The sequence below is a fragment of the Pseudomonas sp. PDM02 genome, from assembly GCF_014852285.1.
In the GTDB taxonomy this organism is placed as follows: Bacteria; Pseudomonadota; Gammaproteobacteria; order Pseudomonadales; family Pseudomonadaceae; genus Aquipseudomonas; species Aquipseudomonas migulae.
The window spans coordinates 113,662-169,804 of the sequence record NZ_JACVBL010000004.1 but is presented as its reverse complement, the minus strand read 5'-3'; the positions used below and the strand labels follow the sequence as shown (position 1 = coordinate 169,804).

Here is a 56,143-nt window from a genome sequence, read left to right as displayed (position 1 = left end):
GTCTGCCGAAGGGGTGGATTCCTGGAACTCATGCACGGAATAGACACGGCCTTCCGCGTCTCTTGCATGGAACTGACTGACGAGTACTGCTGCCATCTGCTTAGAACCTCTGGAGATAAATCACTCAATTTGCGGTTCTGTAGACCGTGGTTGGGCGAGGTAAGTTTTCCTACAGGAAAAAAATAGTCAGGGGCGGCGTTTTTCAGTCGCCCACTGCTTGAATCGTCATCTATAACTACAAGCTCTTTCCTTCGGACAGTCGAGAATCTTCCATGAGCAATGTCTACACGATCGCCGTTCTGGTCGGCAGCTTGAGAAAGGAATCGATCAACCGCAAGGTGGCGTTGGCCCTGGCCGATCTGGCACCTGCAAATCTCAAGCTCAACATCGTCGAAATTGGCGACTTGCCGCTCTACAACGAAGACATCGATGGCGAATCACCGCCGGCAGCCTACAGCACTTTCCGGCAACAAGTGAGTTCATCCGACGCGTTGCTGTTCGTCACCCCGGAATACAACCGTTCGGTTCCTGCACCGTTGAAGAACGCAATCGACGTCGGTTCGCGGCCCTATGGCAAGAGCGCCTGGGGTGGCAAGCCGGGTGCGGTGATCAGCTGTTCACCGGGGGCTATCGGCGGGTTTGGCGCCAACCATCATTTGCGCCAGTCCATGGTGTTTCTCAATGTGCCTTGCATGCAACAACCGGAAGCCTACTTGAGCGGTGCCGGTTCGGCCTTCGATGAAGCGGGCAGATTGTCCGAGACGGTGAAGCCGTTTTTGCAGAGTTTCATCAATGCTTACGGGCAGTGGGTCGAGCAGCATAAGAAAGTCTGAAAACCACTTTGATAGTTGCTGCCGAATGCAGGCTCGGCAGCGGCGGCATCAAACAAACGTTTCCAGACTTTGCTTTACTGGATATTCGAAATTCCATATATTCACGCCTCGTTTGTCCGGAGGCGTTTCCCTGTATGTCCGACTCTCACAGTCCCGTCGATGTTTTCAAGGCCCTTGCTGATGACACGCGCAGCCGTATCGCGCTGTTGATCGCCCGCGAAGGCGAGTTGTGCGTGTGCGAGTTGACCGCCGGGCTGGACTTGAGTCAGCCGAAAATTTCCCGTCACCTGGCGCTCTTGCGCAGCAATGGCTTGTTGGCGGACCGCCGTCAGGGGCAATGGGTTTTCTATCGCCTGCACCCGGACCTGGCGCCTTGGGTCGTCACTCTGCTGCACGGCGCGCTGGCTGAACATCAAGGCTGGCTGGCTGCCGATGTCGCACGCCTTCAAGCCATGACCGATCGACCTGTACGTTGCTGTTAATCCCTGATTTCTGTTGAAGGCTGCTTTGCATGCTCATTGCGTCGTTGATTTTCCTGCTGACCATCACCCTGGTGATCTGGCAGCCCAAAGGCCTCGGTGTCGGTTGGAGTGCGGTGTTCGGCGCCGTGCTGGCGCTGATTTTTGGTGTGGTGCACCTCAGTGATATTCCGCTGGTGTGGCAGATCATCTGGAACGCCACCGGCACTTTTGTCGCGCTGATCATCATCAGCCTGTTGCTGGATGAGGCGGGGTTCTTTGCCTGGGCGGCACTGCATGTCGCGCGGTGGGGGCGGGGCAGTGGGCGCAAGTTGTTTGCCTATATGGTGCTGCTCGGCGCGCTGGTCTCGGCTTTGTTTGCCAACGACGGGGCGGCGCTGATCCTCACGCCCATCGTGATTTCCATGCTGCTGGCGTTGCGCTTTTCCCCGGCGGCGACCCTGGCGTTCGTGATGGGTGCCGGGTTTATTGCCGACACTGCCAGCCTGCCGCTGGTGGTGTCGAACCTGGTGAACATCGTTTCCGCCGACTTCTTCCACATCGGCTTCAATCGCTACGCGGCGGTGATGGTTCCGGTCAACCTGGTGAGCGTTGCGGCGACACTGGCGGTACTGATGTGGTTTTTCCGGCGCGACATTCCCAAGGATTACGACCCTGAGCAACTGGAGCATCCGTCCAGTGCGATCCATGACACGGCGACGTTTTATGCCGGTTGGGCGGTGTTGCTGATCCTGTTGATCGGGTGTTTTGCGCTGGAACCGCTGGGTATTCCCATCAGTGCCATTTCCGCGGTGTGCGCGGCGTTGCTGCTGGCCATTGCTGCCCGAGGCCACAAGATTTCCACGCGCAAGGTGCTGAAAGAAGCGCCGTGGCAGATCGTGATTTTCTCGCTGGGCATGTATCTGGTGGTCTACGGTCTGCGTAACGCCGGGCTCACCGGGTATCTGGCGGGTTGGCTGGACGGTTTTGCCGGTTACGGCGTCTGGGGCGCGGCCATGGGCACGGGTCTGTTGACGGCACTGTTGTCGTCGATCATGAATAACCTGCCGACAGTGCTGATTGGTCTGTTGTCGATTGACGCGAGTCAGGCGAGCGGAGTGGTGAAAGAGGCGATGATCTACGCCAACGTGATCGGCAGTGACCTGGGGCCGAAGATTACGCCGATTGGCAGCCTGGCGACGTTGTTGTGGCTGCATGTGCTGGAGCGCAAAAGCATTCGGATCGGCTGGGGGTATTACTTCAAGGTCGGGATTGTGTTGACGGTGCCGGTGTTGTTGGTGACGTTGGCGGCGTTGGCTGTGCGGTTGTCCGTTTAGACCGCATTGACCCCTTCGCGGGCAAGCCTCGCTCCTACAACGGATTTGTGGCGTTCCTCTGTAGGAGCGAGGCTTGCCCGCGAAGGGGCCGGTCCAGCCACTACAAAACTAACCACTGCCCGGCACATTCGGCCAAAGATCCGCCACCAGAAACAACCGCTCCGCTTCCTCCCACTCCCCATTCGCATTCTCGATCAACCGCACCAGCAACTGCGCCGGCGCCAGCGGTTCCAGATCGCTCAGCCACGCTTGCAGCTGTTGCGTGCTCCAGGTCTGCTCGGCCGGGTAGTGCGCCGGCGCCAGCCAGGCATGGCGGGGCAGGGGTTGCCAGCGACCGAACGGGCGCTGCGTGACAAAATCATTCCAGTCCTTTTGATGCAGCCAGCTACCGCGCAGATGTTGTGGGTGCGCACCGCTCGGGGCTTCGGATTGCCCCGGCCACGGATAAAGCAGATAGCCGCCCAGCCACAAATGCGCACTGAATTGCTGGATGTCCAGCGCCGCCAGGACCTCGCGGCTCTCCGGTCGCGCGGAAATCGGCAGCTGATGCTGGCTCAGGTGCGCCAGTTTGCGGTCCAGCCGATCGTGGCAGCCCGGCCCCAGCCATTGCGCGGTGTTATGCCCCGCGCCATTTTGTGGGCCGAGGTAAAGCTTGATCGCCAGTTCCAGGTGATGCACGCCGTCGCGATCGCGCAGCAGCATGTCCAGTTCGCCCAGCGTGTGGCCTTCGCGACGGATTGGCATGTTCGCGGCAATCAGATCGATGCCTGGTGCATGGCGCACGGCGTATTGCCACAGCCGTTCGTAATACAGACCCAGGCGCCGGGTCCGGGCCTGGGCCAGCCAGTGCAGCAAGTCGTAGCTGTCGTGATCCAGTTGCCGTAGCCAGAGTTCCAGCCGTTCCGGTGCCTGCACCCAGTCACTGCCGGCCAGTGGATGGCGTTGCGGCCACGGCGTGGCCTCCAGCATCGGCGGCGCGAGGATGACCCAGGCCAGGTCGCGGACCTCGGGGTGGCGCAACTGGTGGGGTAACTGCAGCAAATCGGGAAATAGGATCATCTTGCGAGCATAGCCCTAAACCTGAGTGCGCCCTTGTGGCTGAAAGGATTTTGTCTATCCCGCGCTTTCGCCCATAATCGTGGTTTTCGCCGTCGCAAACCGTAGGGGCACCATGGAGCAATTTCGTAATATCGGCATCATCGGTCGCCTGGGCAGTTCGCAGGTGCTGGATACCGTCCGCCGACTGAAACGGTTTCTGCTCGATCGTCACCTGCACGTGATCCTCGAAGACACCATCGCTGAAGTCCTGCCGGGTCATGGCCTGCAAACTTCGTCGCGCAAGATGCTCGGTGAAGTCTGTGACATGGTGATTGTGGTCGGCGGTGACGGCAGCCTGCTTGGCGCCGCACGCGCACTGGCCCGACACAACATTCCGGTGCTCGGCATCAACCGTGGCAGCCTCGGTTTCCTGACCGATATTCGCCCCGATGAACTGGAAGTCAAAGTCGCCGAAGTACTCGACGGCCACTATCTGGTGGAAAACCGCTTCCTGCTGCAAGCCGAAGTCCGCCGCCACGCCGAGGCCATTGGCCAGGGCGATGCGTTGAACGACGTGGTGCTGCACCCCGGCAAATCGACGCGCATGATCGAGTTCGAGCTGTACATCGACGGCCAGTTCGTCTGCAGCCAGAAGGCCGACGGCCTGATCGTCTCCACGCCGACCGGCTCGACCGCGTACGCGCTGTCGGCGGGCGGTCCGATCATGCACCCCAAACTTGACGCTATTGTGATTGTGCCGATGTACCCCCATACCTTGTCGGGTAGACCGATTGTGGTCGATGGCAACAGTGAGCTGAAAATCGTCGTGTCCAAGGATATGCAGATCTACCCGCAAGTCTCCTGTGACGGGCAGAACCACTTCACCTGCGCGCCGGGTGACACCATCACCGTGAGCAAGAAAGCGCAGAAGCTGCGGCTGATTCATCCGCTTGACCACAACTACTACGAAGTCTGCCGGACCAAGCTCGGCTGGGGCAGCAAGTTGGGGGGTGGAGGCGACTGATGCTCGATCCCGCGCGAAGTTATGACCTTATCGGTGACGTGCACGGTTGCGCCCTGACCCTTGAGCACTTGCTCGACCTGCTCGGTTATCACAAACAGGGGGGCGTCTGGCGGCATCCGTCGCGCATGGCGGTGTTCGTCGGTGACATCATCGACCGCGGCCCACGGATTCGCGAGGCGCTGCACATCGTCCACGACATGGTCGAGGCCGGCCAGGCGTTGTGCATCATGGGCAACCATGAATTCAACGCACTCGGCTGGAGCACGCCAGCGCCGCCGGGCAGCGGCAAGCAATTCGTCCGTGAACACACGCCGCGTCATGCGCGCCTGCTGGGTGAAACCCTGACCCAGTTTGAAGACCATCCCGCCGACTGGCATGACTTCCAGCAATGGTTCTACGAACTGCCGCTGTTTGTAGATGCCGGGCGTTTCCGTGTGGTCCACGCCTGCTGGGATTCGGGCCTGATCGAGCCGCTACGCGCTCTGTTTCACGACGGCTGCGTCGATGAACATTTCCTCCAGGCCTCGGCCGTGCCGGGCAGTTTTGCCTGCACCGTGTTCGACCGTTTGCTGCGCGGCACCGACATGCGCTTGCCTGACGGGTTGACCATGACCAGCGGCGATGGCCTGACGCGCTCGTTCTTCCGAACCAAATTCTGGGAAGACGACCCGCAAACCTACGGAGACATAGTGTTCCAGCCTGACGCTTTACCGGAACCCGTGGCCCGAACGCCGCTGTCGTCCACCGAGAAAAACACCTTGCTGCGTTATGGCGTTGACGAGCCCTTGTTGTTCGTCGGCCACTACTGGCGCAGCGGCAAACCGGCACCGATCCGCCCGAACCTGGCCTGCCTGGATTACAGCGCGGTGCTTTACGGCAAGCTGGTCGCCTATCGACTGGATCAGGAAACCCGGCTCGATCCGCACAAATTCGTCTGGGTTGACGTCGAACGGCCGGAGGCACTGCGATGAGCGCCGTGGCCGTTTTACGCCTGCCGCTGGCGGTGGATCTGAGCGGGTTCGTCAAACTGCTGCAACGCATGCAGGTGCCGCATCGGGTCAGCGAAGAGCAGGGCGAGCAGGTGTTGTGGGTGCCCGCCAATATCAGTGAAGACGTGCGTGCGTTGTACGAGCGTTTTCCGACGGGTGATCCCGATCAGCAACTGGACATCCCGGTGGCGATAACCACGAAGCGTCCCGGTTTCGTCGAGCAATTGCGCCACGCCAAAGCGACGGCGGCGGTGCTGCTGCTGAGCCTGATCGTCGGTGCGGTGACGCTGCTGGGCGAAAACCTCGACACGATGCGCTGGTTGACCTTCCTCGATTTCCGGGTGGTCGGCGAATACATCCATTTCACGCCATTGGCCGACAGCCTGGCAGCGGGGCAGTGGTGGCGTCTGGTGACGCCGATGCTGATCCACTTCGGCATCCTCCACCTGGCCATGAACGGCATGTGGTATTGGGAACTGGGGCGACGCATTGAGTCGCGTCAAGGCGGCATCAACCTGATCGGCCTGACCCTGCTGTTCGCCCTGGTGTCGAACTACGCGCAGTTTTATTTCAGCGGCCCGACCTTGTTTGGCGGGTTGTCCGGCGTGCTGTATGGCCTGCTCGGGCATTGCTGGATCTTTCAGACCCTGTCGCCGAACCGCGCTTATCGCCTGCCTCGCGGGGTGCTGGTGATGATGCTGGTGTGGCTGCTGCTGTGCCTGTCCGGGCTGGTCTCGATGATCGGCTTCGGTGAAATTGCGAACGCCGCCCACGTCGGCGGGTTACTCATCGGATGCTTCACCGGTTTGTTGGGTGGTTTGTACAACCGCCGTAAACTGGCCGCCTAAAAAAGTTATGTAAGTTCGGAGACCTTGATGTCCTCTTTTAACGAAATGATCAAAAACATCACCCCCGATATCTACCAGAGCCTGAAACTGGCGGTGGAAATCGGCAAATGGTCCGACGGTGGCAAACTCACCGCCGAACAACGCGAACTGTCGCTGCAAGCGATGATCGCCTGGGAAATCCAGAACCTGCCCGAAGACCAGCGCACCGGTTACATGGGCGTGCAGGAATGTGGCTCGAAGTCGATTGAAGTGCCGAATATCCTGTTCAAGTCGGATGCCATCCATTGATCGAGATTGGCCGCGGTGCAATCAGTAAAATGTCGGCCCGCCTGGACGGGTCCGACGTGCAGTACGCGTTTCGTCTGGACGATGTCGAAGTGCCGGTCAACCCGTTGATCGGCACCACGGTACGTCTGGAATACCTGGGGGCAATCCACTGCTCCCATTGCGGACGCAAGACCAAAACCAGTTTCAGCCAGGGTTACTGCTACCCGTGCATGACCAAACTGGCGCAGTGCGATGTCTGCATCATGAGCCCGGAGCGCTGCCACTACGACGCCGGCACCTGCCGTGAGCCGGAGTGGGGCGAGAAGTTCTGCATGACCGATCACATCGTGTATCTGTCGAACTCGTCCGGGGTCAAAGTCGGGATTACCCGTGCGACCCAACTGCCGACGCGCTGGATCGACCAGGGCGCTCGTCAGGCGTTGCCGATCATGCGTGTTGCGACCCGTCAGCAGTCAGGCTTCGTCGAAGACCTGTTCCGCAGTCAGGTGGCGGACAAGACCAACTGGCGTGCTTTACTCAAGGGCGAAGCGGTTTCGGTGGACTTGGCCGAAGTTCGCGATCAGCTGTTTGAAAGCTGCGCCGAAGGCCTGCAAACCTTGCAGGAACGATTTGGTCTGCAGGCGATCCAGACTATTAGCGATGCCGAGCCGCTGGAAATCCGTTATCCGGTGGAGCAATACCCGGCCAAGATCGTCAGCTTCAACCTTGACAAGAACCCGATTGCCGAAGGCACGCTGCTGGGGATCAAGGGCCAGTACCTGATCTTCGACACCGGCGTGATCAATATTCGTAAATACACGGCTTATCAGCTCGCCGTGCATCAGTAAGGACTCCAGCATGCGCACCGAACAACCGAAGATGATCTATTTGAAAGACTATCAGGCGCCTGAGTACCTGATCGACGAGACGCACCTGACCTTCGAGTTGTTCGAGGACCACAGCCTGGTCCATGCGCAACTGGTGATGCGCCGCAACCCTGAGCGTGGCCCGGGCCTGCCGCCGCTGGTGCTGGACGGTCAGCAACTCGATCTGCTGTCGGTGACCCTGGCCGACCGCGAATTGACAGCTGCCGACTATCAGTTGACCGAGAACCATCTGACGCTGCATCCGACCAGCACCAGCTTCACGGTCGACACCAGCGTCCGCATTCACCCGGAAACCAACACCGCGCTGGAAGGCCTGTACAAGTCCGGCACGATGTTCTGCACCCAGTGCGAGGCCGAAGGCTTCCGCAAGATCACCTATTACCTCGACCGCCCGGACGTGATGAGCACGTTCACCACCACGGTCGTCGCGGAACAGCACAGCTACCCGGTGCTGCTGTCCAACGGCAACCCGATTGCCAGCGGTCCTGGCGAAGACGGCCGCCATTGGGCGACCTGGGAAGACCCGTTCAAGAAACCGGCCTACCTGTTCGCATTGGTGGCCGGTGATTTGTGGTGCGTCGAAGACACCTTCACCACCATGACCGAGCGCAACGTGGCGCTGCGCATCTACGTCGAGCCGGAAAACATCGACAAGTGCCAGCACGCCATGAACAGCCTGAAGAAGTCCATGCGCTGGGACGAAGAGGTCTACGGTCGCGAATACGACCTGGACATCTTCATGATCGTTGCGGTCAACGACTTCAACATGGGCGCCATGGAGAACAAGGGCCTCAACATCTTCAACTCCAGCGCCGTGCTGGCCCGCGCTGAAACCGCGACCGACGCCGCGCACCAGCGTGTCGAAGCGATCGTCGCCCACGAATACTTCCACAACTGGTCGGGCAACCGCGTGACCTGCCGCGACTGGTTCCAGTTGTCGCTGAAGGAAGGCTTCACCGTGTTCCGCGATTCCGGTTTCTCCGCCGACATGAACTCGGCCACCGTGAAGCGCATCCAGGACGTGGCTTACCTGCGCACTCATCAGTTCGCCGAAGACGCAGGTCCCATGGCCCACGCCGTGCGCCCGGACAGCTTTATCGAGATTTCCAACTTCTACACCCTGACCGTGTACGAAAAGGGCTCGGAAGTGGTCGGCATGATCCACACCTTGCTCGGCGCCGACGGTTTCCGTAAAGGCAGCGACCTGTATTTCGAGCGCCATGACGGCCAGGCCGTGACCTGCGATGACTTCATCAAGGCCATGGAAGATGCCAACGGTGTCGACCTGACCCAGTTCAAACGCTGGTACAGCCAGGCTGGCACGCCGCGTCTGGCGGTGAGCGAGTCCTACGACGCAGCAGCGAAAACCTACAGCCTGACGTTCCGTCAAAGCTGCCCGGCGACCCCGGACAAGGTTGAAAAACTGCCGTTCGTGATCCCGGTTGAATTGGGTCTGCTGGACGCCAAAGGCGCGCCTGTTGCCTTGCGCCTGTCCGGCGAAGCCAGTGCCCAGGGCACCTCGCGTGTCATTTCGGTGACCGAAGCCGAACAGACCTTCACCTTCGTCGATATCGCTGAGCAACCGCTGCCTTCGTTGCTGCGTGGCTTCTCGGCACCGGTGAAACTGAGCTTCCCGTACAACCGCGACCAACTGATGTTCCTGATGCAGCACGACAGCGACGGTTTCAATCGCTGGGATGCCGGCCAACAGTTGTCGGTGCAAGTGCTGCAAGAGCTGATCGCCCAGCAACAGAAGGGCGAGAAGCTGGTGCTGGATCAGCGCCTGATTTCGGCCTTGCGTACCGTGCTGTCGGACGAGTCGCTGGATCAGGCAATGGTCGCCGAAATGCTCTCGCTGCCGGGTGAGGCGTATCTGACCGAGATCAGCGAAGTGGCTGATGTTGACGCCATCCACATCGCTCGCGAGTTTGCCCGCAAGGCGTTGGCAGACGGTTTGTTCGAGGCGTTGTGGTCGCGTTACCAGGCCAACCGCGATCTGTCGAAACAAACCCCGTACATTGCCGAAGCCGAGCACTTTGCCCGTCGCGCCTTGCAGAACATTGCGCTGTCGTACCTGATGCTCAGCGGTCAATCGCAAGTAATGGCGGCGACGCTTGAGCAGTTCGAGACCAGCGACAACATGACCGAGCGCCTGACGGCATTGGCGGTGTTGGTGAATTCGCCGTTCGAAGAAGAAAAAGCCCTGGCGCTGGCCGGTTTTGCCGAGCACTTCAAGGACAATCCGCTGGTCATGGATCAATGGTTCAGCGTTCAGGCAGGCAGTACGTTGCCGGGCGGGCTGGAGCGGGTGCGTCAGTTGATGCGGCATCCGGCGTTCAACATCAAGAACCCGAACAAGGTGCGGGCGCTGGTCGGTGCGTTTGCCGGGCAGAACCTGATCAACTTCCATGCGGCGGATGGTTCGGGGTATCGCTTCCTGGCGGATCTGGTCATCGAACTGAACGGGTTCAACCCGCAGATTGCCTCTCGCCAACTGGCGCCGCTGACGCGCTGGCGCAAATACGACGATGCTCGTCAGGCGTTGATGAAAGGGGAGCTGGAGCGGATTCGTGCTTCGGGTCAACTGTCCAGCGATGTGTTTGAAGTGGTCAGCAAAAGCCTGGCCTGAGTTTGGCGTTGGAACCTGTAGGAGCGAGGCTTGCCCGCGAAGGTTGTGTGTCGGGCGCGTTTTTTGATGGTGTGCATATCCATTGCTGCGGTAACGGCTGCTGGCGGTTTCGCTCTTACAGCGACTCACTTTTCCAGACGCCGAAAAGTAAGCAAAAGGCTTTGCCCCTGACGTACGGCCCTTCGCCTAGGCTCAGGGTGCCCTCGCTCCGGTCCTGCTCCGTGGGCCCGCCGCCATCGGCCATCCCTGGCCGGGGGCGGCTAACCCGGCATCCATGCCGGGTTGCCCACTGCGCAGAACCTCCACTCGGCCTTCCGACGGGGCAGATCAAAATCAAAAACCAAGCAAAAGCAAAAGCGAGGCGGCCTGCCAGCCGACGTGGCTCTTTGATCGCACGCATCCCCCTGTAGGAGCCGGCTTGCTGGCGATAGCGTCCGTTCAGGCGATACATGTGTCGCTGACCCACCGCCATCGCCAGCAAGCCGGCTCCTACACGGGATCGGGTTCACACGATTCAAAATTGTAGGAGCCAGCTTGCTGGCGATGGACGTCAACGATAACGCGGGCTGTCTGAATGAACGCGTCGCCCAGACGTTTTTCGCCGGCAAGCCGGCTCCTACAGGGAACCCCATACGCTTTTGCTTTTCACCACTCATCAGGCCGAGCGTTAGCTCGCCTTCCGCTTTTGATCTGAGCGCCCCCTCGAGAGGCCGAGCGCAGGTTCTGCGCAGTGGGCAACCCGGCATGGATGCCGGGTTAGCCGCCCCCGGCCATGGATGGCCGATGGCGGCGGGCCCACGGAGCAGGACCGGAGCGAGGGCATGCCGAGCCACAGCGAGGCACCGAACGAAAGGGGCAAGAGCCCTTTGGTTACTTTGGGGCTTTTCCAAAGTGACTCGCCGTAAGGGCGAAACCATTAGCCGCCATCACCGCAGCAACGGATATACCCCCCATCCAATAGACAAAGCTCACCATCAAGCCACACGCTCAACCGTATCCGAACCGCTCTTCTTGCCTGCGCCACTCCAGCGCACCAAAACGAATCGAACAACTTTGTTCCACCCATACGCGACCCCGATGCCACCTACGACGGCAAAGACCACCGCGAACACAGGCAGGTCAACAATATGCCGGGCCAGGGACTGGAATTGAAAATGCGTCAGATAAATAAACAGCGTTGACGATGCAACTAGCGCAAGCCCCCGGGCGATGAGACCTGGCACCGGAATTGACTTGACCCAAATCAGAGAGAGAACTGCAGGGATGGCGATATCAACATAATCCTTCGCAACTTCCTGCGCCCCCGTCCCGAAGATTGCCAGAAGATCCTCCCCACCCATCACAACCACAGCAACCGCACTGACGATCCACTTCTGGGCACTTGAATGAGCATAGTGAACGGCCATTCCAAGCACCATGACCGCAAGGTAGTGCTGTGGCACGCGGTTATAGAGCGGTGACGCGTCAAACAGAAACGCACTGATCACAATGTCGGCCACGGCCAATGCACATGCCGCCAGAACAAGGCAGCGAAACGGGTTCGCAACAATGATGTTCCTGACACGCTCGAACGACAGAACAAACCCGATGATGACAATCATCTGCAAGAGCACTTCAACATACCAGTAGGCAAAGCCGCCCATCATCGTCGGTGGAAACCAGTTGGAGATCAGCAACATCGTTTGCCAATGAACCTGGTCGAACAGTATCTGATTCAAAAGTGTGTAAAGGATGGTCGGCACCGCAATAAAGACCACTGACCTGACCAGCGTACGCACATTGCCGCGTTCATTGATGGCTTGAAACTGGAACCTCGCCAGGCTGATGCCCGAGATCAGAAACAATACCGTCGTCTCCCCTACCACTGACCAGGTCGAGAACAGATGAAGATGCCCAATGACAATCAGGATTATCGAGATAACACGTAAAAGGACAGGGACTTCCATTGCCCTGATGGACAGCTTTGAACTGCTGGTTTTACCGGCCAACCCACACAGTTCATGTACCGGTGTCATTTCCCATTGATCGGGCAGATGGCCGATCAGTTCTTCAAGCACCATTGAGGCCTGAACGAACGACAGCGAATCCCCACCCAGCTCGACAAACGTCAGGTTTGCGTCGATGCGCGGGACCTGGAGTATTTCGGCCCAAGCCTGCGTCAGTTTTAACGCAAGCGGCGATAGATCCCGATCGGAATGGTTGGACGCCGCCTCTGTGTTGGCAGCTATCCGCGGCAGCGCCCGCCTATCGATCTTTCCGTTCGGCGTCAGTGGAATCGCATCCAGAAAGACGAACAACGCCGGCACCATGTATTCCGGGAGCCGAGTGTTGAGGTGCTCACGCAGTTCACCCGTTGAAACAGCGTTGATTGAAACGCAATAGGCCACCAGCCTGACCTGCGCGTTGTCATTGACGGCAAGCACAACGCACTGCTTGATCAGCGGATGTTTCGAAAGTGCGCCTTCGATTTCAGCCAGCTCAATACGATGTCCGCGAATCTTGACCTGACTATCGCCCCGCCCCAGAAAGCTGACTCTGCCATCTGAAAGATAAGTCCCAAGGTCGCCGGTTCTATAACAAATGTCGCTCTCGACATTGGTAAACGGATTCACCACAAACTTTTCCCGGGTTTGCGCGATGTCCTCCCAGTAACCCTGCGCCAAGTAAGGGCTGCGTATCAGGATTTCTCCGACCTCACCTTCATGCACCAATTGACGGGTGTCATTCACGACCAGCAATTGCGCGTTTTTAATGCCTCTACCCAGTGGAATCCTGGAATTGTCGGCTTCAGGGTCGACGTGGTGGTACGCCATTGCCTGAGGCGTTTCCGTCGTACCGTAAAAATTGACACTGACGGCATTGGGGGCGATCACGCACATTTGCTCGAACAGCGAAATGCCTAATGCATCGCCACCCCAGAACAAGTATCGAAGCGCGTTGAATCTTGCACCCTGAAGTGTTGCGCCGGTTCCTATCAGCCTTCCCAACGGCGGCGTCAGATGAATAATCGAAATGGCATTTTTTTGTATCCACGCCGCCAATGCCACAGGGTCTATGACGGTCGACTGTGCGGGAACGATAACTTTTGCGCCAATCGACAGCGGGGTAAATACATCCCGGTACACAGGGTCATGCCCCAGCCCGGACAGCAGCGAAAAGCTGTCGTCTTTTGACAAGGAATGGCGCTGGGTATGCCACTCAATGAAATGCACCAACGGCGCATGAGTGGCCACGATGCCCTTCGGTTCGCCGGTGCTGCCCGATGTGAAGGTGATATAGGCCGGCTGTGCAGGGTCGACTTGCGGCAAGGCATGTTGGTGAAAGGCGAACTCACGCAATGAGTCGGCGGGATTTTCCGCAATGCTGACGATCCGTGGAGCCGAACGCCCGGCCTCCAGGTGTTCGGAATCGAGATCGACGGTGGCCCCACCGCAAAGCAGGACAAAGGAAGGCTTTAGCATTCGGATGATTTGTCCGATGCGCGCAGGTGGATACGCAACATCGGCAACGGTGAACGTCGACCCGGCACGCAAGGCGCCGAGCATTGCATAGACCAACCCCGCACAGCGATTGGAAACAATAACCACCCGGTCGGATTCGGTCGCGCCATTGACCTTCAGGAAGGACGCAATACCATGGCTTATCTGTTCAAGCTGACGATAACTGCACGTCGCGTCGTGAGAGACGACCGCAATGGCGTCAGGCGAGCGCTGCGCCTGTTGCAAGAAGTCCATGAATATCGGGCGATCGGCACAATACTCCAGATTAAGCGTCGGATTTGGGCGATGATCCTGCATCTTGGATTTATGCTCCGCATGATCTGTACGAGGTTAACGTCGTGATCCGGAAATGCAGACTGAGGTTAGTCCCCCTCACCTCAGTCTGCTACCTTTCCCCCGTTCATTGCGTACCCGGCATCCTGGAGACATCGCATGCGCCCTCTTCGCACCTTCGCCCGCCCCTGGCTGCAATCGCTGCTGTTGCTGGGCAGCGTCATAGCGGGCATGTCCAGTGCCGAGCCACGGCCCGGGCACATGGTCTATCTGCGCGCGATTGATCCGAGCATCGAGCAAGACATTCGCTACGCCAGCCCCCACAACTTCACCGGTCACCCACTCGACGGTTATGCCGCCGCCGAATGCCTGTTGACGCTGGACGCCGCCAGGGCGCTCGCCCGGGTACAAGCGTCGTTGCGTGCGCAAGGCTACGGTTTGAAGGTGTTTGATTGTTATCGCCCGAAACGGGCGGTGGCCGATATGGGCCGCTTTGCCACCGAGCCGGGCGACCCACGCAAGGCCGAGTTCTACCCGCGCGTGGACAAGCAGGACTTCTGGCGCCTGGGGTATGTGGCGCGGGTGTCGAATCACTCCAGAGGCTCGACCGTGGACCTGACCCTCACCGGGCCCAAGGCGTTGCCCGCCAGCGCCTGGACGCCCTCGGCCACACAGGTCGATTGCACCGCCCCCTACGATCAGCGCTGGCATGACGGCGCACTCGACATGGGCACCGGCTTCGATTGCTTCGATGAGCGGGCGCATACCGCCAACCCGACGATCAATGCGACCGCGCAGGACAATCGCCAGCGGCTCCGCAGCGCCATGGCAAAAGAAGGCTTCTCCGGGTACTCGAAAGAATGGTGGCACTTCACTTATGGCAGCGCACAGGCACCGAACAACGTGATGGATTTCCCCATCACGCCGCTCGACGCCAATGCCGCACTCGACGCCAGCCATCAACTGATTGTGGTCACCACAAAAAACTGGGATGACCTGCAAGGCAGCGCCCAGCGCTATGAACGCGACGGGAACACCTTCCGCAAATATGGCGAGGCGTTTGCGGTGGTGGTCGGCAAAAACGGCATGGCCTGGGGCAAAGGCTTGGACAACGTTGAGCCAGGCGCAGAACCCGTCAAACACGAAGGCGATGGAAAAGCGCCGGCCGGGATTTTCAAGCTGGGAACAGCGTTCGGTTACGAGACCAGCGCCGACACGAAACTGCCCTACCTCGCCCTGACAGCGACCACCGAATGCGTGGACGACAGCCATTCCGGACACTACAACACCCTGGTCGACGGCGCGGCGATGCCCAAGGACTGGAGCAGTTCCGAACGCATGCGCAGCGAAGAAGGCTATCGAAAAGGCATTGTCATCGAGCACAACACACCCGCGTCCCCCGCCTCGGGCTCGTGCATCTTTTTCCACATCTGGCGTAGCCCGACATCGCCGACGGCGGGTTGCACAGCCATGGATCAGGCGGACATCAGCCGATTGTTCGACTGGCTCGATCCGCAGCAGTCTCCCCTGCTGGTGCAAATGCCCGAGGCGCAATACGAGCACGTTCGCGAGCGCTGGAACCTGCCGGAACGGTGATCGGTCAGCCCTGCTTCAAATCCAGGCAATAGGTGTAGTAACCCGTATCGCGCACATAGCCCAAGGCTTCATACAACCGCTGCGCACCGTGATTGTCCGTGGCGGTTTCCAGCACCAGGCCTTTGGCGCCGCTCAACACCGCGAAGTCGCGCGCGGTGTTCATCAGCCGCGTTGCGACCCCGCGCCCTCGGGCGGCAGGCGCAGTGAACAGGTCACCGAGCAGCCAGGTGCGATGCGCGTCGATAGACGAAAAAGTCGGGAACAACTGGACAAAACCCAGTGCTTCGCCGTCGGTGTCCCGGGCGAAGAAGATCACGGACTCATCCCGGGCAATGCGCTCGGCGATAAAGTGGCGGGACTGATTCAGGTTCGAGGGCTGGCCATAGAACCCCCGATAGGCGTCGAAGAGGCTGGCGACTTGATCGATGTGCGTTGCGTCGGCGCGATGTACCTGAACATCCATCTCAATGGTCTCCGTGCGGTTCACGACTCATGGTAGTAGTACAGCTTGTTGATGATGACCCAGCGATCATCGATCTTCAGTAGCGACAGGTAATCGGTAAACCTCATCCCCGCATAATCATCGATGATTTTTACGGCGGCGGCGTCGCCTGTTATGTCCAGGTCAATCACTTCCCAAAAAGGCTTCACCTCTTTTGCCGCCGGGCCTTCGGTTTTGATCGCGTCGACAAACTCATCAAGGGACAGCCATTCAAGCGCTTTTTGGAAGTGACCGATGATGCGACAAGACGGATGAAATGCTTTTCGCAACGAGGCTTCGTCAGCGAAGACCATACCCTCGACATAAAGTTTGACGGCTTCTTTGACAGACTCTTTTTCTGCGGAATCAGTTGTCATGTCTCACCTCCACTTCTGCTAACGCATTCTGGATTGTTCGCAAGGGCGCCCGCGAACGATCAGGTCGTTTGGTCGAACGGATCTTGCGGGCAATGTCCACAAACGGCGTGACGATCAGGCTGTAAACCGTCAGGTAACGCTCAGAATCCTGATCACCGGTGCCGAACCGCAGGGCTTCGGGTTTCGACGTGGTGACGTACAGCGTGCCGAACATCCAGTCCCACAAGGACAGGTTGATACTGAAGTTCTTGTTGAAATGGTGCGGCGCGTCGCTGTGATGAATCTGGTGCTGGGCCGGGCTGTTCAGCACATGTTCGAACACCGGGCCGAACGACAGCCAGACATGACTGTGACGCAGGTTTCCCACCAGCCCGTTGAGGATGAACACCAGCCAGGTCACGCCGAACAAAGTATAGCGGCTGATCTCGCCGCCGCAGGCGTACCAGAAGACGCCGGCATAGGCGCCGATGCCGATGATCGTCGAGAGCTTTTCGACAATCTTTTCCACGAAATGAACCCGGCTGGCGGTCGCTGGAACCAGCACCGGCGCCGAATGGTGGACTTTGTGGAATGCCCACAACCATTTGGAATGGAAGGCGCGGTGCGCCCAGTAGGCCATGAAGTCTTTCACCAGGAAAACGCCCAGCCCGTAGAGCAAGGACAGTGAAAGATTCTGCTCCACTTGCACCCGCGCGCCCCAGAGGTTGGTGAAAAAGGCGATGTAGTCTCCGGAGCGCAGGACGAGCGGGTCCACCAGACCGACAATCGGCAACACTAACGCCACTTTCAGAATCGCCCGCACGAAGTAGTAGCGGTAATCGAGCAACGCCGAACGATGGAAATACACCCGACGCCCGCCGATGAACTGCCCGAACGACTGCGCGTCGGTGAGACCTCGATGTTTCCTGAACCGGAACAGGGCGTAAGCGATGCTGTAAGACGAGAACAGAAACAGTACACCCATGCGCCCATTCAGATCGAAAAGGCCCAGGAACTGGCGAGTGACGGGCTCGATCACCCACTCGGTCAGGCCGTTAAAAAGCAGCACAAGGGCATCCACCAGGAGCTTGCCTCCCTCAAAGAAAAGGTATTGGAATTTAACCGCAACAGAGAACGGTTCTTAAGTGTAGATTGAGTTCAAGCCTCTGCACATCCCCCCACTCAGAGATTGGATCTGCTTCCTCGCCACAGGCTTTGCGGCTGACGTAAAGTCGCGGGACTTTCCGGAGGCCAACATGAGCGAACCCACCCCCACGATCTACCTGTCCGATACATCCGACCGGGCGCTGTTCGACCGGATTGCCGATGAATTGCAGCAAAGTCTCGACGGGACGTGGGTCGTACAGGCCAGCGGGCTGGATCAGCGTTATTGGGACCTGGAGGTCGAGGGGCAGCTCATTACGCTGCATCTGGAACATTACCTGGGGATCATGCTGCTGGTGGACGACGCGGATCCGGTCTGGGTGGCGTCGGAACGCTTTCAGGCGTTGGTGCAGCGGTTGCAGGTTTTCGACCGGGAAAAATCGATGGGGACGCCCCCCGATCCGTAGGAGCCAGGCTTGCCGGTGAAGGCGTCCATGAAATCGCCATCGCCGGCAAGCCGGCTCCTACAGGTGTGGCGTGAACCTACAATCCCCAACACCCCCGAATCCGTAGGAGCCAGCTTGCTGGCGATGGCATCCGGGAAATCGCCATCGCCAGCAAGCCGGGCTCCTACAGGTGTGGCGTGAACCTAAATTCCCCAACACCCCCGAATCCGTAGGAGCCGGCTTGCTGGCGATGGCGTCCGTGAAATCGCCATCGCCAGCAAGCCGGGCTCCTACAGGTGTGGCGTGAACCTACAACCCCCAACACCCCCGAATCCGTAGGAGCCAGGCTTGCCGGCGAAGGCGTCCATGAAATCGCCATCGCCAGCAAGCCGGGCTCCTACAGGTTTTGGGTGAACCCTCAATCCCGGACATCCCGCGATCCGTAGGAGCCGGCTTGCCGGCGATGGCGTCCGTGAAATCGCCATCGCCAGCAAGCCGGCTCCTACAGGGTTGGGGGGGAGCCCATCATCATGGGTGCTAGAAGGTGATGTCGGCGGCGGGTATCACGTCGATCCGTGCCACTGAACCGGTCAAATGCGCCAGGTCCTTGTTGTGCTCGGCGATGATGTCTTCGGCGGGGATGTTGCCGTTGTCGACCGTGGAGTGAGCGTCAGCCGCCAGCACCACGTCGTACCCCAGTTGCAGCGCCTGACGCACTGTGGCGTTGACGCAATAGTCGGTTTGCAAACCGCAGATGACCAGGCGTTCGAAATCCTGCACCGGCAGCAGCTTTTGCAGGTTGGTCTGGTAGAACGAATCCGGTGTGGTCTTGCGTACGTGCCAATCCTTGGGCGAGGTTTCCAGCCCTTCGGCCAGTTGCCAGCCGTCAGCGTTATACGCCAGCGGACTGCCGTCTTCCTCATGCTGGATCAGCACCACCGGAATGCCGGCCTTTCGGGCACGGGTGCTGAGCCCGTTAATGGTGTCGATGACACGTGAGATTTCGAAGCACTCGTACTCGCCCGTGCAAAGTGCTCGCTGAACATCGATGATCAACATTGCGGTGGTCATGGTTCCATCCTTGATCTGTCGTTGGATCTGGGGACAGAAACTAAATCCGTCCCCCTCCAAACACAACCCTCAATAACCGAGAGACAACCCGGTGTTACGACGCGGATCGTTCGCTCCGTAGAAACGGTTTTTGCCCACCGGTTTACCTTCCAGCGACGGCGCGCCGACCAGGATCGCCGCGATATGGTTAGCATCCTGCGGCCCGGCAAACTTGTGGCCCCAGCTTTCAAGCAGTTTCACCGTGTCCGGGCTGGTGGTGAACGCCTCCAGGTTGGTCTCTTCCGGCAACCATTGCTGGTGGAAACGCGGCGCATCCACCGCCTCCTGAATGTTCATGCCGTAGTCGATCACATTGAGAATGGTCAGCAAGGTCGCGGTGATGATGCGGCTGCCGCCAGGGGTGCCGACGACCATCACGACTTTGCCGTCCTTGGTGACGATGGTCGGGCTCATGGACGACAGCGGCGCCTTGCCCGGCGCGATGGCGTTGGCCTCCCCTTGCACCAGACCGTACATGTTCGGCACGCCGATTTTCGAGGTGAAGTCGTCCATCTCGTCGTTGAGGATGACCCCGGTTTTGCTGGCCATGACCCCGGCGCCGAACCAGTCGTTCAAGGTGTAGGTCACCGACACCGCGTTGCCCCATTTATCGACGATGGAGTAATGGGTGGTGTTGCTGCCTTCGTGCGGCGCGACGCCGGGTTTGAGCTCGCGGGACACGCCGGCCTTTTGCGGATTGATGGCCGCGCGGATTTTGCTCGCGTAGTTTTTATCCAGTAAATGGGCGATCGGATTTTTCACGAAGTCCGGGTCGCCGAGGTAGCTGTTACGGTCGACATACGCGTGGCGCATGGCTTCGATCTGGTAATGCATACCCTGCGCCGAGCGGTAACCCAGGTCTTTCATCGGGTAGCCGTCGAGGATGTTCATGATCTCGCAGATCACTACGCCGCCGGAGCTTGGCGGTGGTGCCGAGACCACGTGGTAGCCACGGTAATCGCACTCGATGGGGGCCAGTTCGCGGGTCTTGTATTTGTCGAGGTCGGCCTGGGTGATGATGCCTTTGTTGGCCTGACTGGAGGTGACGATCGCGTCAGCGACCCAGCCCTTATAGAAACCGTCGGCGCCCTTCTCGGAGATTTCCCGCAGGGTTTTGCCCAGGTCTTTTTGCACCAGTTTCTGGCCGACCTGCATCGGCTCGCCGTTGCTCAGGAAGATCGAGCCGGAATCTTTCATGTCCTTTTTGAAGACGTCGGTGGCGGACTCCAGCAAATCGACATCGCCCTGCTCCAGCACAAAACCGTCTTCAGCGAGTTTGATCGCCGGGGCGATCACTTCCTTGCGCGGTTTGGTGCCGTAGGTTTTCAGCGCCAGTTCCATGCCGGACACGGTGCCAGGCACGCCGACAGCCAGATGACCACGGGTGCTGAGGTCCGGGACGACGTTGCCCTCTTTGTCGAGGTACATGTCGGCAGTGGCAGCCAGCGGGGCTTTTTCGCGGAAGTCGAGGAAGGTCTTGCGCCCATCCGCCAGTTGGATGGTCATGAAACCACCGCCGCCCAGGTTACCTGCCGCGGGATACACCACCGCCAGCGCATACCCGACCGCGACGGCGGCATCGACGGCGTTACCACCGTTCTTGAGCACATCGACGCCCACATGACTGGCCAGGTGCTGGGCCGTGACCACCATGCCGTTTTCGGCGGCGACGGGAGCGACGGAAGCGGCGTGAGCCGCCAGGCAACTGAGTGCCAATGAAGTCGCGATGAGCGATTTGGCAAAAGGTTCGAACTTCATGAGTCGGTCTCTTTTTGTTTTTAGGGTCGGTAAAAAAACAGAGAAAACGTTTCAAGAGCAGTACGCAGTATGGTCGGGATTGCGTATTGCGCCTCTCCGTCGAGGCAGTATGCTTGCCGCCTGCTCACCTGTTTTCGGAGTCCGCCCGCATGAGTTACACCTTCACCACCATGGCGTCGCCGGTCGGCGAGTTGAAGCTGGTTGCGAACGGTTCGAGACTGGCGGCCATCCTCTGGGAAAACGACAAACCAAATCGCGTACGGCTCGGGCCGATGAGTCAGGCGGCGGACAACCCGGTCCTGGTGCGCGCGGTTCAACAGTTGCAGGAATACTTCGCCGGCACACGAAACCGCTTCGACCTGGAACTGGATTTCGCCGGTACGGACTTTCAGAAAAAGGTGTGGCAGGCCCTGCTGACCATTCCGTTCGGCGAAACGCGCAGCTATAGCCAGATTGCCGAGCAGATCGGCAACCCGAGCGCAGTGCGTGCAGTGGGCGCGGCGAATGGCAAGAACCCGATCTCGATTATTGCGCCGTGCCATCGGGTGATCGGCGCGTCGGGGAAATTGACCGGGTTTGCAGGTGGGCTTGAGGCGAAGGAATTATTGCTGACCCTGGAAGGCGGCCAATGGGGTGGGACCGGGCGACTGGAAGGCTTTTGACCTTGCTTTATGTAGGAGCGAAGCTTGCTCGCGAAGGTGTGCCAGCAACGGTGCTGTCGCCTGACACACCTTCGCGAGCAAGCTTCGCTCCTACAGGGGATTGCGTGCTCAGGTGAACATATTTTTCATGGCGGCGTACTGCAGCAGCATGATGGTCTTCGCGTCGCAGATCTCTCCGCGATAAAACGCTTCCAGCGCCTCATTGAACGGCCACTCCAGCACTTCCAGTTCTTCGGTCTCTTCTTCGAGCCCGCCGCCCTCGCCGACTTTCGATGAAGCATCGTATTCGGCGATGAAAAAATGCAGTTTCTCAGTCACCGAGCCGGGGCTCATGTAGGCCTCGAACACCTTCTGCACATGGTGCACGCGATAACCGGTTTCTTCCTCCGCTTCATCGCGGATGCGTTCTTCTGGCGCGGCGCCTTCGAGCAATCCCGCAGCCACCTCGATCAACAGACCGTCATGACCATTGACGAACACCGGCAAGCGGAATTGCCGGGTCAGTACGACAGTTTTCTTCTCTCGGTTGAACAGCAGAATCGCCGCGCCATTGCCACGGTCGTAGACCTCGCGGGTCTGGCGTTGCCATTCGCCGTTGTTGCGCTGGTAATCGAAGGTGATTTTCTTCAGCAGATACCAGTCGTGGGACAACACCTGGGACTCGACGATGTTGACCCGTTCGGCTGTGTTCGGCATGACAACGCATCCTTATTTCGTCAGAAAACGCCCATCTTAGACGAAGGCCCTCACGAAAGTTGAGCCTTGTATTCCCTCTCGTATTGCCTGGCGAGCGTTTCTTTCTGCTGGTCGTCGAGCAGCTTGCCGGCCATCTGGAAGAACTTCTGCTCTTCCTCCTCCAGATGGTGATGGACCTTCTCGGAGAGCTTCTTCGCGGTCACCAGCCAGGCCGGGCTGGACATCTCGGTCTCGTCGAGTTCTTCCATCATTTCGTCCATCTCGTGATGTTCCGAAATCGCGTGGCGACTGAGGTCGACACCGTTGTCGAACTCCATCAGCGGGATATAAAAATGCCGCTCTTCTGCGGTTTCGTGTGCCTGGAGTTCGGACTTGAGCTGCTTGTAGGCTTCAACGCGCTCCGGGGTGTCGCCGCTGGTCTTGACCAATGCGACGGCGTAGGTGCGTTGGCGGTCGTGGCTTTCGCGCAAGGCTTCGAAAATGTTCATTGGCAATCCTCATCGGCCGCGTTCTGGAATGACGCTGTAAAGGCTAGACATCTGCGCGCTGGCGACGGTTCCTCTGAATAACGAGGGATAGAACAATCGTCGCGACCCGGATACGCTCGTGCATCACTGCCATAAGGATGTAGCCGATGACACTCAGCATCGAACAGTCGCACAACCCGACACCGGAAGATCGCGAGGCGATCCTCGCACCGTTGCGGGCCTACAACGTCGCCCAAGCGGGGGACGGCAAAGCGCAACCGCTGGCCCTGCTGGTACGCGATGACCAGGGCGAGATTCTCGGCGGGCTGTACGGCCGGTTTTTCTATCAATGGTTGTTTATCGAATTGCTGTCGGTGCCGGAACAGGGCCGGGGACAAGGCATCGGTTCCAGACTGATGCAGATGGCCGAAGACCTGGCGCGGGAGAAGGAATGCATCGGGATCTGGCTGGACACCTTCGACTTTCAGGCGCCGGAGTTCTACAAGAAGCTTGGGTTCAGCGAGTTGGGGCAGATCGTTGACTACCCGCCGGGGCACAAGCGCTTCTTTTTCCAGAAGCGCCTCTGACTGACTACACACAACCCTGTAGGAGCCGGCTTGCTGGCGATGGTGTGTCAGTCGACATATCTGTAGCTGACACACCATCGCCAGCAAGCCGGCTCCTACAAAGGGGGATTGCGGTGTTCAAAAGATCAGAGGCAGGTAGCCAGCGCCGCCAAACGGCGCTTGGCGACAAAGTCGTCATGCTGCGCGTAGTAACTCAACGCCGTCCCTGACGCATCGGTGGTCACGTCCACAAAGGACTCCGCCGAACGCGTGTAAACGGTAGACCCGCCCTTCTTGCCCGGCTGCAAATACGCGCCCGCATCGACGCCGAATACCGCCTCGTCCTGCCAGGCGAACTGCACGCACTGGGCGACGACTTTTTCCGGCTTGTCCGAAGTCAGGGTTTTGTACGGGGTGCCCGTGCGGGCATCGTTCATCACCGAACCGGCGCATCCCGCCAGCAACGTTGCGGCCAGCGCCACCATCAGAATTCGCATTGCGTGTGCTCATCAAGAAAAAGCGGACTGTATCACCGTGGGCCGGCGTATCGTTCTGCTTTACTTCATTTATACCGCGACACCGCGCAACGATTCGCGCACCCTGTCGCGCCAACCGCTGCATCGCCCCTGTTTTCGGGCTCATTTTTTTGGAACGTCCATGACACCCAACGCCGAATTCTACAAACCGACCGCTGAATATGCCGACAAGCTGATCAGCCAGATCGGCCAGACGCCTTCCTGGATCGCCAAGCGAATCGGCGTCACCGACAAGCGGATCCGTTACATCCTCGACGGCGAACGTACCGTCAAGGGCGAAACCACGCCGATCCAGATGACCTACTGCGAGCAGTTTGCCCTCGAATGCCTGGCCGCAGCGGCCAAGGCCAGCAAGAAGCAGTCCGTGTAACCCATTCTCAAGGAGCGACCATGGCGGCAACCGAACAGCAACACGAGCAGGCGCTGCAGAAGTTTCTCGATGAGCGACCTGAACTGCGCCACGAACTCGACAACCTCAACCCGCTGCTGGCTCAGGCCAAAGGCGAAACCGCGGCGCAGTTTCGCGATGAGCGCTTGCATGAAGCGTTCGAAGCCGAGGCCGAACGCCTGGGGTTGTTTGCCTGGGAGCTGACCCTGCAACTGACCGCCGCGACACCGGAGGACTACGAAGCTCAACGCCTGAACGTACACCGGGAAGTGGCCGAGATGGCGGGGATGGACTGGCTGGAGTATTGCGAGTTATATGGTCTGATCCCATAACCGTCGCCGCACAAGGATCCCGCCACCGATGCTGCCTTCGTCCTCCACGACCCGCGCCAGTCCGGGGCATCTGCACACTCAGAAATGGCGCGGCCGCATCGGCCTGTCGCTGGTGGCCGCACTCTCGGTACTCGCCGGCATGACCGACGCTATCGGCTTCATGGCCAGCGGCGATTTCGTCTCCTTCATGAGCGGCAACACCACCCGCCTCGCCGTGGCGATCAGCGACGGCGACATGGGCCTGACCCTGCGCCTGCTGTTGCTCGTGGCCACGTTCATCCTCGGCAACGCCTTGGGCATTGTCGTCAGCCGTGTCGGTGGACGCCGCGCGCTGCCCTTGCTGCTGTGCATCGCCATGTTGCTGTGTGCGGCAGCGGCCTGGCCTTATGACGAACAATTGCCGGCGCTGCTGGCGGCGATCATCGCGATGGGCATGCTCAATGCCGCCGTCGAAGAAGTGAATGGCCTGCCGGTGGGGCTGACTTACGTGACGGGCGCCCTGTCGCGCTTCGGTCGCGGGCTGGGACGCTGGATGCTTGGCGAGCGGCGCAATGGCTGGCGGGTGCAGTTGATTCCCTGGACCGGAATGTTTGCCGGCGCGGTGCTGGGGGCTGTGCTGGAGCATCATCTTGGACTCAGGGCGTTGTTTGTCAGCGGGTTGCTGGCGGGGGCGCTTGGAGTGCTGTCGTTGAGGATTCCACGGCGTTGGCAGTTGGGGTATATGCCGCGTTGAACCTGCATTGACTGTTCGGGCCTCATCGCCGGCAAGCCGGTCTCGCTCCCACAAGGGATTTGCGTCGAGCACAATTTTGGAGCGGACCACCGAACCCTGTGGGAGCGAGACCGGCTTGCCGGCGATGGGGTCGACTCGGTCTCAAGGAAAACGCCCTTCGCCGCCCCGACGAGAAAGCTTTATCATGGCCGCAGTTTCGCTGATCGAGTCCGTCATGAAGTTCGCCATCGCGCTGTTTTCCGCCGCCCATGCGCCCTCCTCGCGCCGTGCCTTGTTGTTCGCCCAGGCTGCGCTGGCCGGCGGACATGAGATTGTCCGGCTGTTTTTCTATCAGGATGGCGTCTACAACGCGTCCGCCAGCGTGGTCACGCCGCAGGATGAACTGGACCTGCCCAAGCAATGGCGCGCCTTTGTGGCCGAGCATCAACTGGACGGCGTCGTCTGCATCGCCGCCGCCCTGCGTCGTGGCGTGTTGAACGACGAAGAGGCCCGGCGTTATCAGCGCGAAGCGGTCGCCGTCGGCGCGCCGTGGGAGTTGTCCGGTCTCGGTCAGTTGCATGACGCGGTGCAGGACGCCGACCGACTGATCTGTTTCGGAGGTGCGTGACATGCCTAAATCCTTGCTGATTATCAGCCGCCAGGCGCCGTGGTCCGGGCCGAGCGCACGTGAAGCACTGGACATCGTGCTGGCCGGTGGTGCCTTCGACCTGCCGATCGGCCTGCTGTTTCTTGATGACGGGGTGTTCCAGCTCGCGCCGAAACAGGACGCCAAGGCCCTGCAACAAAAAGACTTGAGCGCCAACCTGCAAGCGTTGCCGATGTTCGGCGTCGAAGACCTGTTCGTCTGTGGCGACAGCGCCGCCGAGCGCGGCCTGGCCCCGAACAGCTTGTCGCTGGAGGACGCCCAGGTATTGGCCGCCCGCGAAATCACCGCCCTTATTGACCGTTACGACCAGGTGATCACCCTCTGATGTCGACTTTGCATGTGTTGTCTCATTCCCCGTTCGGCGACGACCGCCTGAGCAGTTGCCTGCGCCTGATCGGCGCGAACGATGCGCTGCTGCTGACCGGTGACGCGGTGTATGCGTTGCAACCGGGCACCGCGCCCTTCAACGCCCTGATCGCCGGCAACCCGAGGCTGTTCGTGTTGGCCGAAGACGCCCAGGCGCGTGCGGTGGAGGTTCCGGATACGGCCAAGGCGATCGACTATCCCGCCTTCGTCGAACTGTCGATTCACTACGACAAGGTCAACAGCTGGTTATGAATGCACTGACGGTCGGCGCCCGCGCCATCGAGTTGGACAAGGACGGTTTCCTGGTTGAACTGAGTGACTGGTCCGCCGACGTGGCCAGCGCCCTCGCCGCTGCCGAAGACATCGAGTTGAGCCCCGAGCACTGGGAAATCCTCGAATTGCTGCGCAGCTTCTACGCCGAGTTCCAGTTGTCCCCGGCGACACGTCCGCTGATCAAGTACACAGCGTTGAAGCTCGGCCCGGAAAAAGGCAACAGCCTGCACCTGAACCGACTGTTCAAAGGCACCCCTGCCAAACTCGCCGCGAAACTGGCGGGCCTGCCCAAACCGACGAATTGCTTATGACCGATTATCCAGTGCTGACTCTAGAAACGCCCGCCGAACACCCCTTCGCCCAATTCGTGCGGATCCTCGGCAAAGGCAAGCGCGGCGCCCGCGACCTGACCCGCGAGGAAGCCCGCGAAGCCATGGGCATGGTGCTCGACGACAAGGTCGAAGACACTCAGCTCGGTGCGTTTCTGATGCTGCTGCGGCACAAGGAAGAAAGCGCCGAGGAAATGGCCGGCTTCACCGAAGCCCTGCGTGAGCGCTTGCAACCACCGGCCTTGAATGTCGATCTGGATTGGCCGACCTACGCCGGCAAGAAACGCCATCTGCCGTGGTATCTGCTGGCGGCCAAGTGCCTGGCGCAAAACGGCGTGCGGATTTTCATGCACGGCGGCGGCGCACACACGGCCGGGCGGCTGTACAGCGAGCAACTGCTGGATGAGCTGAAGATCCCGTTGTGCCGCAACTGGCAACAAGTCGGCTCTGCGCTCGATAAAGGCGGCCTGGCGTTCATGCCGCTGGTGGATTGGGCGCCGCAACTGCAACGCATGATCGACCTGCGCAATACCTTGGGCCTGCGCTCGCCGATCCACTCCCTGACGCGCATTCTCAATCCGTTGAACGCCCGCTGCGGCCTGCAAAGCATTTTCCACCCCGGCTACCAGGCGGTGCATCGCGATGCCAGCGGCTTGCTCGGCGACACCGCGATTGTGGTCAAGGGCGATGGTGGCGAGATCGAGATCAACCCCGACACCGACAGCCACTTGTACGGCACCACCGGCGGCGAGAGCTGGGATGAGGAATGGCCGCAGCTGTCGGCGCAACGCCATGTCAAACCCGCCTCTCTCGATCCCGAACATTTGAAAGCCGTATGGCGTGGCGACGTGGTCGACAGTTATCCGCAAATGGCGCTGATTGCGACAATGGCCCTCGCACTACGCGGCCTCGGCCAACCTCGCGAAATCGCCTTCGAAACAGCCCAGAAATATTGGGACGCACGGGACAGATCGATTTAACCGATCATAAGCGCCCAACCTTTGCGCTTTTTTATCGAACCTATCGGAATAGACTCCTCTCCAACGCTTATCGGTTGAGGAGTCTTGAACATGGGTTTGTTAGTCGAAGGTCGCTGGCATGACCAGTGGTACGAAAGCAGCAAGGACGGCGCGTTCCAGCGCGAACAGGCGCAGCGTCGAAACTGGCTGACGGCCGACGGCACGCCCGGCCCGACCGGTGTGGGTGGCTTTGCCGCCGAAGCGGGTCGTTATCACCTCTACGTATCGCTCGCCTGTCCGTGGGCGCATCGCACACTGATCCTGCGCAAACTCAAAGGCCTTGAAAGCCTGATCGACGTGTCGGTGGTCAGTTGGCTGATGCTGGAAAACGGCTGGACCTTCGACAAGCACTTCGGCTCGACCGGCGACAAGCTCGATCACTTCAACTTCATGCACCAGCGCTATACCGCCGACACTGCCGACTACACGGGTCGCGTCACCGTGCCGGTGCTCTGGGACAAGCAGCAGAATCGCATCGTCAACAATGAATCGGCGGAGATCATCCGCATGTTCAACGGCGCATTCGATGACTTGACCGGCAATGACCTGGATTTCTATCCGGCGCCGTTGCGCGGCGAGATCGATGCGTTGAATGAGCGGATTTATCCGGCGGTGAACAACGGCGTGTACCGTGCCGGGTTCGCGACATCGCAGACGGCTTATGAAGAGGCGTTTGACGGGTTGTTTGCGGAACTGGATCGACTGGAACAGCTGTTAGACGCCAATCGTTATCTGGTGGGCGAATACCTGACTGAAGCGGACATTCGCCTGTTTACCACGCTGATCCGCTTTGACGCGGTGTATCACGGGCACTTCAAATGCAACCTGCGGCGGATTGCCGATTATCCGAACCTGTCGAACTGGCTGCGCGAGATTTATCAGTGGCCGGGGATTGCCGAGACGGTGGATTTTCAGCACATCAAGAACCACTACTATGGCAGCCACAAGACCATTAACCCGACCGGGGTTGTGCCGAAGGGGCCGGAGCAGGACTTTACCGTGGCGCATGATCGGGCGCGGTTGAGCGGGAAAGGGGTTTGGCGCAAGAACAGCGCCTGATCCGGGTTCTATTTCGATTTTGAGGCCCCCTTCGCGGGCAAGCCTCGCTCCTACAGGGATGTGTACGTTCCCTGTAGGAGCGAGGCTTGCCCGCGAAGGAAGCGACGCGGTCTTCAGACTTGCGCCTGAGCCCCCTCAAACCACGCCAGTTTCTCGCGCAACTGCACCACTTCCCCAACAATCACCAGCGTCGGCGCATGTACTTCATGCTCCGCCACCAATCGTGGAAGATCGGCCAGGGTGCCGGTAAACACCCGCTGATTAACCGTGGTGCCCTGCTGAATCAACGCCGCCGGCGTATCCGCTGCGCGACCATGCTTGATCAACTGCTCGCAAATGATCGGCAAGCCCACCAGCCCCATGTAGAACACCAGGGTTTGCGCCGGCGCAACCAGGTCACCCCACGGCAAATCGGTGGAACCGTCCTTCAGGTGCCCGGTGACAAATCGCACCGACTGCGCGTAATCGCGGTGGGTCAGTGGAATCCCGGCGTACGCCGCGCAACCGCTGGCCGCCGTGATGCCCGGCACCACCTGGAACGGGATGCCATGGGCCGCCAGTTCTTCGATCTCTTCACCGCCACGGCCGAAGATGAACGGATCACCGCCCTTCAACCGCACCACGCGCTTGCCCTGTTTGGCCAGGTCCACCAGTTGCTGGTTGATCTGATCCTGCGGCACGGCGTGATCGGCGCGACGCTTGCCGACGTAGACCCGTTCGGCATCGCGACGGCACAAATCGAGAATCGCCGGCGCCACCAACCGGTCATACAGCACCACATCGGCTTGCTGCATCAGGCGCAAGGCGCGGAAGGTCAACAGGTCGGGATCACCCGGCCCGGCACCGACCAGGTACACCTCACCCGTGGCAACCGGCGCTTCACCGCTGATTTTCGCCTGCATCATGCGCTCGGCTTCAGCGCCCTGCCCGGCCAGTTGCCGGTCGGCAATCGGGCCCTGGAACACATCTTCCCAGAACGCCCGACGCTGCTGTACATCCGGAAACAGGCCTTTGACCTGACTGCGAAAACGCGCAGCCAGACCGGCCAGTTGACCGTAGGTGGAAGGAATCCAGGTTTCGATCTTGGCGCGGATCAACCGCGCCAGCACCGGCGCATCGCCGCCACTGGAAACCGCGATGATCAGTGGCGAACGGTCGACGATTGCCGGGAAGATCACGCTGCACAAGGCTGGCGCATCCACCACGTTGACCGGCACGCAACGCCGATGAGCATCAGCGGAGACTTGTGCATTCAGCGGTTCATCATCGGTGGCGGCAATGATCAGCCCGCAGCCGTCCAGATCCGCTTCGACGTAGCCACGCAACAGGCACTCGCCACCGCTGCCGGCAACGAGTTCGCGCAGTTGCGGTTCGATTTCAGGCGCAACCACCCGCAGCAGCGCACCGGCTTCGGCCAGCAGGCGGGATTTGCGCAAGGCAATTTCCCCCCCACCGACGACCAACACACGACTGCCGCGAAGGTTGTGAAACAGCGGCAGATAGTCCATTTAGCCGATGACCTCGAGGCCACCCATGTACGGTTTCAGCACGTCCGGCACACGGATCGAACCGTCGGCCTGCTGGTAGTTTTCCAGCACGGCAACGAGGGTACGACCGACCGCCAGACCGGAACCGTTCAGGGTGTGAACCAGTTCAGGCTTGCCGGTTTCCGGGTTGCGGAAACGCGCTTGCATGCGACGGGCCTGGAAATCGCCGCAGTTGGAGCACGACGAAATCTCGCGGTATTTGTCCTGGCTCGGGATCCACACTTCCAGGTCGTAGGTCTTGACGGCGCTGAAGCCCATGTCGCCGGTGCACAGCGCAAGAGTGCGATAAGGCAGTTCCAGCAATTGCAGGACTTTCTCGGCGTTGGCGGTCAGGCCTTCCAGCGCTTCCATCGAGGTCGATGGCTCAACGATCTGGACCATCTCGACCTTGTCGAACTGGTGCTGGCGAATCATGCCGCGGGTATCGCGACCCGACGCACCGGCTTCACTGCGGAAGCACGGCGTATGGGCGACGAACTTGATCGGCAGCAGTTTCGAATCGACGATTTCGCCGGCGACGATGTTGGTCAGCGACACTTCAGCGGTCGGGATCAGGTACAGATCGGCCTCGCCTTCGCGCGCGATCTTGAACAGGTCTTCTTCGAATTTCGGCAATTGACCGGTGCCTTGCAGTGCCGGCGCCTGGACCAGATAAGGCGTATAGGCCTCTTCGTAACCGTGCTCGCTGGTGTGCAGGTTGATCATGAACTGCGCCAGGGCGCGGTGCAGACGGGCGATCGGGCCACGCAGCAAGGCGAAACGCGCACCGGACAGCTTGGCGGCGGTTTCGAAGTCCAGCCAGCCGAATTTCTCGCCCAGGGCGACATGGTCCTGGACCGGGAAATCGAACGCGGTCGGGGTGCCCCAGCGGCGCACTTCAACGTTGCCGTCTTCGTCATCGCCGATTGGCACAGATTCGTGCGGCAGGTTCGGGATGCCAAGCAGGATCGAATCCAGATCGGTCTGAATCCCGTCCAGCTCGACTTTGCCGGCGCTCAATTCGTTGGCCATGCGCTCGACGTCCGCCATCAACGGCGCGATGTCTTCGCCGCGCTGCTTGGCCTGACCGATGGATTTGGAGCGCGCATTACGTTCAGCCTGCAGTGCTTCGGTGCGGGTCTGGACGGTCTTGCGCTGTTCTTCCAGCGCTTCGATGCGCGCAACATCCAGCGTGTAGCCACGGGATGCCAGGCGGTCCGCTACGTCCTGAAGGTTGCTACGTAACAGTTTGGAATCGAGCATGTCGGTCTCTCGTTATCAAAGTTTGGTCAAGGACAGGCCGGCCCAGGTGGCGAGCAGCCCGCCGAATACGCTGATGGCAGCATAGCCCAGGGCTAGTGGCACCTGCCCGCTTTCCAGCAGGCGCACCGTATCCAGTGAAAAGGATGAAAAAGTCGTCAGCCCCCCGAGGAAGCCGACAATCAGCCCGGCGCGCACTTCGAAAGGCACCTCCGGGCGAATCAAAAACAGACCGTATAGAACGCCGATCAGCAAACAGCCGACGATATTAACGGCCAGCGTCGCGGTATAGAAGTGCCGTGGCCAATTAGCGTTGACCCAGTTGCCAGTGGCGAAGCGCAACAGCGTGCCAGCGATCCCGCCGACGGAAACCGCAACAATCAATGGAAGCACTATTTTCTCCGCTGCCGGGGGCTTAAACGGTCAAGTTGCGCAAGGTGATTGAGCTTCTCGCCGATCTTCAGCTCCAGGCCTCGCGGCACTGGCTGATAGAACGGTTGCGGCTCAAGCTCTTCGGGGAAGTAGTCTTCGCCGGCGGCGTAGGCATCCGGCTCATCGTGGGCATAACGGTACTCGTCGCCATAACCGAGTTGCTTCATCAGCTTGGTCGGGGCGTTGCGCAGGTGCAACGGCACTTCCAGCGAACCGTGTTCGGTGGCGCTGCGCATCGCGGCTTTGAAACCCATGTACACCGCGTTGCTTTTCGGCGCGCAGGCCAGATAGGTGATGGCCTGGGCCACCGCCAACTCGCCTTCCGGGCTGCCGAGGCGTTCCTGCACTTCCCACGCGGCCAGGCACAGGCTCAAGGCGCGGGGGTCGGCGTTGCCGATGTCTTCGCTGGCCATGCGCACCACGCGCCGGGCCAGGTACAGCGGATCGCAACCGCCATCGATCATCCGTGCGAACCAGTACAACGCGCCGTCCGGATTGGAGCCGCGGACCGATTTATGCAGCGCGGAAATCTGGTCGTAAAACGCTTCGCCGCCCTTGTCGAACCGCCGACGGGTATCGCCGAGCAGGCTTTGCAGCAGATCGACGCCGATTTCGCTGTTGTCTTCGGCAAGGTCCGAGGCGTTTTCCAGCAGGTTGAGCAGGCGTCGACCATCGCCATCGGCGGCGGACAGCAGCATCTGAAAGCCTTCATCGCTGAGGGTCAGTTGCCGTTTGCCCAGGCCACGCTCTTCGGTGAGCGCACGATGCACCAGTTTGCGCAGCGCCGCTTCGTCGAGGCTTTTGAGCACGTAGACGCGCGCCCGGGAGAGCAAGGCGTTATTGAGTTCGAACGAGGGGTTTTCCGTGGTCGCGCCGATGAAAATCAGCGTGCCATCTTCGACGTAGGGCAGGAAGGCGTCCTGCTGCGACTTGTTGAAGCGGTGCACTTCGTCGACGAACAGGATGGTGCGTTTGCCGTATTGACCGGCCTGTTGCTTGGCGATTTCCACCGCCTGGCGGATTTCCTTCACGCCGGCCAATACAGCCGAAACCGTTTCGAAGTGCGCATCCGAGACTTCCGCAAGCAACCGTGCCAGGGTGGTTTTGCCCACGCCCGGCGGCCCCCAGAAAATCATCGAATGCAGCGCACCCTGCTCCAGCGCTTCGCGCAAAGGCTTGCCGCGAGCGAGCACGTGTTCCTGACCGACGTACTCGTCCAGATTGGCCGCACGCAAACGGGCGGCCAAGGGCTGAGCTATCGGGGCGCTGCGAAACAGGTCCATCACTGCTTATGAAACCTCACTATGAACACCGCAATACCTGTAGGAGCCGGCTTGCTGCGGGCGGCGTTCCGACGATGGTGGGTCAGTCAACATCGTTGTTGAATGATAAACCGCCATCGCCAGCAAGCCGACTCCTACAAGGGGCTGCGGTTTATTCCTGGATGATGTCCGCGCCTTTAGGGATGTCGAACTTGAACTTCGACGCCGGGATCGGCTCGTTGGCCTTCACGCCGGTAAACAGGATGTTGGTGCGTTGACCGACGCTGTCGATCAGTTGCATGTCATTGACCAGGCCATTGCGGAACGACAGGCGCAGGCTGTCGAACAGGGTGTCCTTGGTCTTTGGCTTCAGGGTGAAGTCAATCACCCCGCCGGCTTCCTTGGCGCTGATGGCGAAGCTCTGGCTGATCTTGGACACGTCACCGGACAGCAACAATGCCGGCGTCTGGCTCAGACGCAGATCGAGGGTCTTGATGGTGGCCTGTTCCAGGTCCGGGTCCCACAGGGTCACTTTCTTGCCGTCGGAAACCACGACTTGCTCCGCCGGCGCATCGGTGTGCCAGTAGAACAGGCCCGGGCGCTGCAGCGACATTTCACCAGCGGTTTCCTGCAACTGGGTGCCGCTGCCATCGAGGGTCAGCTGCGAGAAGCGTGCAGTCAGGGTCTGGGATTTTTCCAGGAGTTGGGTCAGACGTGCCACATCCTTGTCATCGGCGTGGGCCGAGAGCGTGGTCAAAGCCAGAACCGGCAGCAACAGCATGCGGATAAGACGCATGGGAGTCCTCATAACATTCGTGGGAGTTCGGACGGTGCGTCACCGCACCATCCTTGCAAATCAAATCAGTCGCGCACCGGGCCAGGCGCCAGGACTTCACGCGAACCGTTGGTGTTCATGGACGTCACGACCCCGGCCATTTCCATGGCTTCGATCATGCGTGCGGCGCGGTTGTAGCCGATCTTCAGCTTGCGCTGAACCGCAGAGATGGACGCGCGACGGCTTTCCAGCACGAACTGCACCGCTTCGTCGTACAGCGCATCGGTTTCAGCATCGTCATCACCGCCGCCACCGCCATTCTCAAAGCCGCTACCGGCCTCTTCAACACCGGCGAGGATGTCGTCGTTGTATTCAGGCGCACCGCGCAGTTTCCAGGCTTCCACCACCCGGTGAACCTCGTCATCGGAAACGAACGCGCCATGCACACGAATCGGCAGGCTGGTGCCCGGTGGCATGTAGAGCATGTCACCGTGGCCCAGCAGCTGCTCGGCACCACCCTGGTCGATGATGGTCCGCGAGTCGATCTTGCTCGACACCTGGAACGCCATGCGCGTCGGGATGTTCGCCTTGATCAGACCGGTGATCACGTCAACCGACGGACGCTGGGTCGCGAGGATCAAGTGGATACCGGCGGCACGGGCCTTCTGGGCGATACGGGCGATCAGCTCTTCAACCTTCTTGCCGACGATCATCATCATGTCGGCGAATTCGTCGACCACCACGACAATGGTCGGCAGCTTGGTCAGCAGCGGCGCTTCGTCGTGAATGCTTTCGCGCTTGTACAGCGGATCGGTCAGCGGCGTGCCGGCGTCCTGGGCTTCCTTGACCTTGGCGTTGAAGCCGGACAGGTTTCGCACGCCCATCTTCGCCATCAGTTTGTAGCGACGCTCCATCTCCGCCACGCTCCAGCGCAGGGCGTTGGCCGCGTCCTTCATGTCGGTCACGACCGGGCACAGCAGGTGCGGAATGCCTTCGTAGATCGACAGTTCAAGCATTTTCGGGTCGATCATGATCAGCTTGGCGTCTTCCGGGCCAGACTTGAACAGGATCGACAGAATCATCGCGTTCACACCCACCGACTTACCGGAACCGGTAGTACCAGCCACCAGCAAGTGCGGCATTTTGGCGAGGTCGGTGATGACCGGCTTGCCGCCGATGTCATGACCCAGGGCCAGGGTGACCGGGGATTTGAAGTTGTCGTACTCAGGCGTCGACAGCACTTCGGAGAAGCGCACGATCTGCCGGTCTTCGTTGGGAATCTCGATACCGACGGTGGTCTTGCCCGGAATCACTTCCACCACCCGCACACTGGTCACGGCCAGGGAACGCGCCAGGTCTTTCGCCAGGTTGGCGATGCGGCTGACCTTGACCCCGGCGGCAGGCTGGATTTCGTAACGGGTAATCACCGGGCCCGGGTGGATCGAATCCACCGAGACTTCGACGCCGAATTCCTTGAGCTTGATTTCCAACAAGTGGCCGACGGCCGCCAGCGACTCCGGGGAATAATTGAGTTGTTTCTTTTCCGCAGGATCGAGAATCGAGATCGGCGGCAAGGTGCCTTCGACGGCGCTGTCGACGAACAGCGGCGCCTGTTTCTCTTTTTCCACGCGCTGGCTTGGCGCGGCGGGTTTCGGCGGCGCGGGGGCAATCACCGGCGGGACCTGCTTCTCGCGGTCCGACATGTGTTTGCTCAGGGCTTGCTCACGCTCGATCAGGCGCTCCTTGACCTTGGCTTGCTCGCGCTTGTCGGTAACGGTCGGTGCGACCACCTCATGCACGCGATCATCGACTTCACGCAACTGCGCAACCAGCTGCTTGCGCTCGACACGGGCGGCCCACCAGCGGTTGGCCGCGCCCTGGAACACCTCGAACAGGTCGAGGGTGATCTTGCCGGTAACGTCCATCACCTTGAACCACGACAGGTCGGTGAACACCGTCAGGCCGAACAGGAACAACGCGATGAACAGCAAGGTGCTGCCCTGGATATTCAGCGCATTGCGGGCCAGATCGCCAAGGCTTTCGCCCAACGCCCCGCCCGCGCCGGCCGGCAGACCGGTCGGTGCATGGAAATGGATGTGGGCCAGGGCCGCGCCCGACAGCACCAGGAACACCAGGCCGATCAGGCGCCAGGAAAACAGCCAGCCGCTCCACTGCCACGGCTCGTGGCGTTGACGGAAGATCTGGTAGGTCTTGACCGCCAGCAACAGCGGGAAAATGTAGGCGAAGTAACCCAGCACCATGAACAGGATGTCGGCACTGTAGGAGCCGACCGGTCCGCCAAAGTTCTGAACATCGTCGATCTTGCTGTTATGGCTCCAGCCCGGATCGTCCTTGCCGTAAGTCAACAAGGCCATCATCAGGAACAGGCACAGGCCGCCGATGGCGATCAATGCACCTTCCTTGAGCCGGTAGTGCAAATGCTGGCGCCAGAGCGGAACGACGGCTGGTTTAGGTGCTGCGGTGGATTTCTTCAAAACGCTTCTTTTCCTGCGCCTATGGCGCGTCCATCTGTTGAATGACTATAAAAAACTGCCCAATCCAGGCAGGTAAAAAAGTTAACCGGCGCAACTGGGACTACTTTTAACACTGCACTCCGGTTTTTATAAACACGGGGCACACTGAATATTCAAGTGACCGGCACGCATTGTACGGGTTTGTTCGTACGATGCCATGCTGGCAGGCCATGGATCAGCATAGCTAACGGCGCACCGATTGCGATTCAATTTGAGCACGCATTCTCTTTCGTGACAAAGGCTTATGAGGTGTTTTATGAGCGAATCCAAGCATTGCCGCCTGATCATTCTGGGTTCCGGCCCTGCCGGTTACAGCGCAGCGGTTTATGCCGCCCGCGCCAACCTCAAACCTGTGGTCATTACCGGCATACAGGCAGGTGGCCAGCTCACCACCACCGTCGAAGTCGACAACTGGCCCGGTGACGTCGAAGGCCTGACCGGCCCGGTACTGATGGAACGCATGCAAAAACACGCCGAGCGCTTTGACACAGAGATCGTTTACGACCACATCCACACAGCCAAGTTGCAACAGCGCCCGTTCGAACTTATCGGCGACGGCGGCACTTATACGTGCGACGCACTGATTATTGCCACCGGCGCTTCGGCGCAGTACTTGGGCCTGCCCTCGGAAGAGGCCTTCGCCGGCAGAGGGGTTTCAGCCTGTGCAACGTGCGACGGCTTCTTCTACCGCAATCAGGTGGTCGCCGTAGTCGGTGGCGGCAATACCGCTGTTGAAGAAGCGTTGTATTTGTCTAACATCGCCAAGGAAGTCCACTTGATCCACCGACGCGACAAGTTGCGCTCGGAGAAAATCCTTCAGGACAAACTCTTCGAAAAAGCCGCCAACGGTAATATCCGTTTGCACTGGAACCAGAATCTCGATGAAGTGCTGGGCGATGCCAGCGGCGTAACCGGCGCCCGCCTGCGCGAAAGCCACAGCGGCGAAACCAGCGAGCTGTCGGTGGCCGGCGTGTTCATCGCCATTGGCCACAAGCCCAATACCGGACTGTTTGAAGGCCAGCTGAAAATGCGTGACGGTTATCTGCTGATCAGAGGCGGCAGCGAAGGCGATGCCACCGCCACCGAGATCCCCGGCGTGTTCGCCGCAGGCGATGTGGCCGACCATGTTTATCGCCAGGCCGTCACTTCCGCCGGCGCCGGCTGCATGGCCGCACTCGACGCCGAGAAATACCTCGACGACATTCCGGCCGTTTGACGGCAAACTTCACGGTGGGCCCAAACGCCCACCACTGCCCTCCCCTTCTGTAAGCCCGAATGCCATGCTGACTTGGTTACAACGCAACACCCTGACCTTCCCGCCGCTGGAAAAAGCCATGCGCGATCCCAACGGATTGCTGGCTGCGGGCGGCGATCTGTCCGCCGATCGTCTGATTCAGGCCTATCGCCATGGCTGCTTTCCGTGGTTTTCGGAAGGCCAGCCGATTCTCTGGTGGTCGCCGGATCCGCGTACCGTGCTGTTTCCCGACGAACTGCATGTTTCGCGCAGCCTCAGCAAGCTGCTGCGTCAGCAACGCTATCAAGTGACCTTTGATCAGGATTTTGCTGCGGTCATTCGCGCGTGCGCTGCACCGCGCGATTATGCCGACGGAACCTGGATCACCGAAGCGATGCAGAACGCCTACCTGGCGCTGCACCAGCGGGGCTACGCGCATTCGGTGGAGGTCTGGGATCAGGGTGAACTGGTCGGCGGGCTCTATGGCCTGGCGATGGGGCAGTTGTTCTTCGGCGAATCCATGTTCAGCCGCGCCGACAACGCCTCCAAATTCGGCTTTGCCACCCTGGTCAAACATCTGAAAGACTCGGGTTTCGTGCTGATCGACTGCCAGATGCCCACCGATCATTTGCACAGCCTGGGCGCCCGCGCCATTCCTCGTCGCGAGTTTGCCCGCTATCTTGCGCAGCATCTGGACCAACCCAGCCGTGCCACCTGGGTTTGCTGAGCGACTTTCGCGCGCGTGGCTTACACTTAATTCAAAGCTTATACCGAGGGTTGATCATGACCGAGTTGGCGCGTTTGAAGTTTTATGCCACTCAGCCCCACTCTTGCAGTTATCTGCCCGAGGAGCAGGCCACAACGCTGTTCCTCGACCCTAGCCAGCCCATGGATGTGCATGTCTATGCAGACCTGTCTGAAATGGGTTTTCGTCGCAGCGGCGATCATCTTTATCGGCCACATTGCCAGAATTGCAATGCGTGCGTGCCTGCGCGCATTCCGGTAGCGCAATTTTCGCCGAATCGTCAGCAGAAACGCATTTTCAAGCGCAATGCCGACGTGCAGGTGCGTCCGACCAAGCCGAAGTTCAGCGAAGAATACTTCGACCTGTATCAGCGCTACATCGAACAGCGCCATGCCGATGGCGACATGTACCCGCCGAGTCGTGATCAGTTCTCGACCTTCCTGGTGCGTGACCTGCCATTTTCGCGTTTCTACGAATTTCGCCTGGAGGGCCAGCTGTTGGCGGTGGCGGTCACTGACTTGCTGCCGAACGGTCTGTCGGCGGTCTACACCTTCTACGAACCCTCTGAAGAACGCCGCAGCCTGGGGCGCTATGCGATTCTCTGGCAAATCGCCGAGGCCCAGCGCCTGGGGCTTGAGGCGGTCTACCTCGGATACTGGATCAAGAACTGCAAAAAAATGAGCTACAAGACCCAATATCGCCCGATCGAACTGTTGATTAATCAGCGCTGGGTCATCCTGAACTAGAACCCCTTGGCTTAAACCCCATTTTTCGGGCACAATGCACGCCGCTTTTGCCTGGCGCAGTTGCACCGGGCCATTCATTGGACACCGAGGGCTTTACTGCATGTCGAAAGAAGACAGCTTCGAAATGGAAGGCACTGTCGTCGACACCCTGCCCAACACCATGTTTCGCGTGGAGTTGGAAAATGGGCACGTCGTAACCGCGCATATCTCCGGCAAGATGCGCAAGAACTACATTCGTATTCTTACCGGTGACAAAGTGCGCGTCGAGCTGACGCCCTATGACTTGAGCAAAGGGCGCATCACTTACCGCGCTCGCTAATCAAGTCAATACAAGACGCCCGGCTTTTGCCGGGCGTTTTTGTTTGTCTGCGATTTGGTGTGGTGTGGTGTGGTGTGTATATCCATTTTTTTGGTGATGGCTGATATTGGTTCCGCTTTTACAGCGGGTCACTTGGAGAAGCGCCAAGTAACCAAGCGCTCTTGCCCCTTTCGTTCGGTGGCTCGCTAAGGCTCGCCATACCCTCGCTCCGGTCCTGCTCCGTGGGCACGCCGCCATCGGCCATCCATGGCCGGGGGCGGCTAACCCGGCATCCATGCCGGGTTGCCCACTGCGCAGAACCTCCACTCGGCCTCTCGAGGGGGCGACTACCGCCACAGCCGCCGAGGCGGCCTGAAAGCCGACCTGGCTCATCGGTCGTGCGCACACTTGCGCACTGTGGTGGCTGCACCAGTTCTGAATGTTTGCACATTCCCCCTGTAGGAGCCGGCTTGCTGGCGATGGCGTCCGTCCAGCCAATACATGCGTCGACTGACTCACCGCTATCGCCAGCAAGCCGGCTCCTACAGGGATCGGCGTTTGCTTTTGATTTTGATTTTCACCACTCATCAGGCCGAGCGTTAGCTCGCCTTCAGCTTTTGATCTTGAGGTACACGCCCCCTCGAGAGGCCGAGTGGAGGTTCTGCGCAGTGGGCAACCCGGCATGGATGCCGGGTTAGCCGCCCCCGGCCAGGGATGGCCGATGGCGGCGGGCCCATGGAGCAGGACCGGAGCGAGGGCATGCCGAGCCTAGGCGAGGCACCGAACGAAAGGGGCAAGAGCCCTTGGTTACTTGGGGCTCTTCCAAGTGACTCGCCGTAAGGGCGAAACCATTAGCGGCCGTTACCGCAAGAATGGAAATGTACCCAAACCAAGCAGACAACAAAAAAGGCGCCCGAAGGCGCCTTTCGCTTTACAACAGATCAACAACCGTCAGGCCATTTCAGCCGTGGTTTCAAACTCGAAGGTCAGCTCGCCGTCCTTCAGATCGATATGCACCACGCCACCATGGTCAGCCAGCTCGCCAAAGAGAATCTCTTCCGCCAGCGGACGCTTGATCTTGTCCTGAATCAAACGCGCCATCGGCCGAGCACCCATTGCCGAGTCGTAGCCACCTGCCGCCAGCCAGCTGCGCGCCGCGTCGGTCACTTCCAGCTGCACACGCTTGTCTTCCAACTGCGCCTGAAGCTCGGTAAGGAACTTGTCCACCACGCTTTTGATGACCTCATGACTGAGGCGACCAAACTGGATAATGGTGTCCAGACGGTTGCGGAACTCCGGCGTGAAGCTCTTCTTGATCACTTCCATCGCATCGGACGAGTGGTCCTGATGGGTGAAACCGATCGAAGCACGCGCTGCGGTTTCGGCACCGGCGTTGGTCGTCATGATGACGATCACGTTACGGAAGTCCGCCTTGCGCCCGTTGTTATCGGTCAGCGTACCGTGGTCCATGACCTGCAACAGCAAGTTGAAGACTTCCGGATGCGCCTTCTCGATTTCATCGAGCAACAGCACGCAATGAGGCTGTTTGGTGATGGCTTCGGTCAGCAGACCGCCCTGATCAAACCCGACGTAGCCAGGAGGTGCACCGATCAGACGCGATACGGTGTGACGCTCCATGTACTCGGACATGTCGAAACGAACCAGCTCGATACCCAACGCCTTGGCCAACTGACGCGCCGCTTCGGTTTTACCGACACCGGTCGGGCCTGCGAACAGGAACGAACCGACAGGCTTGTCAGGCGACTTGAGGCCGGCACGGGACAGTTTGATCGCAGTCGACAGCGAGTCGATTGCGGCATCCTGACCAAACACCGTCAGCTTCAGGTCACGCTCAAGGTTACGCAGCAGCTCTTTGTCGGAGCTGGTGACGTGTTTTGGCGGAATCCGCGCGATTTTCGCGACGATGTCCTCGACCTGAGGCACTTCGATGCGTTTCACGCGTTTCTCGATCGGCTGCAGACGCTGGTAGGCGCCCGCCTCGTCGATCACGTCGATGGCCTTGTCCGGCATGTGCCGGTCATTGATGTAACGCGAGGCCAGTTCGGCAGCGGCGCGCAGGGCTTCATCACTGTATTCGATATTGTGATGGAGCTCGAAACGCCCTTTCAGGCCACGCAGGATGCCGATGGTGTCTTCCACCGACGGTTCCGATACATCGACTTTCTGGAAGCGTCGCGCCAGGGCACGGTCCTTCTCGAAGATGCCGCGAAATTCCTGGAAGGTGGTCGAACCGATGCAACGGATGTCACCGGACGACAGCAGCGGCTTGAGCAGGTTCGAGGCATCCATGACGCCACCGGACGCGGCACCCGCACCGATGATGGTGTGAATTTCGTCGATGAACAGGATCGCCTGCGGACGTTTTTTCAGCTCATTGAGCAACGCCTTGAAGCGTTTCTCGAAATCGCCGCGGTATTTGGTCCCGGCCAGCAAGGCGCCCAGATCGAGGGAATACACCACGCTGTTGGCCAGAAGGTCCGGTACCTGGTTGTCGACAATACGCTTGGCCAGGCCTTCGGCAATCGCGGTTTTACCCACGCCCGCCTCGCCCACCAACAGCGGGTTGTTTTTGCGTCGACGCGCGAGGATCTGCGCGACACGCTCGACTTCGAGCTCACGACCTACCAACGGATCGATACGACCCTGGCGCGCGAGTTCGTTGAGGTTACTGGCATAAGCATCCAGAGGATTGCCTGAAGAAGAAGACTCACCGCCCTCGTCGTCCTGCATATCTTGCTCACCTTCAGAGTGATCGCCATGCCCCGGCACTTTGGAAATGCCGTGTGCGATGTAGTTGACGACATCAATGCGTGCAACGCTCTGCTGTTTCAGCAGGAACACTGCCTGACTTTCTTGCTCACTGAAGATCGCAACCAGCACGTTGGCGCCAGTCACTTCGCGTTTGCCCGAGCTCTGTACGTGGAAAACAGCACGCTGCAGAACACGCTGGAAGCCCAGGGTAGGTTGGGTCTCGCGATCCTCATCATGAATAGGGATCAACGGCGTGGTGGAGTCGATGAACTCCTGCAGATCATGCTTGAGTTTGTCGAGGTTGGCGCCGCAGGCACGCAAAACGGTGGCGGCAGCCTCATTGTCCAATAAGGCCAGCAGAAGATGTTCGACGGTCATGAATTCATGACGCTTCGAACGGGCCTCCTTGAAGGCAAGATTGAGGGTGACTTCGAGCTCGCGGTTTAACATAGCTTCACCTCATACCCAAGTGGTCGGCGATTAACCGTCCTTCTCGATTTCACAGAGTAGCGGATGCTGGCTTTCCCTGGCGTACTGGTTGACCTGCATGGCCTTGGTCTCGGCAATGTCGCGGGTAAACACTCCACATACTGCCCGTCCTTCTGTGTGGACGGCCAGCATGACCTTGGTCGCCAGCTCGCGATTCAGGTTAAAAAACACCTCGAGCACTTCGACGACGAAATCCATCGGTGTGTAGTCATCATTAAACAAAACCACCTTGTACATCGGCGGCGCCTGTAAAGCAGGCTTGGCCTCCTGAACAGCAATGCCTGCGGAATCGTCGTCGTGTAAATCAGGGCGATCCTGATTGAATGTTAGTCGAATCTGGCTGATTGCATGCATGGAAAGAAAGGTTCGTCAGTTGTGCGAATACAGTAGTGGGGACGGTTATGAACGATTTCAATACCGACTGCCGGGTCACCTTGACTATCGGCAAAACGGTGTTACAACCAATAGAGCCCACAGTGGGTAAAAAAGGTCCGCGGAGTCAATCTTATTTACAGGATTCGACTGCGGATGTACTGGATGATACTCCAGTGATGGAGTCTGTTGCAGAGGGATATGAGCATGGCTGTCGGTAAGGTGAAATGGTTCAACAATGCCAAGGGATTCGGTTTCATCAACACCGACGCCCGCGAAGGGAAGGACGAGGACGGTAAAGAGATCGATTTCTTTGCCCATTATTCCGCCATTGATATGGACGGATACAAAACCCTCAAGGCCGGGCAAGCCGTCAAATTCGACATTGTGCAAGGCCCCAAAGGCCTGCATGCCGTGAAGATTTCTGCCGTCGAAGCAGCAAAAGATGCTGCTTCGGCCGCTGCTGAGCACCAATCGGTAACCAGCTGAAGCGACCAAAACACCTGCCAGAAAAAACCGCCCGGATCGATCACTCGAGCCGGGCGGTTTTTTACAGCTGCTTTTTCTTACATGTGCGAAATCAGTGCATCGCCAAACCCGGAAGACGACACCAGCTTCGCGCCGTCCATCAGACGTTCGAAGTCATAGGTCACGGTCTTCGCGGAAATCGCGCCGTTGGTACCCTTGATGATCAGGTCGGCCGCTTCGGTCCAGCCCAGATGACGCAGCATCATCTCGGCGGAAAGAATCAGCGAACCCGGGTTGACCTGGTCCTTGCCGGCGTACTTCGGCGCAGTACCGTGGGTCGCTTCGAACATGGCGATGGTGTCGGACAGGTTGGCACCCGGTGCGATACCGATACCGCCCACTTCCGCCGCCAGGGCGTCGGAGAGGTAGTCGCCGTTCAGGTTCAGGGTCGCGATCACATCGTATTCGGCCGGGCGCAGCAGGATCTGCTGGAGCATGGCGTCGGCGATGGCATCCTTGACGATGACGTTCTTGCCGGTTTTCGGGTTCTTGAACTGCATCCACGGACCGCCATCGAGCAGGGTCGCGCCGAACTCTTCAGCCGCCACTTCGTAGGCCCATTCCTTGAAGGCACCTTCGGTGAACTTCATGATGTTGCCTTTGTGCACGATAGTCAGCGAGTCGCGGTCGTTGTCGACCACGTACTGCAGAGCCTTGCGCGCCAGACGCTTGGTGCCTTGCAGGGACACCGGCTTGACGCCGATACCGCAGTTTTCGTCGAAACGGATCTTGGTGACGCCCATTTCTTCTTTGAGGAACTTGATGACCTTGGTCGCTTCCGGCGAACCGGCCTTCCACTCGATACCGGCATAAATGTCTTCCGAGTTTTCGCGGAAGATGGTCATGTCGACGTCGCCTGGCTTCTTGACCGGGCTAGGCACGCCTTCGAACCAGCGCACCGGGCGCAGGCAAACGTACAGGTCGAGTTGCTGACGCAGGGCCACGTTCAGGGAACGAATGCCGCCGCCGACCGGCGTGGTCAGAGGGCCCTTGATGGAAACCACGTAATCCTTGACTGCGTCCAGGGTTTCCTGAGGCAGCCAGGTGTCCTGATCGTAAACCTGAGTCGCTTTCTCCCCGGCGTAGACTTCCATCCAGGAAATTTTGCGCTCGCCGCCGTAAGCCTTCTTAACAGCAGCATCGACAACCTTGATCATGACCGGGCTGATATCAACGCCAATACCATCGCCTTCGATGAAGGGGATGATCGGGTTGTTAGGAACATTGAGAGAATGGTCCGCGTTGACGGTGATTTTGTCGCCGACTGCTGGAACCTGAATCTTCTTGTATCCCATGCTGAACTCCATTGTTTGGATTGAACATCTGGCTTCGTCCGAGCGTACCCCAGTTAAATCGGCGCGCAAACCCTATGTTCTGCCGATCGACTGCAAAGCTGCGCAGTTCGTGTTCTACAAGCCTGAAAGCAAAGGGAAAAGCGCCAAACTCAAGCACGGCCAACGACTCTACGCCCTGCACTCCCCTGCGACCTTTAGACCAATGGACGACAATCGTTACGTATGAACCATCGGCAGATTGCCAGCTACCTATGTATAATGCCGCCCGCTGACCACAGAGTCACGACGGCCGACCTCTCTAGCACGAGACTTTGGACCCGAAAAAGCAGGACTGTTACCGCAGTCCACCCGCTTGACGCTCGACTGATGCACCCAACATCACCGCGCACAAATCTCGACATTCGGCTCATGGATGACTTTGAACGAACGCGCTTACCCGGCGCCCCTCGAGTTTCTGCGCACGCTTTAGCAAAGAAGAGAGAGTTAATCCGAATATGCCCACCCGCTCGAAGATCATCTATACCTTCACCGACGAAGCCCCAGCCCTCGCCACCTATTCACTGTTGCCTATCGTAGAAGCGTTCACCGCTTCGGCTGATATCGCCGTTGAAACCCGCGATATCTCTCTTGCAGGGCGCATCCTGGCCAGCTTCCCCGAGCAATTGGGTGACAAAGCCGTAGCCGACCACCTCGCCGAACTGGGCGACCTGGCCGTTACGCCAGAAGCCAACATCATCAAGCTGCCGAACATCAGTGCCTCGGTTCCGCAACTGCAGGCCGCGATCAAAGAGCTGCAAGCCCAGGGCTTCGCACTGCCGGACTACCCGGAAACCGTGACCAGCGACGCCGACAAAGAAGCCAAGTCGCGCTACGACAAGATCAAGGGCAGCGCCGTGAACCCGGTTCTGCGCGAAGGCAACTCCGATCGTCGTGCCCCGCTGTCGGTCAAGAACTACGCTCGCAAGCACCCGCACAAAATGGGCGCCTGGGCTGCGGACTCCAAGTCCCACGTCGCGCACATGAGCACCGGCGATTTCTACGGCAGCGAAAAAGCTGCCCTGATCGACGCCGCTGACGCCGTCAAAATCGAACTGATCGCTCAAGACGGCACCACCACCGTCCTGAAAGAAAAGACCACCGTGCAAGCCGGCGAGATCCTCGATTGCGCGGTCATGAGCAAAAACGCTCTGCGCAGCTTCATCGCTGCCGAGATCGAAGACGCCAAAGCCAAGGGCGTGCTGCTGTCGGTTCACCTGAAAGCCACCATGATGAAGGTCTCCGACCCGATCATGTTCGGCCAGATCGTTGCCGAGTTCTATAAAGACGCACTGGCCAAGCACGCTGACGTGCTGGCACAGATCGGCTTCAACCTGAACAACGGCATCGGCGACCTGTACGCTCGCATCAAGGCTTTGCCTGCCGAGCAACAAGCGCAGATCGAAGCGGACATCCAGGCGGTCTACGCCGTTCGTCCGTCGTTGGCCATGGTCAACTCCGACAAAGGCATCACCAACCTGCACGTGCCGAGCGACGTAATCGTCGACGCCTCGATGCCGGCGATGATCCGTGACTCCGGCAAAATGTGGGGCACTGACGGTCAGTTGCACGACACCAAGGCTGTGATCCCGGATCGCTGCTACGCCACCATCTACCAGGCCGTTATCGAAGACTGCAAGCTGCACGGCGCTTTCGATCCGACCACCATGGGCAGCGTGCCAAACGTTGGCCTGATGGCGAAAAAAGCCGAAGAGTACGGCTCGCACGACAAGACTTTCCAGATCAAGACCAACGGTGTTGTCCGCGTGACGGACAGCAAAGGCGCCTTGTTGCTGGAGCAGTCGGTTGAAGCCGGCGACATCTTCCGCATGTGCCAGACCAAAGACGCGCCGATCCAGGACTGGGTCAAACTGGCCGTCAACCGTGCTCGCGCAAGCAGCACCCCAGCGATCTTCTGGCTGGACCCAATGCGCGCTCACGATGGCGTAGTGATCGAGAAAGTTCAGGCTTACCTGAAGGATCACGACACCTCCGGCCTGGACATCCGCATCATGTCGCCAGTCGACGCGATGGCCTTCACCCTGGGCCGCACCCGCGAAGGCAAGGACACCATCTCGGTGACCGGTAACGTACTGCGCGACTACCTGACCGACCTGTTCCCGATCATGGAACTGGGCACCAGCGCCAAGATGCTGTCGATCGTTCCGCTGATGAACGGCGGCGGCCTGTTCGAAACCGGCGCCGGCGGTTCGGCACCGAAGCACGTTCAGCAGCTGCTGGAAGAGAACTTCCTGCGCTGGGATTCCCTGGGCGAGTTCCTCGCACTGGCCGCTTCCCTTGAGCATCTGGGCGTTACTTACAACAACCCTAAGGCGCTGGTTCTGGCCAAGACCCTGGACCAGGCCACCGGCCAGTTCCTGGACAACAACAAGTCGCCATCGCGTAAAGTCGGCAACATCGACAACCGCGGCAGCCACTTCTACCTGGCGCTGTACTGGGCTCAGGCCCTGGCCGCCCAGACTGAAGACGCTGCACTGCAAGCGCAGTTCGGCGAGCTGGCAAAAACCCTGACCGAGAACGAGGCGACCATCGTTGCCGAGCTCAACGCCGTTCAGGGCAAGCCAGTGGACATCGGCGGTTACTACCACGCCAATGCCGAGCTGATCAGCAAGGCCATGCGCCCAAGCAACACTTTCAACGCCGCGATCGCTGCACTGGTTTAAGGTTGTAAGGATGCAAAGAAGCCCCGGCCCAGTGCCGGGGTTTCTGTTTCTACAGGCTGACCACAACCTTGTAGGAGCCGGCTTGCTGCGGGCGGCGTTCCGACGATTGCGGTGTATCAGCCAACAAAAATGTTGAATGATAAAACGCAATCGTCGGAACGCCGCCCGCAGCAAGCCGGCTCCTACAGGGTACGTATTTCAATTGGAAATTGAGGAAGCTTTATGGACTGGAAACCCCACATCACCGTCGCCACCATCGTCGAAGACAATGGCCGCTTCCTGATGGTCGAAGAAACCAAGCACGGACGGACGGTGCTCAACCAGCCCGCCGGCCACCTCGACCCGAACGAAACCCTGACCGAAGCCGCCGTACGCGAAACCCTCGAAGAAACCGGCTGGGACGTCGAGGCGACCGGCGTGGTGGGCATTTACCTCTACACCGCGCCCAGCAACGGCGTGACGTATCAGCGAGTCTGCTTCATCGCAAAAGCGCTCAAGCACCACCCCGACTATCAACTGGATGACGGCATCGTCGGCGCAAAATGGCTGACACGTGACGAACTGCTGGCACAACGCGCAAACTGGCGCAGTGAGCTGATCATCCGTTGTATCGATGATTATCTGGACGGTAAACACTTCGGCCTCGAACTGATCCGCCCTTCTCTTTAGCCTTGTGGGCTGCGGCCTGCTAGAATCGCGTCCTTTTTCAAGACACTCATTGAATCCCTATGCGTGATCCAGCCCCTTCTGACACACAAAAGAAGCGCGTCATTGTCGGCATGTCCGGCGGCGTGGACTCTTCCGTTTCCGCCCTCCTGCTGATCGAGCAGGGTTATGAGGTGGAAGGCCTGTTCATGAAGAACTGGGAAGAAGACGATGGAACGGAATACTGCACCGCCATGGACGACCTGGCGGACGCCCAGGCCGTGTGCGACAAAATTGGCATCAAGCTGCACACCGCCAACTTCGCCGCCGAGTACTGGGACAACGTGTTCGAGCACTTCCTGGCCGAATACAAGGCCGGTCGCACGCCGAACCCGGACATCCTGTGCAACCGCGAAATCAAGTTCAAGGCGTTCCTCGACTACGCCATGGTGCTCGGCGCCGACCTGATCGCCACCGGCCACTACGTGCGCCGCCGCGACATCGACGGCCGCACCGAACTGCTCAAGGGCCTGGACCCGAACAAGGACCAGAGCTACTTCCTGCACGCCGTCGGCGGCGAACAGATCGCCAAGACCCTGTTCCCGGTCGGCGAGCTGGAAAAACCGCAAGTGCGGGCGATTGCCGAAAAATACGAACTCGCCACCGCGAAGAAAAAGGATTCCACCGGGATCTGCTTTATCGGCGAACGCCGCTTCAGCGACTTCCTCAAGCAATACCTGCCGGCGCAGCCAGGCGAAATCAAAACCACCGAAGGTGAAGTCATCGGCCGCCACCACGGCTTGATGTACCACACCATCGGCCAGCGTCAGGGCCTGGGCATCGGCGGCTTGAAAGACGCCAGCGACGAGCCGTGGTACGTGCTGATCAAGGACCTGGAACACAACGAGCTGATCGTTGGCCAGGGCAATGACCACCCTTACCTGTTCTCCCGCGCCCTGCTCGCCTCGGACATCTATTGGGTCAACCCGATCGACCTGAGCGAGCCGCGCAAACTGACCGCCAAAGTGCGTTATCGCCAGAGCGACCAGTCGTGCACGCTGGAGAAAACCGCCACCGGTTACCGCGCGACCTTCGATGAGCCGCAACGCGCGGTCACCCCGGGTCAGTCCGTGGTGTTCTACGACGGCGAAATCTGCCTCGGCGGCGGCGTGATTGAAGTGGCGGAACCGTGGACCAGCAAAGGCACCCTTCAAGGCGAGCAGCAATGAGCCCCACTCAGGAGCAACTGACGGCGCTGGGCGGCGTGTTTCTCGCCGCCGTCCTTGTCGACAAGATCGCCAAGACCGGCCAGACCAGCGAAGCCGGCCTGACCTGCATGCTTGGCAGCCTGCTGATTCGCGACCCCAAGGACACGCTGGAAGTCTACGGCGGCGACGACATCAATCTGCGCGAAGGTTATCGCGCACTGATCGGCGCCCTTGAACGCGACCCGAGCACCCTGCAGCGCGAACCGCTGCGCTACGCCCTGGCAATGCTCGGGCTGGAGCGTCAACTGGCCAAGCGCGGCGACATGCTCGACGTGATCGGCAAACGCCTGCCGCAGATTCAGTCCCAGGTCGAACACTTCGGCCCGGCGCACGAAAATGTGATCGCCGCTTGCGGCGCACTGTACCAGGACACCCTGAGCACCTTGCGCCAACGGATTCAGGTTCACGGCGACATGCGCAACCTGCAGCAGCCGAGCAACGCTTCGAAGATCCGCGCGCTGTTGCTGGCCGGGATTCGTTCGGCACGCCTGTGGCGGCAGTTGGGCGGTCATCGCTGGCAGTTGGTCGTCAGCCGCCGCAAATTGCTGAAAGAGCTTTACCCGCTGATGCGCAGCAGCTGAACCGCGCCCGCAACACCGTTTTGTAGTCAGTAACGCGTAATACGCTGGTCAGTTGGCAACGGACCGGCGGATTTTTTCATGTATGATACGCGCCCCATTTCGTTGCCCGACTGTCCGAGAACACCCCATGCAGCTTTCTTCGCTCACTGCGGTTTCCCCTGTTGACGGCCGCTACGCCGGCAAAACCCAGGCCCTGCGCCCAATTTTCAGCGAATACGGTCTGATCCGTGCTCGCGTGCTGGTTGAAGTGCGCTGGCTCCAGCGCCTCGCCGCTCACCCTGCCATCAGCGAAGTGCCGGCGTTTTCCGCCGAAGCCAACGCTGTGCTGAACACCCTGGCGGAAAACTTCTCTCTGGAGCACGCCGAGCGTGTCAAAGAGATCGAGCGCACCACCAACCACGACGTCAAAGCCATCGAATACCTGCTCAAAGAGCAAGCGGCCAAGCTGCCGGAACTGGCGGCTGTCAGCGAATTCATCCACTTTGCCTGCACCAGCGAGGACATCAACAACCTGTCCCACGCCCTGATGCTGCGCGAAGGCCGTGATGACGTCATGCTGCCGCTGATGCGCCAGACTGCCGAAGCCATCCGCGAACTGGCCATCCGTTTCGCTGACGTGCCGATGCTGTCGCGCACCCACGGTCAACCGGCCTCGCCGACCACCCTGGGCAAAGAGCTGGCAAACGTGGTTTACCGTCTGGAGCGCCAGATCGCTCAAGTCGCTGCCGTTCCGCTGCTGGGCAAGATCAACGGCGCTGTCGGCAACTACAACGCTCACCTGTCGGCCTACCCTGAGATCGACTGGGAAGCCAACGCCCGCGCCTTCATCGAAGACGAGCTGGGCCTGGGCTTCAACCCATACACCACGCAGATCGAACCGCACGACTACATCGCCGAGCTGTTCGACGCGATCGCGCGTTTCAACACCATCCTGATCGACTTCGACCGCGACATCTGGGGCTACATCTCCCTGGGTTATTTCAAACAGCGCACCATCGCTGGCGAAATCGGTTCGTCGACCATGCCGCACAAAGTCAACCCGATCGACTTCGAAAACTCCGAAGGCAACCTGGGCATCGCCAACGCACTGTTCCAGCACCTGGCGAGCAAACTGCCGATCTCCCGCTGGCAGCGCGACCTGACCGACTCCACCGTACTGCGCAACCTCGGTGTCGGCTTCGCCCACAGCGTGATCGCATACGAAGCCAGCCTCAAAGGCATCAGCAAACTGGAGCTCAACGCTCAGAAAATCGCTGCTGACCTCGATGCTTGCTGGGAAGTCCTGGCCGAGCCGATCCAGACCGTGATGCGTCGCTACAACATCGAAAACCCGTACGAGAAGCTGAAAGAGTTGACCCGTGGCAAGGGCATCAGCCCTGAAGCGCTGCAAACTTTCATCGACGGGCTGGACATGCCTGCCGCCGCCAAGGCCGAGCTGAAACTGCTCACCCCGGCGAACTACATCGGCAACGCTGTAGAGCAAGCCAAGCGCATCTGATCGACCGCTTTACCCGTTTGAGACGCCCGGCAGCGCCGGGCGTTTTTATTCCCGTCTGAAAAGTGCTTTTTTTCAATAGGTTACACATGAATCCTGACATTCCTCTTCAACTTCTGGGCGGCATCACGGCGCGCGAATTCCTGCGTGACTACTGGCAGAAAAAACCCCTGCTGATCCGTCAGGCAATCCCTGATTTCGAAAGCCCGATCGACGCCGACGAACTGGCCGGCCTGGCGCTGGAAGAAGAAGTTGAATCGCGCCTGATCATCGAGCACGGCGAGCGTCCTTGGGAATTGCGCCGCGGCCCGTTCGCCGAAGACGAATTCAGCAAGCTGCCGGAAACCGAATGGACCCTGCTGGTACAAGCGGTTGACCAGTTCGTGCCGGAAGTCAGCGAACTGCTGGAACAGTTCCGCTTCCTGCCGAGCTGGCGCATCGACGACGTGATGATCAGCTTCGCTGCGCCGGGTGGCAGCGTCGGTCCGCACTTCGACAACTACGACGTGTTCCTGCTGCAAGGCCACGGCAAGCGCAACTGGAAAATCGGCCAGATGTGCAACTCCGAAAGCCCGATGCTGCAACACGCAGACCTGCGCATCCTGGCTGATTTCGAAGCCACCGATGAGTGGGTACTGGAACCGGGCGACATGCTTTACTTGCCGCCACGCCTGGCCCACTGCGGTGTGGCCGTCGATGACTGCCTGACCTACTCCGTAGGTTTCCGCGCACCGAGCGCCGCTGAAGTGCTGACCCACTTCACCGACTTCCTCAGCCAGTTCCTGACTGACGAAGAGCGTTACACCGACGCCGACGCCCTGCCTGCGGTTGATCCGCATCAGATCCAGCACGACGCCCTCGATCGCCTGAAAGCCCTGCTGGCCGAGCACATGAGCGACGAACGCCTGTTGCTGACCTGGTTCGGCCAATTCATGACCGAACCACGCTACCCGGAACTGGTGGTCGGCCCTGAAGAAATCGAAGAAGACGACCTGCTTGCCAGCCTGGAGCAAGGCGCCGTACTGATCCGCAACCCAAGCGCCCGCATGGCCTGGTCCGAAGTCGATGACGACCTGCTGCTGTTCGCCAGCGGTCAGAGCCGTTATCTGCCGGGCAAACTGCGCGACCTGCTGAAGTTGATCTGTGCCGCCGATGCGCTGCACATCGACAACCTCGGCGAATGGCTGAGCGACGAAGACGGTCGCGGCTTGATTTGCGAACTGATCAAGCAAGGAAGCCTGGGGTTTGCCGATGAATAAAATTCACGTACGTGTCGCAGACTGGCAAAAGGATAACGCCGAGATCCGGCGCATTCGTGAGACGGTGTTCATCGCCGAGCAATCCGTTCCGCCCGAGCTGGAATGGGATGCAGATGATGCAACAGCGGTGCATTTCCTGGCCTTCGAAGGTGACTTTCCGATTGGCACCGCGCGCCTGCTGCCCGATGGGCATGTTGGCCGGGTTTCGGTGCTGAAAGACTGGCGCGGCCTGAAGGTTGGCGACGCGCTGATGCAAGCGGTGATCGGTGAAGCCGAGAAGCGCGGGCTGAAGCAGCAGATGCTGAGCGCGCAGGTGCAGGCGACGGCGTTCTATGAGCGCCTGGGCTTCTGCCTGGTCAGTGAGGAGTTCCTGGAAGCCGGGATTCCGCATGTGGACATGGTGCGGCACTCCGCTTAAACCGCGGCGCGGCCTTCGCGAGCAAGCTTCGCTCCTACAGAATTACACTGAACCTGTAGGAGCGAGGCTTGCCCGCGAAGAGGCCCGAAAGCACACCCCAAAACGCCCCGCCATTTTCGGATGCCGGGGCGTTTTGCTGTCTAGGATTCAACTTGCCCCACGCCGGGCCGACAAACTGGCAAACTCAAGACCTGTAGGAGCGAACCTGCTCGCGATGGCCGTGAGAGCGCCGCGGGGTATCAGGCTTCCAGCGTCATCGTTGACGACCATCGCCAGCAAGCTGGCTCCTACACACAAACTTCAAGGCCGGAGATAACGGATATGTCCCTACGCACCCTGCTCACCACGCTGCTGCTGACCTGCAGTTTTTCGGTCATGGCAGCCACCGAGATCGTGCCGTTGAACTACCACACCAGCGCCGACATGCTGCCGATGGCGCAGGACTTTATCGGCAAGGACGGCCAGGTCAGCGCCTACGGCAACCAACTGATCGTCAATGCCGATCAACGCAAGATCGACGAACTTAAAGCGCTTATCGCCCAACTCGACACTCAGCCCAAGCGCCTGCTGATCACCGTCGACACCAACGAAAACAACTTCCAGGGCGATCAGGGCTACTCGGTGAACGGCGCCAAACCCAGCCAGACCCGAATCATCAATCGCAGCACCGAAAGCCGTGACGGCGGCATTCAGCAAGTCCAGGCCAGCGAAGGCACACCGGCGCTGATCCAGGTCGGTCAGAGCGTGCCACTGACCAGCACGCAGATCGATTCGTATGGCGATCCCCGCAGCCAGACCGAATACCGCAACGTCACCCAGGGTTTCTATGTCACCGCCAGCGTCACCGGCGACATCGTTCACCTGTCGATCAGTACCAACCGTGACCGCATGAGCCAGGAACGTCCCGATGTAGTGAACGTGCAAAGCACCGACACAACCGTCACCGGCCGCCTCGGCGAATGGATCACCCTCGCCGGCGTGAATCACCAGACTCAGGCCGACAAACAGGGCATGACCCGCAGCTACTCGACTCAGGGCCGGGATGACATGACCCTGCGGGTGAAAGTCGATACTTTGGACTAAACCACCAAAAACTGACTGATTAGTCGTATTAGACCAAAGATGTAGTGCCATAAAAAAAGCACTACAAAACGTTTGACGAGCCAAAAAAGCGAAGGCATGATGGCCTCGCTCCCGCTAATCAGGGGCCCTGGCAAGGGCCTTCGAGGCGATGCTCGCACCTACCCCGCGAGCCGTTTCGTGTCTGTACCGCCCACAAGGTGTGTTTGACGAGGTTGCCGACTGGAACGAAGTTGTCCCGAGGGACGGAAGCGTATTTAGGTAACCCGGCATCACACTGAAGTTCGTATAAAGGCCCACGACGCCCGAATGCGCTCGCCAGTCCGCCCTTACCTGCTCACTTCCCCTCGAGCCCATCGTTCATCCCGTCGCCAACCCCGCCGAATTCGACTTGACCGCCTAAGCTTCTGGTCTGCGAGCGCATGAATTTTCCACCGCAGAACAACTTTCCGTAAAAGACGCGACGAGGTTTATCTCCATGGCACTGACACGCGAACAGCAAATTGCAGCCCTCGAAAAAGACTGGGCTGAAAACCCACGCTGGAAAGGCGTGACACGCGCTTACTCCGCTGCTGACGTCGTCCGCCTGCGTGGCTCGGTTCAACCTGAGCACACCTTTGCAAAACTCGGCGCCGAGAAGCTCTGGAACCTGGTCACCCAGGGCGCCAAGCCGTCCTTCCGTCCTGAGAAAGATTTCGTCAACTGCATGGGCGCCCTGACCGGCGGCCAGGCTGTACAACAAGTCAAAGCCGGCATCCAGGCGATCTACCTGTCGGGCTGGCAGGTTGCTGCGGACAACAACTCCGCCGAATCGATGTACCCGGACCAGTCGCTGTACCCGGTGGACTCGGTTCCAACCGTGGTCAAGCGCATCAACAACTCGTTCCGTCGTGCCGACCAGATCCAGTGGAAAGCCGGCAAGGGCCCGGGCGATGAAGGCTACATCGACTACTTCGCACCAATCGTGGCTGACGCCGAAGCCGGTTTCGGCGGCGTACTGAACGCTTACGAGCTGATGAAGAGCATGATCGAAGCAGGCGCCGCCGGCGTTCACTTCGAAGACCAACTGGCTTCCGTGAAAAAATGCGGCCACATGGGCGGCAAGGTACTGGTTCCTACCCAGGAAGCCGTACAGAAGCTGACCGCTGCTCGTCTGGCGGCTGACGTTGCCGGTACTCCGACCATCATCCTGGCACGTACCGACGCTAACGCGGCTGACCTGCTGACTTCCGACTGCGACCCGTACGACCAGCCATTCGTGACTGGCGAACGTACCCAGGAAGGCTTCTACAAAGTGCGCGCTGGCCTGGACCAGGCAATCGCTCGCGGCCTGGCTTACGCTCCGTACGCCGACCTGATCTGGTGCGAAACCGCCAAGCCGGATCTGGACGAAGCCCGTCGCT

Annotated in this window: 57 protein-coding genes (2 of these 57 running past the window's edge); 37 read left to right on the top strand and 20 right to left on the bottom strand. The window is 59.6% G+C overall.

All coding sequences use genetic code 11. From position 1 onward, the window contains the following. A protein-coding gene (locus IB245_RS09185) for a hypothetical protein (RefSeq protein WP_008028606.1) crosses the window boundary here: on the bottom strand, window positions 1–96 show its 5' portion. 132 nt of this gene lie to the left of the window's left edge; the window shows 96 of its 228 coding nt (coding positions 1–96); its start codon is at window positions 94–96; its stop codon lies off the left edge, out of view. A 176-nt stretch (window positions 97–272) separates the two neighbouring features. On the opposite strand from IB245_RS09185, the gene IB245_RS09180 reads away from it, so the two are divergent. The 3 genes from IB245_RS09180 (at window position 273) to IB245_RS09170 (ending at window position 2,628) form a co-directional block, all read left to right on the top strand. Further along, window positions 273–833 carry an NADPH-dependent FMN reductase gene (locus tag IB245_RS09180; protein ID WP_008028605.1) on the top strand — a complete coding sequence of 187 codons (561 nt, stop codon included), beginning with the start codon at window positions 273–275 and terminating at the stop codon, window positions 831–833. Between the two features lie 134 nt (window positions 834–967). Continuing rightward, window positions 968–1,315, top strand: a complete 348-nt coding sequence (locus IB245_RS09175; RefSeq protein ID WP_192227358.1) for a metalloregulator ArsR/SmtB family transcription factor — start codon at window positions 968–970, stop codon at window positions 1,313–1,315. 29 nt (window positions 1,316–1,344) lie between these two features. Beyond that, complete coding sequence (locus IB245_RS09170; protein ID WP_192227357.1) at window positions 1,345–2,628, top strand: arsenic transporter; 1,284 nt, start codon at window positions 1,345–1,347, stop codon at window positions 2,626–2,628. A 108-nt stretch (window positions 2,629–2,736) separates the two neighbouring features. Here IB245_RS09170 and IB245_RS09165 read toward each other — a convergent pair whose 3' ends face one another. Further along, window positions 2,737–3,687, bottom strand: coding sequence for a DUF1853 family protein (locus tag IB245_RS09165; protein ID WP_192227356.1), 951 nt, complete (start codon window positions 3,685–3,687; stop codon window positions 2,737–2,739). A 112-nt stretch (window positions 3,688–3,799) separates the two neighbouring features. Between IB245_RS09165 and IB245_RS09160 the strand changes: the two genes are divergently transcribed. The 6 genes from IB245_RS09160 to pepN are packed head-to-tail and all read left to right on the top strand — an operon-like array spanning window position 3,800 to window position 10,310. Beyond that, window positions 3,800–4,690: an NAD(+) kinase gene (locus IB245_RS09160; protein WP_008028599.1), complete on the top strand. Its 891-nt coding sequence runs from the start codon at window positions 3,800–3,802 to the stop codon at window positions 4,688–4,690. Then, a complete protein-coding gene (locus IB245_RS09155) occupies window positions 4,687–5,661 on the top strand; it encodes a metallophosphoesterase (protein ID WP_177318166.1) in 975 nt (324 codons plus the stop codon). Before IB245_RS09160 ends, IB245_RS09155 begins: the two co-directional genes overlap by 4 nt. Next, the gene (locus IB245_RS09150; RefSeq protein WP_192227355.1) at window positions 5,658–6,527 is read left to right on the top strand and encodes a rhomboid family intramembrane serine protease; all 870 of its coding nucleotides are present in this window, start codon (window positions 5,658–5,660) and stop codon (window positions 6,525–6,527) included. Before IB245_RS09155 ends, IB245_RS09150 begins: the two co-directional genes overlap by 4 nt. Window positions 6,528–6,554: 27 nt before the next feature. Further along, the gene (locus tag IB245_RS09145; RefSeq protein ID WP_008028592.1) at window positions 6,555–6,815 is read left to right on the top strand and encodes a YeaC family protein; all 261 of its coding nucleotides are present in this window, start codon (window positions 6,555–6,557) and stop codon (window positions 6,813–6,815) included. Continuing rightward, complete coding sequence (locus tag IB245_RS09140) at window positions 6,812–7,642, top strand: DUF2797 domain-containing protein (RefSeq protein ID WP_192227354.1); 831 nt, start codon at window positions 6,812–6,814, stop codon at window positions 7,640–7,642. The genes IB245_RS09145 and IB245_RS09140 overlap by 4 nt, the downstream gene beginning before the upstream one ends. A gap of 10 nt (window positions 7,643–7,652) precedes the next feature. Further along, the gene (gene pepN, locus IB245_RS09135; RefSeq protein ID WP_192227353.1) at window positions 7,653–10,310 is read left to right on the top strand and encodes an aminopeptidase N; all 2,658 of its coding nucleotides are present in this window, start codon (window positions 7,653–7,655) and stop codon (window positions 10,308–10,310) included. Window positions 10,311–11,284: 974 nt separating this feature from the next. Here the strand turns inward: pepN and IB245_RS09130 are convergent. After that, on the bottom strand, window positions 11,285–14,107 hold the full coding sequence (locus IB245_RS09130; protein WP_192227352.1) for an amino acid adenylation domain-containing protein: 2,823 nt from the start codon (window positions 14,105–14,107) through the stop codon (window positions 11,285–11,287). Between the two features lie 135 nt (window positions 14,108–14,242). Here IB245_RS09130 and IB245_RS09125 point away from each other — a divergent pair, with 135 nt between their 5' ends. Beyond that, window positions 14,243–15,679, top strand: a complete 1,437-nt coding sequence (locus IB245_RS09125; protein WP_192227351.1) for a M15 family metallopeptidase — start codon at window positions 14,243–14,245, stop codon at window positions 15,677–15,679. 4 nt (window positions 15,680–15,683) lie between these two features. Here IB245_RS09125 and IB245_RS09120 read toward each other — a convergent pair whose 3' ends face one another. Genes IB245_RS09120 through IB245_RS09110 form a run of 3 tightly spaced genes read right to left on the bottom strand, consistent with a single transcriptional unit; the run spans window position 15,684 to window position 17,597 of the window. Continuing rightward, on the bottom strand, window positions 15,684–16,142 hold the full coding sequence (locus tag IB245_RS09120) for a GNAT family N-acetyltransferase (protein ID WP_192227350.1): 459 nt from the start codon (window positions 16,140–16,142) through the stop codon (window positions 15,684–15,686). A gap of 20 nt (window positions 16,143–16,162) precedes the next feature. Beyond that, a complete protein-coding gene (locus IB245_RS09115; protein ID WP_192227349.1) occupies window positions 16,163–16,537 on the bottom strand; it encodes a nuclear transport factor 2 family protein in 375 nt (124 codons plus the stop codon). Further along, window positions 16,527–17,597, bottom strand: a complete 1,071-nt coding sequence (locus tag IB245_RS09110) for a sterol desaturase family protein (protein ID WP_192227348.1) — start codon at window positions 17,595–17,597, stop codon at window positions 16,527–16,529. Before IB245_RS09110 ends, IB245_RS09115 begins: the two co-directional genes overlap by 11 nt. 175 nt (window positions 17,598–17,772) lie before the next feature. Between IB245_RS09110 and IB245_RS09105 the strand changes: the two genes are divergently transcribed. Beyond that, complete coding sequence (locus IB245_RS09105; RefSeq protein ID WP_192227347.1) at window positions 17,773–18,087, top strand: DUF3630 family protein; 315 nt, start codon at window positions 17,773–17,775, stop codon at window positions 18,085–18,087. A gap of 516 nt (window positions 18,088–18,603) precedes the next feature. On the opposite strand, the gene IB245_RS09100 is transcribed toward IB245_RS09105, so the two are convergent. Both IB245_RS09100 and ggt read right to left on the bottom strand, forming a co-directional pair. Then, window positions 18,604–19,137, bottom strand: coding sequence for a cysteine hydrolase family protein (locus IB245_RS09100; RefSeq protein ID WP_192227346.1), 534 nt, complete (start codon window positions 19,135–19,137; stop codon window positions 18,604–18,606). A gap of 69 nt (window positions 19,138–19,206) precedes the next feature. Further along, window positions 19,207–20,934: a gamma-glutamyltransferase gene (ggt, locus tag IB245_RS09095; RefSeq protein ID WP_192227345.1), complete on the bottom strand. Its 1,728-nt coding sequence runs from the start codon at window positions 20,932–20,934 to the stop codon at window positions 19,207–19,209. Window positions 20,935–21,083: 149 nt separating this feature from the next. Here ggt and IB245_RS09090 point away from each other — a divergent pair, with 149 nt between their 5' ends. Further along, window positions 21,084–21,596, top strand: coding sequence for a methylated-DNA--[protein]-cysteine S-methyltransferase (locus IB245_RS09090; RefSeq protein WP_192227344.1), 513 nt, complete (start codon window positions 21,084–21,086; stop codon window positions 21,594–21,596). Window positions 21,597–21,704: 108 nt separating this feature from the next. Here the strand turns inward: IB245_RS09090 and IB245_RS09085 are convergent, their stop codons facing one another. Together IB245_RS09085 and IB245_RS09080 are read right to left on the bottom strand one after the other, a co-directional pair. Continuing rightward, the gene (locus IB245_RS09085) at window positions 21,705–22,292 is read right to left on the bottom strand and encodes an NUDIX domain-containing protein (protein WP_192227343.1); all 588 of its coding nucleotides are present in this window, start codon (window positions 22,290–22,292) and stop codon (window positions 21,705–21,707) included. Between the two features lie 50 nt (window positions 22,293–22,342). Continuing rightward, window positions 22,343–22,780: a hemerythrin domain-containing protein gene (locus tag IB245_RS09080; RefSeq protein ID WP_192227342.1), complete on the bottom strand. Its 438-nt coding sequence runs from the start codon at window positions 22,778–22,780 to the stop codon at window positions 22,343–22,345. A 146-nt stretch (window positions 22,781–22,926) separates the two neighbouring features. Here IB245_RS09080 and IB245_RS09075 point away from each other — a divergent pair, with 146 nt between their 5' ends. After that, window positions 22,927–23,346 (top strand): GNAT family N-acetyltransferase, encoded by a 420-nt coding sequence (locus tag IB245_RS09075; protein WP_192227341.1) that lies wholly within the window; start codon window positions 22,927–22,929, stop codon window positions 23,344–23,346. 125 nt (window positions 23,347–23,471) lie between these two features. Here the strand turns inward: IB245_RS09075 and IB245_RS09070 are convergent, their stop codons facing one another. Beyond that, window positions 23,472–23,822 (bottom strand): hypothetical protein, encoded by a 351-nt coding sequence (locus tag IB245_RS09070; protein ID WP_008029480.1) that lies wholly within the window; start codon window positions 23,820–23,822, stop codon window positions 23,472–23,474. A gap of 160 nt (window positions 23,823–23,982) precedes the next feature. Between IB245_RS09070 and IB245_RS09065 the strand changes: the two genes are divergently transcribed. The 9 genes from IB245_RS09065 to IB245_RS09025 all read left to right on the top strand — a co-directional run bounded on the left by IB245_RS09065 (window position 23,983) and on the right by IB245_RS09025 (window position 29,006). Continuing rightward, window positions 23,983–24,231, top strand: a complete 249-nt coding sequence (locus tag IB245_RS09065) for a hypothetical protein (RefSeq protein ID WP_008045271.1) — start codon at window positions 23,983–23,985, stop codon at window positions 24,229–24,231. Window positions 24,232–24,251: 20 nt separating this feature from the next. Then, complete coding sequence (locus tag IB245_RS09060) at window positions 24,252–24,581, top strand: DUF6388 family protein (protein ID WP_008029485.1); 330 nt, start codon at window positions 24,252–24,254, stop codon at window positions 24,579–24,581. A gap of 28 nt (window positions 24,582–24,609) precedes the next feature. Then, entirely contained in the window at window positions 24,610–25,314 is a 705-nt protein-coding gene (locus IB245_RS09055) for a YoaK family protein (RefSeq protein WP_008029486.1), read from the top strand. 214 nt (window positions 25,315–25,528) lie between these two features. After that, the gene (tusD, locus tag IB245_RS09050; RefSeq protein WP_192227466.1) at window positions 25,529–25,921 is read left to right on the top strand and encodes a sulfurtransferase complex subunit TusD; all 393 of its coding nucleotides are present in this window, start codon (window positions 25,529–25,531) and stop codon (window positions 25,919–25,921) included. 1 nt (window position 25,922) lies between these two features. Next, entirely contained in the window at window positions 25,923–26,285 is a 363-nt protein-coding gene (gene tusC / locus IB245_RS09045) for a sulfurtransferase complex subunit TusC (RefSeq protein WP_192227340.1), read from the top strand. Continuing rightward, entirely contained in the window at window positions 26,285–26,578 is a 294-nt protein-coding gene (gene tusB / locus IB245_RS09040) for a sulfurtransferase complex subunit TusB (RefSeq protein ID WP_192227339.1), read from the top strand. The genes tusC and tusB overlap by 1 nt, the downstream gene beginning before the upstream one ends. Then, complete coding sequence (locus IB245_RS09035; RefSeq protein ID WP_008043792.1) at window positions 26,575–26,910, top strand: TusE/DsrC/DsvC family sulfur relay protein; 336 nt, start codon at window positions 26,575–26,577, stop codon at window positions 26,908–26,910. The genes tusB and IB245_RS09035 overlap by 4 nt, the downstream gene beginning before the upstream one ends. Continuing rightward, entirely contained in the window at window positions 26,907–27,908 is a 1,002-nt protein-coding gene (locus IB245_RS09030) for a glycosyl transferase family protein (protein ID WP_192227338.1), read from the top strand. Before IB245_RS09035 ends, IB245_RS09030 begins: the two co-directional genes overlap by 4 nt. 90 nt (window positions 27,909–27,998) lie before the next feature. Further along, window positions 27,999–29,006, top strand: coding sequence for a glutathione S-transferase family protein (locus tag IB245_RS09025; RefSeq protein WP_008043794.1), 1,008 nt, complete (start codon window positions 27,999–28,001; stop codon window positions 29,004–29,006). A gap of 113 nt (window positions 29,007–29,119) precedes the next feature. Here IB245_RS09025 and cysG read toward each other — a convergent pair whose 3' ends face one another. From cysG to IB245_RS08995, 6 genes are all read right to left on the bottom strand, one after another. Continuing rightward, window positions 29,120–30,514, bottom strand: coding sequence for a siroheme synthase CysG (gene cysG, locus IB245_RS09020; protein WP_008029501.1), 1,395 nt, complete (start codon window positions 30,512–30,514; stop codon window positions 29,120–29,122). Further along, window positions 30,515–31,795, bottom strand: a complete 1,281-nt coding sequence (gene serS, locus IB245_RS09015) for a serine--tRNA ligase (RefSeq protein ID WP_008043810.1) — start codon at window positions 31,793–31,795, stop codon at window positions 30,515–30,517. A 15-nt stretch (window positions 31,796–31,810) separates the two neighbouring features. Beyond that, window positions 31,811–32,185: a fluoride efflux transporter CrcB gene (crcB, locus tag IB245_RS09010; RefSeq protein WP_192227337.1), complete on the bottom strand. Its 375-nt coding sequence runs from the start codon at window positions 32,183–32,185 to the stop codon at window positions 31,811–31,813. After that, the gene (locus IB245_RS09005; RefSeq protein WP_008029505.1) at window positions 32,185–33,507 is read right to left on the bottom strand and encodes a replication-associated recombination protein A; all 1,323 of its coding nucleotides are present in this window, start codon (window positions 33,505–33,507) and stop codon (window positions 32,185–32,187) included. The genes crcB and IB245_RS09005 overlap by 1 nt, the downstream gene beginning before the upstream one ends. A gap of 151 nt (window positions 33,508–33,658) precedes the next feature. Continuing rightward, complete coding sequence (gene lolA, locus IB245_RS09000; protein ID WP_008029508.1) at window positions 33,659–34,282, bottom strand: outer membrane lipoprotein chaperone LolA; 624 nt, start codon at window positions 34,280–34,282, stop codon at window positions 33,659–33,661. A 65-nt stretch (window positions 34,283–34,347) separates the two neighbouring features. Beyond that, window positions 34,348–36,756, bottom strand: coding sequence for a DNA translocase FtsK (locus IB245_RS08995; RefSeq protein ID WP_192227336.1), 2,409 nt, complete (start codon window positions 36,754–36,756; stop codon window positions 34,348–34,350). 295 nt (window positions 36,757–37,051) lie between these two features. Here IB245_RS08995 and trxB point away from each other — a divergent pair, with 295 nt between their 5' ends. The 4 genes from trxB to infA all read left to right on the top strand — a co-directional run bounded on the left by trxB (window position 37,052) and on the right by infA (window position 39,839). Further along, on the top strand, window positions 37,052–38,011 hold the full coding sequence (gene trxB / locus IB245_RS08990) for a thioredoxin-disulfide reductase (protein ID WP_008029514.1): 960 nt from the start codon (window positions 37,052–37,054) through the stop codon (window positions 38,009–38,011). Window positions 38,012–38,075: 64 nt separating this feature from the next. Then, window positions 38,076–38,756: a leucyl/phenylalanyl-tRNA--protein transferase gene (gene aat, locus IB245_RS08985; protein WP_192227335.1), complete on the top strand. Its 681-nt coding sequence runs from the start codon at window positions 38,076–38,078 to the stop codon at window positions 38,754–38,756. 56 nt (window positions 38,757–38,812) lie between these two features. Then, window positions 38,813–39,520, top strand: a complete 708-nt coding sequence (locus IB245_RS08980; protein ID WP_008029519.1) for an arginyltransferase — start codon at window positions 38,813–38,815, stop codon at window positions 39,518–39,520. A 100-nt stretch (window positions 39,521–39,620) separates the two neighbouring features. Further along, window positions 39,621–39,839 carry a translation initiation factor IF-1 gene (infA, locus tag IB245_RS08975; RefSeq protein ID WP_002553999.1) on the top strand — a complete coding sequence of 73 codons (219 nt, stop codon included), beginning with the start codon at window positions 39,621–39,623 and terminating at the stop codon, window positions 39,837–39,839. Between the two features lie 930 nt (window positions 39,840–40,769). Here infA and clpA read toward each other — a convergent pair. Then, window positions 40,770–43,040, bottom strand: a complete 2,271-nt coding sequence (gene clpA, locus IB245_RS08970; RefSeq protein ID WP_008033994.1) for an ATP-dependent Clp protease ATP-binding subunit ClpA — start codon at window positions 43,038–43,040, stop codon at window positions 40,770–40,772. Between the two features lie 30 nt (window positions 43,041–43,070). Beyond that, on the bottom strand, window positions 43,071–43,433 hold the full coding sequence (gene clpS, locus IB245_RS08965; protein ID WP_015094394.1) for an ATP-dependent Clp protease adapter ClpS: 363 nt from the start codon (window positions 43,431–43,433) through the stop codon (window positions 43,071–43,073). Between the two features lie 225 nt (window positions 43,434–43,658). Between clpS and IB245_RS08960 the strand changes: the two genes are divergently transcribed. After that, window positions 43,659–43,940, top strand: a complete 282-nt coding sequence (locus IB245_RS08960; protein ID WP_192227334.1) for a cold shock domain-containing protein — start codon at window positions 43,659–43,661, stop codon at window positions 43,938–43,940. A gap of 77 nt (window positions 43,941–44,017) precedes the next feature. Here the strand turns inward: IB245_RS08960 and icd are convergent, their stop codons facing one another. Then, window positions 44,018–45,274, bottom strand: coding sequence for an NADP-dependent isocitrate dehydrogenase (icd, locus tag IB245_RS08955; protein WP_008033986.1), 1,257 nt, complete (start codon window positions 45,272–45,274; stop codon window positions 44,018–44,020). On the opposite strand from icd, the gene IB245_RS08950 reads away from it, so the two are divergent. The 10 genes from IB245_RS08950 to aceA all read left to right on the top strand — a co-directional run. Next, a complete protein-coding gene (locus IB245_RS08950) occupies window positions 45,273–45,500 on the top strand; it encodes a hypothetical protein (RefSeq protein ID WP_032829130.1) in 228 nt (75 codons plus the stop codon). The genes icd and IB245_RS08950 overlap by 2 nt on opposite strands. Window positions 45,501–45,768: 268 nt before the next feature. Beyond that, the gene (locus IB245_RS08945) at window positions 45,769–47,994 is read left to right on the top strand and encodes an NADP-dependent isocitrate dehydrogenase (RefSeq protein ID WP_192227333.1); all 2,226 of its coding nucleotides are present in this window, start codon (window positions 45,769–45,771) and stop codon (window positions 47,992–47,994) included. A 222-nt stretch (window positions 47,995–48,216) separates the two neighbouring features. Next, window positions 48,217–48,663: an NUDIX hydrolase gene (locus IB245_RS08940; protein WP_008032714.1), complete on the top strand. Its 447-nt coding sequence runs from the start codon at window positions 48,217–48,219 to the stop codon at window positions 48,661–48,663. A 59-nt stretch (window positions 48,664–48,722) separates the two neighbouring features. Continuing rightward, window positions 48,723–49,868 (top strand): tRNA 2-thiouridine(34) synthase MnmA, encoded by a 1,146-nt coding sequence (gene mnmA, locus IB245_RS08935; protein ID WP_008041236.1) that lies wholly within the window; start codon window positions 48,723–48,725, stop codon window positions 49,866–49,868. Then, a complete protein-coding gene (hflD, locus tag IB245_RS08930; RefSeq protein WP_150631138.1) occupies window positions 49,865–50,488 on the top strand; it encodes a high frequency lysogenization protein HflD in 624 nt (207 codons plus the stop codon). Before mnmA ends, hflD begins: the two co-directional genes overlap by 4 nt. Window positions 50,489–50,615: 127 nt before the next feature. Further along, window positions 50,616–51,986: an adenylosuccinate lyase gene (purB, locus tag IB245_RS08925; protein WP_008032719.1), complete on the top strand. Its 1,371-nt coding sequence runs from the start codon at window positions 50,616–50,618 to the stop codon at window positions 51,984–51,986. A gap of 86 nt (window positions 51,987–52,072) precedes the next feature. After that, window positions 52,073–53,242 (top strand): cupin domain-containing protein, encoded by a 1,170-nt coding sequence (locus IB245_RS08920; RefSeq protein ID WP_192227332.1) that lies wholly within the window; start codon window positions 52,073–52,075, stop codon window positions 53,240–53,242. Next, complete coding sequence (locus IB245_RS08915; RefSeq protein WP_192227331.1) at window positions 53,235–53,660, top strand: GNAT family N-acetyltransferase; 426 nt, start codon at window positions 53,235–53,237, stop codon at window positions 53,658–53,660. The genes IB245_RS08920 and IB245_RS08915 overlap by 8 nt, the downstream gene beginning before the upstream one ends. 321 nt (window positions 53,661–53,981) lie before the next feature. After that, the gene (locus tag IB245_RS08910; RefSeq protein WP_008041242.1) at window positions 53,982–54,743 is read left to right on the top strand and encodes a secretin N-terminal domain-containing protein; all 762 of its coding nucleotides are present in this window, start codon (window positions 53,982–53,984) and stop codon (window positions 54,741–54,743) included. A gap of 475 nt (window positions 54,744–55,218) precedes the next feature. Continuing rightward, window positions 55,219–56,143: the 5' portion of an isocitrate lyase gene (aceA, locus tag IB245_RS08905; protein WP_008032724.1), read on the top strand. Its footprint extends 401 nt past the window's final position; only the first 925 of its 1,326 coding nucleotides appear in the window; it begins with the start codon at window positions 55,219–55,221; the stop codon falls past the right edge of the window.

What these genes read in the sequence shown, in the direction of transcription:
- IB245_RS09180 (WP_008028605.1), top strand. Translation starts at nt 273, where the DNA reads ATGAGCAATGTCTACACGATCGCCGTTCTGGTCGGCAGCTTGAGAAAG.
- IB245_RS09175 (WP_192227358.1), top strand. Translation starts at nt 968, where the DNA reads ATGTCCGACTCTCACAGTCCCGTCGATGTTTTCAAGGCCCTTGCTGAT.
- IB245_RS09170 (WP_192227357.1), top strand. Translation starts at nt 1,345, where the DNA reads ATGCTCATTGCGTCGTTGATTTTCCTGCTGACCATCACCCTGGTGATC.
- IB245_RS09165 (WP_192227356.1), bottom strand. Translation starts at nt 3,687, where the DNA reads ATGATCCTATTTCCCGATTTGCTGCAGTTACCCCACCAGTTGCGCCAC.
- IB245_RS09160 (WP_008028599.1), top strand. Translation starts at nt 3,800, where the DNA reads ATGGAGCAATTTCGTAATATCGGCATCATCGGTCGCCTGGGCAGTTCG.
- IB245_RS09150 (WP_192227355.1), top strand. Translation starts at nt 5,658, where the DNA reads ATGAGCGCCGTGGCCGTTTTACGCCTGCCGCTGGCGGTGGATCTGAGC.
- IB245_RS09145 (WP_008028592.1), top strand. Translation starts at nt 6,555, where the DNA reads ATGTCCTCTTTTAACGAAATGATCAAAAACATCACCCCCGATATCTAC.
- pepN (WP_192227353.1), top strand. Translation starts at nt 7,653, where the DNA reads ATGCGCACCGAACAACCGAAGATGATCTATTTGAAAGACTATCAGGCG.
- IB245_RS09130 (WP_192227352.1), bottom strand. Translation starts at nt 14,107, where the DNA reads ATGCAGGATCATCGCCCAAATCCGACGCTTAATCTGGAGTATTGTGCC.
- IB245_RS09125 (WP_192227351.1), top strand. Translation starts at nt 14,243, where the DNA reads ATGCGCCCTCTTCGCACCTTCGCCCGCCCCTGGCTGCAATCGCTGCTG.
- IB245_RS09120 (WP_192227350.1), bottom strand. Translation starts at nt 16,142, where the DNA reads ATGGATGTTCAGGTACATCGCGCCGACGCAACGCACATCGATCAAGTC.
- IB245_RS09115 (WP_192227349.1), bottom strand. Translation starts at nt 16,537, where the DNA reads ATGACAACTGATTCCGCAGAAAAAGAGTCTGTCAAAGAAGCCGTCAAA.
- IB245_RS09105 (WP_192227347.1), top strand. Translation starts at nt 17,773, where the DNA reads ATGAGCGAACCCACCCCCACGATCTACCTGTCCGATACATCCGACCGG.
- IB245_RS09100 (WP_192227346.1), bottom strand. Translation starts at nt 19,137, where the DNA reads ATGACCACCGCAATGTTGATCATCGATGTTCAGCGAGCACTTTGCACG.
- ggt (WP_192227345.1), bottom strand. Translation starts at nt 20,934, where the DNA reads ATGAAGTTCGAACCTTTTGCCAAATCGCTCATCGCGACTTCATTGGCA.
- IB245_RS09090 (WP_192227344.1), top strand. Translation starts at nt 21,084, where the DNA reads ATGAGTTACACCTTCACCACCATGGCGTCGCCGGTCGGCGAGTTGAAG.
- IB245_RS09085 (WP_192227343.1), bottom strand. Translation starts at nt 22,292, where the DNA reads ATGCCGAACACAGCCGAACGGGTCAACATCGTCGAGTCCCAGGTGTTG.
- IB245_RS09080 (WP_192227342.1), bottom strand. Translation starts at nt 22,780, where the DNA reads ATGAACATTTTCGAAGCCTTGCGCGAAAGCCACGACCGCCAACGCACC.
- IB245_RS09075 (WP_192227341.1), top strand. Translation starts at nt 22,927, where the DNA reads ATGACACTCAGCATCGAACAGTCGCACAACCCGACACCGGAAGATCGC.
- IB245_RS09070 (WP_008029480.1), bottom strand. Translation starts at nt 23,822, where the DNA reads ATGCGAATTCTGATGGTGGCGCTGGCCGCAACGTTGCTGGCGGGATGC.
- IB245_RS09065 (WP_008045271.1), top strand. Translation starts at nt 23,983, where the DNA reads ATGACACCCAACGCCGAATTCTACAAACCGACCGCTGAATATGCCGAC.
- IB245_RS09060 (WP_008029485.1), top strand. Translation starts at nt 24,252, where the DNA reads ATGGCGGCAACCGAACAGCAACACGAGCAGGCGCTGCAGAAGTTTCTC.
- IB245_RS09055 (WP_008029486.1), top strand. Translation starts at nt 24,610, where the DNA reads ATGCTGCCTTCGTCCTCCACGACCCGCGCCAGTCCGGGGCATCTGCAC.
- tusD (WP_192227466.1), top strand. Translation starts at nt 25,529, where the DNA reads ATGAAGTTCGCCATCGCGCTGTTTTCCGCCGCCCATGCGCCCTCCTCG.
- tusC (WP_192227340.1), top strand. Translation starts at nt 25,923, where the DNA reads ATGCCTAAATCCTTGCTGATTATCAGCCGCCAGGCGCCGTGGTCCGGG.
- tusB (WP_192227339.1), top strand. Translation starts at nt 26,285, where the DNA reads ATGTCGACTTTGCATGTGTTGTCTCATTCCCCGTTCGGCGACGACCGC.
- IB245_RS09035 (WP_008043792.1), top strand. Translation starts at nt 26,575, where the DNA reads ATGAATGCACTGACGGTCGGCGCCCGCGCCATCGAGTTGGACAAGGAC.
- IB245_RS09030 (WP_192227338.1), top strand. Translation starts at nt 26,907, where the DNA reads ATGACCGATTATCCAGTGCTGACTCTAGAAACGCCCGCCGAACACCCC.
- IB245_RS09025 (WP_008043794.1), top strand. Translation starts at nt 27,999, where the DNA reads ATGGGTTTGTTAGTCGAAGGTCGCTGGCATGACCAGTGGTACGAAAGC.
- cysG (WP_008029501.1), bottom strand. Translation starts at nt 30,514, where the DNA reads ATGGACTATCTGCCGCTGTTTCACAACCTTCGCGGCAGTCGTGTGTTG.
- serS (WP_008043810.1), bottom strand. Translation starts at nt 31,795, where the DNA reads ATGCTCGATTCCAAACTGTTACGTAGCAACCTTCAGGACGTAGCGGAC.
- IB245_RS09005 (WP_008029505.1), bottom strand. Translation starts at nt 33,507, where the DNA reads ATGGACCTGTTTCGCAGCGCCCCGATAGCTCAGCCCTTGGCCGCCCGT.
- lolA (WP_008029508.1), bottom strand. Translation starts at nt 34,282, where the DNA reads ATGCGTCTTATCCGCATGCTGTTGCTGCCGGTTCTGGCTTTGACCACG.
- trxB (WP_008029514.1), top strand. Translation starts at nt 37,052, where the DNA reads ATGAGCGAATCCAAGCATTGCCGCCTGATCATTCTGGGTTCCGGCCCT.
- aat (WP_192227335.1), top strand. Translation starts at nt 38,076, where the DNA reads ATGCTGACTTGGTTACAACGCAACACCCTGACCTTCCCGCCGCTGGAA.
- IB245_RS08980 (WP_008029519.1), top strand. Translation starts at nt 38,813, where the DNA reads ATGACCGAGTTGGCGCGTTTGAAGTTTTATGCCACTCAGCCCCACTCT.
- infA (WP_002553999.1), top strand. Translation starts at nt 39,621, where the DNA reads ATGTCGAAAGAAGACAGCTTCGAAATGGAAGGCACTGTCGTCGACACC.
- clpA (WP_008033994.1), bottom strand. Translation starts at nt 43,040, where the DNA reads ATGTTAAACCGCGAGCTCGAAGTCACCCTCAATCTTGCCTTCAAGGAG.
- clpS (WP_015094394.1), bottom strand. Translation starts at nt 43,433, where the DNA reads ATGCATGCAATCAGCCAGATTCGACTAACATTCAATCAGGATCGCCCT.
- IB245_RS08960 (WP_192227334.1), top strand. Translation starts at nt 43,659, where the DNA reads ATGGCTGTCGGTAAGGTGAAATGGTTCAACAATGCCAAGGGATTCGGT.
- IB245_RS08950 (WP_032829130.1), top strand. Translation starts at nt 45,273, where the DNA reads ATGCTGAACTCCATTGTTTGGATTGAACATCTGGCTTCGTCCGAGCGT.
- icd (WP_008033986.1), bottom strand. Translation starts at nt 45,274, where the DNA reads ATGGGATACAAGAAGATTCAGGTTCCAGCAGTCGGCGACAAAATCACC.
- IB245_RS08945 (WP_192227333.1), top strand. Translation starts at nt 45,769, where the DNA reads ATGCCCACCCGCTCGAAGATCATCTATACCTTCACCGACGAAGCCCCA.
- IB245_RS08940 (WP_008032714.1), top strand. Translation starts at nt 48,217, where the DNA reads ATGGACTGGAAACCCCACATCACCGTCGCCACCATCGTCGAAGACAAT.
- mnmA (WP_008041236.1), top strand. Translation starts at nt 48,723, where the DNA reads ATGCGTGATCCAGCCCCTTCTGACACACAAAAGAAGCGCGTCATTGTC.
- hflD (WP_150631138.1), top strand. Translation starts at nt 49,865, where the DNA reads ATGAGCCCCACTCAGGAGCAACTGACGGCGCTGGGCGGCGTGTTTCTC.
- purB (WP_008032719.1), top strand. Translation starts at nt 50,616, where the DNA reads ATGCAGCTTTCTTCGCTCACTGCGGTTTCCCCTGTTGACGGCCGCTAC.
- IB245_RS08920 (WP_192227332.1), top strand. Translation starts at nt 52,073, where the DNA reads ATGAATCCTGACATTCCTCTTCAACTTCTGGGCGGCATCACGGCGCGC.
- IB245_RS08915 (WP_192227331.1), top strand. Translation starts at nt 53,235, where the DNA reads ATGAATAAAATTCACGTACGTGTCGCAGACTGGCAAAAGGATAACGCC.
- IB245_RS08910 (WP_008041242.1), top strand. Translation starts at nt 53,982, where the DNA reads ATGTCCCTACGCACCCTGCTCACCACGCTGCTGCTGACCTGCAGTTTT.